At 46.3% G+C, this 57,671-nt stretch carries 44 protein-coding genes (2 of these 44 running past the window's edge); 32 read left to right on the top strand and 12 right to left on the bottom strand.

The window, feature by feature from the left end:
- From helD to FS818_RS03195, 3 genes are all read left to right on the top strand, one after another.
- Positions 1–1,463: the 3' portion of an RNA polymerase recycling motor HelD gene (gene helD, locus FS818_RS03185; protein WP_145329581.1), read on the top strand. Its footprint begins 913 nt before the window's first position; 1,463 of the gene's 2,376 nt are visible here — the last part of the coding sequence; the start codon falls outside the window, past its left edge; the stop codon is at positions 1,461–1,463.
- A 385-nt stretch (positions 1,464–1,848) separates the two neighbouring features.
- Complete coding sequence (locus FS818_RS03190) at positions 1,849–3,651, top strand: adenine deaminase (protein ID WP_145332731.1); 1,803 nt, start codon at positions 1,849–1,851, stop codon at positions 3,649–3,651.
- 413 nt (positions 3,652–4,064) lie between these two features.
- The gene (locus FS818_RS03195) at positions 4,065–4,994 is read left to right on the top strand and encodes a hypothetical protein (RefSeq protein ID WP_145329584.1); all 930 of its coding nucleotides are present in this window, start codon (positions 4,065–4,067) and stop codon (positions 4,992–4,994) included.
- A 144-nt stretch (positions 4,995–5,138) separates the two neighbouring features.
- On the opposite strand, the gene FS818_RS03200 is transcribed toward FS818_RS03195, so the two are convergent.
- A complete protein-coding gene (locus FS818_RS03200; protein WP_145329587.1) occupies positions 5,139–6,071 on the bottom strand; it encodes an AraC family transcriptional regulator in 933 nt (310 codons plus the stop codon).
- A gap of 171 nt (positions 6,072–6,242) precedes the next feature.
- On the opposite strand from FS818_RS03200, the gene yicI reads away from it, so the two are divergent.
- The 3 genes from yicI (at position 6,243) to FS818_RS03215 (ending at position 11,254) form a co-directional block, all read left to right on the top strand.
- Positions 6,243–8,561 (top strand): alpha-xylosidase, encoded by a 2,319-nt coding sequence (yicI, locus tag FS818_RS03205; RefSeq protein WP_145329590.1) that lies wholly within the window; start codon positions 6,243–6,245, stop codon positions 8,559–8,561.
- A 126-nt stretch (positions 8,562–8,687) separates the two neighbouring features.
- On the top strand, positions 8,688–9,770 hold the full coding sequence (locus FS818_RS03210) for a phosphotransferase family protein (protein ID WP_145329592.1): 1,083 nt from the start codon (positions 8,688–8,690) through the stop codon (positions 9,768–9,770).
- 95 nt (positions 9,771–9,865) lie between these two features.
- A complete protein-coding gene (locus tag FS818_RS03215) occupies positions 9,866–11,254 on the top strand; it encodes a bacillibactin exporter BcbE (protein ID WP_145329595.1) in 1,389 nt (462 codons plus the stop codon).
- Between the two features lie 214 nt (positions 11,255–11,468).
- Here the strand turns inward: FS818_RS03215 and FS818_RS03220 are convergent, their stop codons facing one another.
- Positions 11,469–12,815 carry an MFS transporter gene (locus tag FS818_RS03220; protein WP_145329598.1) on the bottom strand — a complete coding sequence of 449 codons (1,347 nt, stop codon included), beginning with the start codon at positions 12,813–12,815 and terminating at the stop codon, positions 11,469–11,471.
- A gap of 29 nt (positions 12,816–12,844) precedes the next feature.
- The gene (locus FS818_RS03225) at positions 12,845–13,312 is read right to left on the bottom strand and encodes a MarR family winged helix-turn-helix transcriptional regulator (RefSeq protein ID WP_260984502.1); all 468 of its coding nucleotides are present in this window, start codon (positions 13,310–13,312) and stop codon (positions 12,845–12,847) included.
- Positions 13,313–13,476: 164 nt separating this feature from the next.
- Between FS818_RS03225 and FS818_RS03230 the strand changes: the two genes are divergently transcribed.
- The gene (locus FS818_RS03230) at positions 13,477–13,950 is read left to right on the top strand and encodes an RbsD/FucU family protein (protein WP_145329603.1); all 474 of its coding nucleotides are present in this window, start codon (positions 13,477–13,479) and stop codon (positions 13,948–13,950) included.
- A 10-nt stretch (positions 13,951–13,960) separates the two neighbouring features.
- Here the strand turns inward: FS818_RS03230 and FS818_RS03235 are convergent, their stop codons facing one another.
- The 4 genes from FS818_RS03235 to FS818_RS03250 are packed head-to-tail and all read right to left on the bottom strand — an operon-like array spanning position 13,961 to position 17,970.
- On the bottom strand, positions 13,961–15,079 hold the full coding sequence (locus tag FS818_RS03235; RefSeq protein WP_145329607.1) for a GerAB/ArcD/ProY family transporter: 1,119 nt from the start codon (positions 15,077–15,079) through the stop codon (positions 13,961–13,963).
- A gap of 17 nt (positions 15,080–15,096) precedes the next feature.
- Positions 15,097–15,303, bottom strand: a complete 207-nt coding sequence (locus FS818_RS03240; RefSeq protein WP_145329610.1) for a hypothetical protein — start codon at positions 15,301–15,303, stop codon at positions 15,097–15,099.
- A 49-nt stretch (positions 15,304–15,352) separates the two neighbouring features.
- The gene (locus tag FS818_RS03245; RefSeq protein ID WP_145329613.1) at positions 15,353–16,528 is read right to left on the bottom strand and encodes a Ger(x)C family spore germination protein; all 1,176 of its coding nucleotides are present in this window, start codon (positions 16,526–16,528) and stop codon (positions 15,353–15,355) included.
- Positions 16,525–17,970, bottom strand: coding sequence for a spore germination protein (locus tag FS818_RS03250; RefSeq protein WP_145329616.1), 1,446 nt, complete (start codon positions 17,968–17,970; stop codon positions 16,525–16,527). Before FS818_RS03250 ends, FS818_RS03245 begins: the two co-directional genes overlap by 4 nt.
- A 250-nt stretch (positions 17,971–18,220) precedes the next feature.
- On the opposite strand from FS818_RS03250, the gene FS818_RS03255 reads away from it, so the two are divergent.
- A complete protein-coding gene (locus tag FS818_RS03255) occupies positions 18,221–18,721 on the top strand; it encodes a GNAT family N-acetyltransferase (protein WP_260989773.1) in 501 nt (166 codons plus the stop codon).
- Positions 18,722–18,777: 56 nt separating this feature from the next.
- Entirely contained in the window at positions 18,778–19,398 is a 621-nt protein-coding gene (locus FS818_RS03260; protein ID WP_260989774.1) for a conjugal transfer protein TraX, read from the top strand.
- 159 nt (positions 19,399–19,557) lie between these two features.
- Here FS818_RS03260 and FS818_RS03265 read toward each other — a convergent pair whose 3' ends face one another.
- Both FS818_RS03265 and FS818_RS03270 read right to left on the bottom strand, forming a co-directional pair.
- Positions 19,558–23,262 carry a non-ribosomal peptide synthetase family protein gene (locus FS818_RS03265; RefSeq protein WP_145329620.1) on the bottom strand — a complete coding sequence of 1,235 codons (3,705 nt, stop codon included), beginning with the start codon at positions 23,260–23,262 and terminating at the stop codon, positions 19,558–19,560.
- 43 nt (positions 23,263–23,305) lie between these two features.
- Entirely contained in the window at positions 23,306–25,051 is a 1,746-nt protein-coding gene (locus tag FS818_RS03270; RefSeq protein ID WP_145332734.1) for a methyl-accepting chemotaxis protein, read from the bottom strand.
- Between the two features lie 509 nt (positions 25,052–25,560).
- Here FS818_RS03270 and rpiA point away from each other — a divergent pair.
- From rpiA to FS818_RS03335, 13 genes are all read left to right on the top strand, one after another.
- Positions 25,561–26,232 carry a ribose-5-phosphate isomerase RpiA gene (gene rpiA / locus FS818_RS03275; RefSeq protein WP_145329623.1) on the top strand — a complete coding sequence of 224 codons (672 nt, stop codon included), beginning with the start codon at positions 25,561–25,563 and terminating at the stop codon, positions 26,230–26,232.
- 34 nt (positions 26,233–26,266) lie between these two features.
- Positions 26,267–26,866: a GNAT family N-acetyltransferase gene (locus tag FS818_RS03280; protein ID WP_145329626.1), complete on the top strand. Its 600-nt coding sequence runs from the start codon at positions 26,267–26,269 to the stop codon at positions 26,864–26,866.
- A 15-nt stretch (positions 26,867–26,881) separates the two neighbouring features.
- Positions 26,882–27,343, top strand: coding sequence for a MarR family winged helix-turn-helix transcriptional regulator (locus FS818_RS03285; protein WP_145329629.1), 462 nt, complete (start codon positions 26,882–26,884; stop codon positions 27,341–27,343).
- Between the two features lie 210 nt (positions 27,344–27,553).
- Positions 27,554–28,642: a cobalamin B12-binding domain-containing protein gene (locus FS818_RS03290; RefSeq protein ID WP_145329632.1), complete on the top strand. Its 1,089-nt coding sequence runs from the start codon at positions 27,554–27,556 to the stop codon at positions 28,640–28,642.
- A 15-nt stretch (positions 28,643–28,657) separates the two neighbouring features.
- Positions 28,658–30,358 (top strand): sensor histidine kinase, encoded by a 1,701-nt coding sequence (locus FS818_RS03295; RefSeq protein WP_145329635.1) that lies wholly within the window; start codon positions 28,658–28,660, stop codon positions 30,356–30,358.
- Positions 30,359–30,440: 82 nt separating this feature from the next.
- A complete protein-coding gene (locus FS818_RS03300) occupies positions 30,441–31,382 on the top strand; it encodes an alpha/beta hydrolase (RefSeq protein ID WP_145329638.1) in 942 nt (313 codons plus the stop codon).
- A 29-nt stretch (positions 31,383–31,411) separates the two neighbouring features.
- Positions 31,412–31,741, top strand: a complete 330-nt coding sequence (locus FS818_RS03305; RefSeq protein ID WP_145329641.1) for a hypothetical protein — start codon at positions 31,412–31,414, stop codon at positions 31,739–31,741.
- A 42-nt stretch (positions 31,742–31,783) separates the two neighbouring features.
- The gene (locus FS818_RS03310; protein WP_145329644.1) at positions 31,784–32,497 is read left to right on the top strand and encodes a class I SAM-dependent methyltransferase; all 714 of its coding nucleotides are present in this window, start codon (positions 31,784–31,786) and stop codon (positions 32,495–32,497) included.
- Between the two features lie 26 nt (positions 32,498–32,523).
- Complete coding sequence (locus FS818_RS03315; RefSeq protein WP_260989775.1) at positions 32,524–32,958, top strand: GNAT family N-acetyltransferase; 435 nt, start codon at positions 32,524–32,526, stop codon at positions 32,956–32,958.
- A 208-nt stretch (positions 32,959–33,166) separates the two neighbouring features.
- Positions 33,167–33,625: a MarR family winged helix-turn-helix transcriptional regulator gene (locus FS818_RS03320; protein ID WP_145329650.1), complete on the top strand. Its 459-nt coding sequence runs from the start codon at positions 33,167–33,169 to the stop codon at positions 33,623–33,625.
- Positions 33,622–36,789: an MMPL family transporter gene (locus tag FS818_RS03325; protein WP_145329653.1), complete on the top strand. Its 3,168-nt coding sequence runs from the start codon at positions 33,622–33,624 to the stop codon at positions 36,787–36,789. Before FS818_RS03320 ends, FS818_RS03325 begins: the two co-directional genes overlap by 4 nt.
- A gap of 184 nt (positions 36,790–36,973) precedes the next feature.
- Positions 36,974–37,636 (top strand): GDSL-type esterase/lipase family protein, encoded by a 663-nt coding sequence (locus FS818_RS03330; RefSeq protein ID WP_260989776.1) that lies wholly within the window; start codon positions 36,974–36,976, stop codon positions 37,634–37,636.
- 86 nt (positions 37,637–37,722) lie between these two features.
- Positions 37,723–38,838, top strand: a complete 1,116-nt coding sequence (locus tag FS818_RS03335) for a phosphotransferase enzyme family protein (protein WP_186375398.1) — start codon at positions 37,723–37,725, stop codon at positions 38,836–38,838.
- Between the two features lie 110 nt (positions 38,839–38,948).
- On the opposite strand, the gene FS818_RS03340 is transcribed toward FS818_RS03335, so the two are convergent.
- A complete protein-coding gene (locus tag FS818_RS03340) occupies positions 38,949–39,626 on the bottom strand; it encodes a tetratricopeptide repeat protein (RefSeq protein ID WP_186375399.1) in 678 nt (225 codons plus the stop codon).
- 103 nt (positions 39,627–39,729) lie between these two features.
- Positions 39,730–40,608 (bottom strand): AraC family transcriptional regulator, encoded by an 879-nt coding sequence (locus FS818_RS03345; RefSeq protein WP_145329659.1) that lies wholly within the window; start codon positions 40,606–40,608, stop codon positions 39,730–39,732.
- 193 nt (positions 40,609–40,801) lie between these two features.
- Between FS818_RS03345 and FS818_RS03350 the strand changes: the two genes are divergently transcribed.
- Both FS818_RS03350 and FS818_RS03355 read left to right on the top strand, forming a co-directional pair.
- Positions 40,802–42,319: a tagaturonate reductase gene (locus FS818_RS03350; protein WP_145329661.1), complete on the top strand. Its 1,518-nt coding sequence runs from the start codon at positions 40,802–40,804 to the stop codon at positions 42,317–42,319.
- Positions 42,316–43,830 (top strand): UxaA family hydrolase, encoded by a 1,515-nt coding sequence (locus tag FS818_RS03355; RefSeq protein ID WP_186375400.1) that lies wholly within the window; start codon positions 42,316–42,318, stop codon positions 43,828–43,830. Before FS818_RS03350 ends, FS818_RS03355 begins: the two co-directional genes overlap by 4 nt.
- Positions 43,831–43,959: 129 nt before the next feature.
- Here the strand turns inward: FS818_RS03355 and FS818_RS03360 are convergent, their stop codons facing one another.
- Complete coding sequence (locus FS818_RS03360; RefSeq protein ID WP_145329664.1) at positions 43,960–45,990, bottom strand: beta-galactosidase; 2,031 nt, start codon at positions 45,988–45,990, stop codon at positions 43,960–43,962.
- A gap of 126 nt (positions 45,991–46,116) precedes the next feature.
- Here FS818_RS03360 and FS818_RS03365 point away from each other — a divergent pair, with 126 nt between their 5' ends.
- The 8 genes from FS818_RS03365 to FS818_RS03400 form a co-directional block, all read left to right on the top strand.
- Positions 46,117–46,950: an AraC family transcriptional regulator gene (locus FS818_RS03365; protein ID WP_145329666.1), complete on the top strand. Its 834-nt coding sequence runs from the start codon at positions 46,117–46,119 to the stop codon at positions 46,948–46,950.
- A 141-nt stretch (positions 46,951–47,091) separates the two neighbouring features.
- Positions 47,092–47,880: an alpha/beta hydrolase gene (locus FS818_RS03370; protein WP_145329668.1), complete on the top strand. Its 789-nt coding sequence runs from the start codon at positions 47,092–47,094 to the stop codon at positions 47,878–47,880.
- A gap of 81 nt (positions 47,881–47,961) precedes the next feature.
- Positions 47,962–48,621, top strand: coding sequence for an SGNH/GDSL hydrolase family protein (locus tag FS818_RS03375; RefSeq protein ID WP_145329671.1), 660 nt, complete (start codon positions 47,962–47,964; stop codon positions 48,619–48,621).
- Between the two features lie 14 nt (positions 48,622–48,635).
- Positions 48,636–49,517, top strand: coding sequence for an SMP-30/gluconolactonase/LRE family protein (locus FS818_RS03380; RefSeq protein ID WP_145329673.1), 882 nt, complete (start codon positions 48,636–48,638; stop codon positions 49,515–49,517).
- 341 nt (positions 49,518–49,858) lie between these two features.
- Positions 49,859–52,933, top strand: coding sequence for a X2-like carbohydrate binding domain-containing protein (locus FS818_RS03385; RefSeq protein ID WP_145329676.1), 3,075 nt, complete (start codon positions 49,859–49,861; stop codon positions 52,931–52,933).
- A gap of 276 nt (positions 52,934–53,209) precedes the next feature.
- The gene (locus tag FS818_RS03390) at positions 53,210–54,745 is read left to right on the top strand and encodes a response regulator transcription factor (RefSeq protein WP_145329678.1); all 1,536 of its coding nucleotides are present in this window, start codon (positions 53,210–53,212) and stop codon (positions 54,743–54,745) included.
- A 23-nt stretch (positions 54,746–54,768) separates the two neighbouring features.
- Positions 54,769–56,538, top strand: a complete 1,770-nt coding sequence (locus FS818_RS03395) for a cache domain-containing sensor histidine kinase (protein WP_145329680.1) — start codon at positions 54,769–54,771, stop codon at positions 56,536–56,538.
- A 333-nt stretch (positions 56,539–56,871) separates the two neighbouring features.
- Positions 56,872–57,671 carry the 5' portion of an ABC transporter substrate-binding protein gene (locus FS818_RS03400; RefSeq protein ID WP_186331572.1) on the top strand. Its footprint extends 499 nt past the window's final position, so only the first 800 of its 1,299 coding nucleotides appear in the window; its start codon is at positions 56,872–56,874; its stop codon lies off the right edge, out of view.

The following is a 57,671-nucleotide window of genomic DNA, read 5'->3' on the forward strand; positions in this document are numbered from 1 at the left end:
AGCTTGAAGATCCATTTATACAGCTGGAATATGTGCTTACAGGAACGGAGGAGCCTGGTTACGATGCACGAATGTCCAGCATACGGTTCAAGTCCTCTGCATCATTTTTGAAAGTCATTACACGTTATAAAGAAAGCATGTTGACCGGAGGCATGAAATTCAAGCCGGTTCGTTTTCAGGGCAAGGCGATTGTCGATGCGGAAGCGATGGCAGCGAAATTTTACAGCTTCGGTTCATCTGTCAAGTTAGTTAGCCGGCTGGAACTATTGAGGGATTGGTTGCTGAAGGAACTCTCGACGTTTGGTAAAGGCGAACTAAATGCAGCTTGGGTTGATCAGCAACTTGATCTGATGGAACCGGAAGATTTACAGCGCGCATATCAACGCTTGAAACGTAAACAAAAAGGCAAATCCCATACATTTGATGATTTTCAGCAGGAAAGAGAGATTCTGGCGAGAATGGTGGTCAGTGACCGATTGAAGCCTTTGCGCAAATGGATCAAATCACTGCGTTTTGTGGATGTCCGTCAGTTGTATGCAAACCTGTTCGAGGATCAGGCACAGATGGTTCGTCTGCTTGACAGGGAGTCTTTGCCTGCCCACTGGGAAGAAATCTCGACCATGACGTTACGCAGATTAAAGATCCAGGAGTTGGCTTATGAGGACATTACGCCGTACCTGTATTTGCGCGAACTGTTGCTGGGATTCCATATTAATTCGAACATTCGCCATGTCATTATTGATGAAGCTCAGGATTATTCAGCCTTCCAGCTTGCTTTTATGAAGAGACTGTTTCCACACGCGAAAATTACGGCACTGGGTGACTTTAACCAGGCTATTTATGCCCATTCATCCGTACTCAGCGGCACTGGACCATTAAGTGACTTATACGGGCCAGAGAACACAGAAGTTATTGTGCTGACGCGCAGTTACCGCTCTACGATGGAGATTGTGGAATTTACGCGTGGCATGGTTCCTGGTGGGGAGGAGATCATCCCGTTTAACCGAAATGGAGAGAGACCTAAAGTCATCGTGACCTCTGATCCAAAGCAGCATATGGAGCAAATTACGGCAGATCTGCATCATCTGATGCAGGAGGGATATGAATCCGTAGCGGTCATCTGCAAGACGGCAGAAGAGAGCCAGGAAGTTCACGCCTTACTAAGTCAAAAGCTGAATACTGCGCCTAAGCTGATCAAAAAAACAACGCTGGCTTTTGAACATGGCGTTCACGTGATCCCTGCTTATTTGGCGAAAGGTGTGGAGTTTGACGCAGTCTTAATCTATAATGGCTCCGCTGATGCCTATTCCCGTGAGCAGGAACGTAAGCTGTTCTATACCGCCTGTACCCGGGCGATGCATTTACTGCATGTATACTCCTTAGGGAAACCAAGTCCATTCATCACTTCACAGTCAGAAGCGTGGTACGAGCTGAAAGACATCCCTGCAACTCGTGTGGAGTAAAAAGAGCACTAATCTCCGAGCGATATGTTGCGGTGAATACTCTTGCAAGATGAGGTCAGTCAGACATGTTCTGGTTGGCCTTTTTTTGTGTATGCTATGAAGAGAAAGTTGCTAACAATAGTGACATATGCAGACATATCTTAGTTGTTATTGATAAATAAGGTGAATCTCCTTGTGCATGTATTCAATAGATGTAATTTTTCTTTACACACGAAGCTCAGACTCATATAATCGTAACAATCTATTTTTTTTGAGCGTTGCATGATAAGGGGAAAATTCATTGCATGAGGTACAAAATACTTGAATTTTGTGAACAGGCAACGGAACAGGTGATCTAACGAAGGAGGCAGGTAATTTGAAAACAACAGCTTTTGAACGGCCGCTGATGGCCGATTGTGTACCGGATCTGGTCGCTACAGCCCGAGGAGATATGAAGGCAACTTTGGTGATTCGGGGCGGTACTTTGGTAAACGTGATATCAGGAGAAATTTTGCCGGATATGTCTGTCGCTGTACAAGGGGCACGAATTGCGTATGTTGGCAGAGATGTAAGTCATACCATTGGAGAACATACCAGAATTATTGAAGCACATGGGAAGTATATTGCTCCCGGATTGTTAGACGGTCATTGTCATATTGAGAGCACACAGATGAAAGTATCCGAGTTTGCAAGAGCTGTCCTGCCTTCCGGTACGACAGGCGGATTCTTCGATCCGCATGAAATTTCCAATGTGCTTGGGCTTAAAGGACTACGGCTCATGCTCGATGAAGCACGTACTACACCGATGGCAGCCTATATGCAAGTAGCTTCATGCGTACCTTCCACTCACCCAGGGCTGGAGACTACAGGAGCTTATATTGGGCCGAAAGAGGTAGCAGAGGCACTATCATGGGGACCGGATATGATTGGCCTTGGTGAAGTCATGAACTTCCCTGGAGTGGTGTACGGGGATGAGACCATGATTGGGGAGATTCAAGCGACGCTGCGCGCTGGCAAAGTGGCAGATGGACATTTTACCTGGGCCTCGGACGACTGGCGTCTGCCTGCTTATGCGGCCAGCGGTGTGACAGGAGATCATGAGTGTGTTACGAAAGAAGATGTAGTGGAGCGCTTGCGGCTGGGGATGTATGCGAAGATGCGGCAGGGTTCTGCATGGCATGATGTCGCGGAGACGATTAAAGCATGTACGGAGCTTGGACTCGATACTCGGCGAATGATGCTGGTAACGGATGATCGCAGCTCGGAATCTTTGCTGAAAGAGGGTCATATGGACTTTGTCGTTCGACTTGCCATTTCTCAGGGCGTGAAGCCCGTTACGGCATTCCAGATGGCTACGATTAATACGGCAGAACGTTTTGGCGTGGCGCGTGATATCGGAGCGGTGATTCCGGGTAACATGGCCGATATTATTTTGTTAGACGGACGCCTTGCGGATGTCCGTGTAGGCACAACGATTGCAGCAGGGCAAGTTGTCGCCGAGAACGGTAAAATGACAGCCGTGTGGGATACGTTCAATTATCCTGAGGAAGCGCTCAATACGGTGAAGCTGGAAGCAAACATCCAGCCACAGGATTTGGAATTGTCTGCACCCATTGGCGAGGGTACTATAGGCGCACGCATTATCCATGTGACGGAAAATCATGTGGAAACGAAGGAGAAGCATGTACAAGTGCATGTGCAAGGAGGCAAGGTGGTTCTGCCTGCCGCAGGTGAGGTATGTAAAATTGCCGTGCTGGAACGCCATAAACAAACCGGAAATCGCGCAGTGGCGCTGGTCGGTGGGATCGGGTTCACTTCGCCAGCAGCGATAGCCATGACGGTAGCTCATGACAGTCATAATCTGTTGATCATCGGGAATGACGATGCACTTATGGCAGACGCCGGTAATCGTGTCATTCGTATGCAGGGCGGTGTAGCTGTAGTAACAGATGCGGGTGTGACGGAGTTTCCTCTCCGGATCGCCGGTCTGATGTCGGTGGAACCCTTCGAAGTGGTAGCGGAACAATCGGCAGCAGTCAGCGAAGCACTGCAATCGGCAGGATGTACGTTGAACAATGCGTTTATGACGTTATCGCTACTTGCGCTGGTCGTTATTCCTGAACTGCGTTTGTCTGACATCGGGCTGGTACGCATCTCTGCAGATGGCATTGAACGGGTCTCTTTGTTTGATGAACCGAACGCGGATTAAGCAGGTAAAATACAGGTAAAGCATCAAATGAGAGTTATCGATGAATAAATATCAATGTTTCATTGCAAGCCTCGCCGCCTTCGGGCGGTTTTTTGTTTTGGAGAAAGAAAACGCTTTCTAGGTCTACGGAATCGAAGTGTTAAAAGGAAATATAGACTGAAGTCGTAACTTAAATTCTGATTTTTTACATACAACATTAAATTTTGTGACTTTTGAACTATATATTCAGAACTGTGAATTCCCGAAATAAGTTATATGATTCTTTCGTCGTGAGTCTTAAAGGTGATGTTGCGTATAAAAGCAGTTTAAATTCATGAAACTTCCGTAATCATGCAAAAAATGAATCCTAAACGACATCCTTTCACCCGGATTTATACGTAAGAGCTGCCATAACTTCAAGGGAGTGTACAAATATGAAAACCAAAAAAGAACTTCGTTTTATTCTGCTGATGAGTTGTCTGGTGCTGTGTTTAAGCACAGCCTGTTCTACCCGAGTTGATGCGGTAGGTTCGGTAGAACCGGTAGACAGTTATGCCACAATACATGGCAAGCTGGATCGCCCTGTGCGGGGGACGTGGGTGTGGGATACGACTCAAATCCGAAATAATGCGCAGGATATTTTAACTTTTGCTAAGGCCAACAACATTAATACGATCTATCTGCAGATGAACCGGGATATTAAAATCCCTGAATATAAGAACTTTATCCGTCTTGCACGGGGGCAAAATATCGCTGTGGATATCATGGACGGACGTTCGGCTTGGGGACTGACTGAAAGCAGGGAACAGATAGCTTCCTTTATGGACTGGATTGAAGCTTATCAGGCACAGGCACTGGCTAATGAGAAATTTGCAGGTATTCATCTGGACATTGAACCTCATGTGCATCCGCAGTGGAAGATCAATCAAGCCAGCGTGATTACGCAGTGGCAGGGAAATGTGAATTATATTGTAGACCGTGCTGCGCGTATGAAGATGCCTGTTGCCGCTGATCTGCCGTTCTGGCTGGACAATTACAAAATTCCGGGTTCAACAATGGCGGTAAGTAGCTGGATGATCCGCAAATTTGATTCCATTACGATTATGGCTTATCGGGATACAGCTGCCGCCATCTACAATGTGGCAAAGGATGAACTTATCGATGCGGCTTCTGTAGGTAAGAAAATATCGATTGCGGTGGAAACGAAGCAAAGCAAGGAAGGCGACTTTATTACCTTTTACGAAGAGGGAGACGCCTACATGGAGGAACAGTTGAAGCTGGTGGAGAAGATGGCGAGTGCCCACACTTCCTTTAATGGTTTTTCTGTACATGAGTATTCTTCATGGAAGACGTTAAGAAAGTAGAGCAAGCCACGAAACAATAGAGGTTAACGTAAATAAAAGGTGCTTGTAACTTACGTGCTGAAGGCACCTTTTTGTTGATCTTGTACACGTGTATTCTATCAAAAACTCATCAATGGTAACCGCCCGATGTGGTTCATTCCTTTGTTAAACCAGCAAAGTTTCTGTAAACGTAACAGGCACCAGTGTCATATTTTCGGAAAATATTTTACGATACTGAGACGGTGTAGTGTTCTTGTGTTTCTTAAAGGTAGTAATGAAATAACTCAAATGCTCGAATCCAACATCCATAGCGATATCAACAATCTTATGGTCCGTATTCTCCAGCTGTACGCAAGCCTGCTGTACCCGATAATAATTGATGTAATCGACAGGGCTCTTCTGCACCAACTTTTTGAAAAAACGACAGAAATGTCCCTCGCTCATATTGGCTTCATCCGCCAGGTCTTTCAGCTTCAACGGTTCAGGATAATGCTTGTGAATGTAACGGAGCACTAATTTTAGACGCTCCATCTTATCCGGTGTGCCCCCGTTAACCGTACTTTTGAGCGGAAGCACCTTCCGCTGTTCAAACATGCGAGCAAGCATGAGATAGAGATAGGCTTTCGTGGATATCTCACAGGTGTCTGTCCCGCTCGCGTGATCTGCGAAGATGCGTTTCAGGTAGGCCAGAACTTCTGAACCCCAAGCTTCATCAGCTGTGATGTGATAGGGGAGATGTATACTTTTTCGCAAAATAGGTCCGATAAACTTCTCCTGCACCGCATCAAACGTATGACTACCGAGTAGATCCGAATGAAACACAACGGAAGAAAATATACAAGGCTCATCGCCCATCAGATATCCTGCATGAATTTCACCTCGATGAATAAAAACAGCCTCTCCGGCCTTCACCTCAACCCGGTTCATGTCAATTTGAAACACAGCAGAGCCTTGCGTCACCATTGTAAACTCCATCTCATCATGCCAGTGGCAATCCAGAATGCTGTCCCCGTTCAATTGTTGAATGTCGGGGTATACACTGACCGGATACATGGCGTTGCCGTGAATTCGATCTTCCCGTAAATGTTCCCGTTCCATTATGGAACCTCCTTATGCAATAAATAGATGTAATCGTTTGCAATTCACTTTGGAAATTCGCAGAAATCACGCTCCGAATATCAAAATACTGATATAAAAGGTCAAAATACAAGAAGAAATTCGTTATCGATATCAATATCATTATAGTATAACCGAAGGGGGTAATCCAAGATGAAATTTACCGATGGCTACTGGCAGATCCGTGATGGATATCATGTTCAAAATCCGGCGGATATTCGAGATATTGTACAAAAGGGTGATTCCTTTACTGTATATGCAGCAACGAAACGCATCGAGCGCAAAGGCGATACACTTAACGGAACGTTGCTCAAAGCAACCTACAGCTCCCCCATGCCTGATGTTATTCGTGTGCAATTGAACCACCATAAGGGAAAAGTTAACCCAGGCCCCGAGTTTGCACTGAACACGCTAAATACCGATGTGCAAATTGCGAAGGATGAGAACGGTGCAGAGCTGAAAAGCGGAAACCTGCGTGTAACCGTGAACAAAACAAAAGGCTGGGATATCGGCTTCCATTATAATGAAAAGCGTCTAACTGGCAGCGGCTGGAGAGGTCCGGCGTACATTGAGTCAGCAACAGAAGGTACGTTCTTCCGGGAACAACTGGAGCTGGGTGTGGGCGAGTATGTCTATGGCCTTGGTGAACGATTCACTCCGTTTGTGAAAAATGGCCAGGTTGTGGATATCTGGAATGAGGATGGCGGTACAAGCAGTGAACAGGCGTACAAGAACATTCCGTTTTATCTGTCGAACAAAGGATACGGTGTATTCGTCAATCATCCTGAGAAGGTATCCTACGAGATCGCTTCCGAGAATGTATCGAAAGTACAGTTCAGCGTGCAGGGCGAGACGCTGGAATATTTCATAATCGGCGGCGCTAATCCGAAAGAGGTACTGGATAACTACACCAAGCTCACAGGCAAACCGGCTCTTCCGCCGGCATGGACATTTGGTTTGTGGCTGACGACTTCGTTTACGACAGATTATGATGAAGCGACCGTTAATCATTTTGTCGATGGCATGGCTGAGCGTGATCTGCCACTATCCGTATTTCACTTTGACTGCTTTTGGATGAAGGAGTATCAGTGGTGTGATTTTGAATGGGACAAAGATATGTTCCCTGATCCGGAAGGCATGTTGAGACGGTTGAAGGAAAAGGGACTTAAAATCTGTGCGTGGATCAACCCGTATATTGCTGAGAAATCTGTTCTGTTCGATGAAGGCATGGAAAAAGGTTATCTCGTCAAGACAGCGGATGGCAGTGTATGGCAGTGGGATAAATGGCAGGCGGGCATGGGGCTTGTGGACTTCACGAACCCAGAGGCAACTGCATGGTACAAAGACAAGCTGAAAGGTTTGATTGACCAGGGCGTGGACTGCTTCAAGACCGACTTTGGCGAAAGAATTCCGACCGATGTTGTATATTATGACGGTTCCGATCCGGTAAAAATGCACAACTACTACACCTTCCTGTACAACAAAGCGGTATTTGATGTGCTTGAAGAAAACCTGGGTAAAAATGAAGCCGCTTTGTTTGCCCGCTCGGCAACCGTAGGGGGTCAACAATTCCCTGTGCACTGGGGTGGAGATTGCTCGTCCAACTATTCGTCCATGGCAGAATCACTGCGCGGCGGATTGTCGCTCGGTCTCTCCGGGTTTGGCTTCTGGAGCCATGACATCAGCGGTTTTGAAGCGACTGCAGAGCCTGACGTATACAAACGCTGGGTTCAGTTCGGATTACTTTCTTCCCACAGCCGTCTGCACGGAAACGAATCGTATCGTGTGCCTTGGTTGTTCGATGAAGAGGCTGTTGATGTAGTACGTGATTTTACGAAGCTGAAGCTCAGTTTGATGCCGTACCTGTTTAATTCCGCGGTAGAGTCCTCTGTACAGGGATTGCCAATGATGCGGGCGATGGTGCTGGAATATCCAGAAGATCCGACTTGTGCGACACTTGACTTACAGTACATGTTCGGAGATTCTATCCTGGTCGCACCGATCTTCAACAAAGAAGGTTTCGTTCGTTATTACCTGCCAGAAGGGACATGGACCAATTATCTGACAGGGGTAAAAGTTCAAGGTGGGCGCTGGATCAGTGAAAATCATGACTTCAAAACACTGCCAATGATGATCAAACCGAACAGTCTGATTGCGGTAGGTGCGGTAGACAGTAAGCCGGATTATGATTTTGCGGACAACGTATCGCTGCATTTATTTGAACTTGCCGACGGGCAGACAGCACAAGCTGTCGTTGTAAATCAAAGTGCTGAGCGTGAGTTGCAAGTGACCGTCACACGTAACGGCTCGAAGCTGGAAGTTCGTGCTGAAGGTGCAGGCAAGCCATGGAAAATCGTGCTTCGGGGCATTGATTCCGTATCCGGCGTGGATGGTGGATCACAAGAAGCTGGCGAGCAAGGCATTATCGTAACGGCATCAGCAGGTACAAGCAAACTTACAATCGAGCTGTAACCTGTTAGAATAGACCATAAAGGGACGGTGCCTGAAGGCGCCGTCTGTTTTGTTTATTTATACAAAATAAATGGATATAGTTCATTCAAGGAGAGAATGGAAAGATAAAGAGGGAGAGAATACAATATGGCATACCAACACTCCGATAACCAACAGCATCCAAATCAGAACCAAGATCAAAAACAACATTCGGGCTTACATAGCCCAATATCAGCGAAAGTGTTACATGCACTGGTGCATCGACATTTTGGAGATCGCGTTGTCGTAAAACAGTTTGGACTGTTGCAGGGTGGTCTGTTTAATACGACATATCGCATCCAACTGGAGCATACGGCGATTACGGACGTCATTTTGCGCCTTGCACCGGAGTATATACAACCACTGCAACCGACAAATGAAAAGGGTGAGCAACTAACCGAGCGTGATCCGTTATTTTCGTTTGAACGCACGATGATGGCCGCCGAACCAACGATCTATGAGTATTACCGCAAAGCAGGCATTCCCTCACCGCAAGTGCTGGCTTGTGAGGACAGCGCTCGGGATGTTCCGCGAACCTATATGTTTATGGCATTTATCCCAAGCGTGCAACTCGATCATGCGTCCATTGAAGAGAATGACAAGACTCATTTGTATACTCAATTAGGCAAATATACAGCCGCAATGCATCGGATCAAAGGAGTATCATTCGGTTGGCCTCAGGCGGATGGTACGATTCGCGGATCGGAGCACTGGTCTGAGGTGTTGTTGGCCATAGCCGATGAAACAAGTAAAAAGGCGGCGCAAATCGGGTTTATGCCTGGCGTAGGGGAAAAGATTACGGCAATCTTCGAGCAAAATAAAGCTCTTTTTGATCAAATCAAGCAACCAGTGCTTGTCCATAATGATCTATGGGCAGCAAATGTGCTCGTGCACGGTAAACAAGGGGAAATGAGCATTGCCGCTGTTATCGATGGAGACCGCTCTATGTTTGCCGATCGGGAATATGAGGCCATCCTCAACACGGATTCTGCCGCATTTCACGCAGGTTACGGTCGTCCCCTAGAATCATCACCAGAAGGGCAAGCACGCCGGCTTGCGTATCGTCTATTGTCATCTTACTTTAACGCCTACGTTCATCAGCATCAGGTAGACCAACCGGAAGATGGCCGGATATTTGAGGAGCGTACGCTGGATTTGTTGGAAAAGTGGAAGATCGGACAATTCCGCTAATGGAACCTATCCATTTTGACATATGCTGAATAATCACCCCCAGATTAACCAACAATAACGCTGTTGTGTGTAAAATCCGCGAAGGTGGTTAGGGTATGTCTGATAAAAAGTGGGACCTCGTCGCACTTGCTTCTATCCCTGTCATTATGACATTGGGAAACTCCATGCTTATACCGATTTTGCCACAGATTGAACGGGAATTGAAGGTATCTTCATTCAAGGTCAGTATGCTGATTACGGTATATGCGGTAGTGGCCATTCTGCTGATTCCGCTGGCAGGATATTTATCGGATCGATTCGGCAGGAAAGCCGTGATTATCCCCAGTCTTGTCATTGCAGCCGTTGGAGGGGCTGTTGCAGGGGGTGCTGCATGGTTCATGAGTGGAAATATAGCTTATTGGACGATTCTTGGGGGAAGGTTTTTGCAGGGAGTGGGTGCAGCAGGCGCATTTCCGATTGTCATACCTCTGGTGGGGGACATGTTCAAGAATGAAGATGAGGTTAGCAAAAGTCTGGGTATTATTGAAACTTCAAACACCTTTGGCAAAGTGCTTAGTCCGATTCTGGGTGCTGCGCTGGCGGTATGGTTGTGGTATTCGCCGTTTTTAGCGATTCCAGTACTATGCCTTATTTCACTTGTACTCGTGGTTTTTTTGGTGAAAACACCGAAGAGGAAAGAAAAACCGCCTACATTTTCGGAATTTGTTGCTTCTATCCGTGATGTTCTTAAAGTAAAGGGACGCTGGTTGTACGCTTTGTTTGCGATCGGTGGAATTTGTATGTTTCTTATTTTTGGCGTCTTATATTATCTTTCTGAAACGCTGGAGAGTGAGTTTGCGCTCAAAGGTGTAGTCAAAGGATTGGTTTTGGCCATCCCTCTGGCATCGTTATGTCTTGCTTCGTTTTTGGCAGGCAAGTGGATTGGTAAAAATAAATCACGCATGAAATGGCTCGGTTTTGCCGGACTAGCCTTGGTAACGGTATCGCTGGGGATTATCGGCCTGTTCGATAATATTTACGTTGTGGTGGGATTGTTCACCCTAGGGAGTGCAGGTATCGGTGCTGCACTGCCATGTCTCGACACGTTGATTACAGAAGGTGTAGACAAAAAGCAACGTGGGACCATTACAGCCCTGTTCAGCAGCATGCGTTTTATCGGCGTTTCGCTCGGTCCACCCATTGTTTCTTTGTTGATTGGTTCTCACCATTTTTTGCTTTTTGGCATTCTGGCTGCGTCAGGTGCTGTCGGGGGTTTGCTCACATTGCTGGCGGTTAAGCCAGAGAAGAGAGGAGAGCCTACTTCTGGCAGTCATTCTAAGCAGGATGATCAGGAGAAGCAGGGTGAACAAGACGAACAAGGCAATCATGATAATAAAGAGAAAGAAGACGGTCATGATAAGCTACGCAAAAGGCGTGTGCAAGAAAGTGAAACCGATCAAGGATACAGACCTTCGCCACTGCGCCGCAAAAAAAGTCCTTACTGACGGGTACATGGAATGATCCCTTGCGTTAAAGGGAAAATTGAAAACGCGTTTACGCCATGGAAAGCAGAGTAGCTGCTTGCCAGACGTAAACGCGTTTTTGTACTGACATCATCACAGGTGACGTTGTTAGTGTAGATATTTTTATTTTTATGAACACCTATGATTAGGTGAAAATCCGGGAAATACATATTGTGAAATTCAACGTAATGATCTGTTAATTTCTTTTATCAGGCTCTGCTTGTAGATCATTCGTATCATGTGAAGCAGCACTATCCGTTGCCGTAATATGTGTGTGAGATAAAAGCGGATGTGTTTCAATCTGGAAACTGCCACTTCGTTTTCCCTGAATGAGATAGATCAGCAGGAACAATGCCATAAATAAAACGGAGTAGCGATACATTTCCGTATAACTTGTCAACGAAGCGATAGCACCGAGCAGAAGTGCACCCGTAGCAATGCCAAAATCAAGTGTATTCAAAAACATCCCGTTCGCCATCCCTCTCTGAGCAGGGGAGACGACCTGAATCATCCAGGTCTGTATGGATGATTGCATCGAGCCATATCCAATACCATAGATAAAAGCAGCCACAAACAGGATAGGCATCGTCGTTGCCCAGGATAGCGTGATAAGTCCAAGTGCGATACATATTGCCCCAGGAATCAATAAAGCTTTAGGGCCTTTATTGTCGTAAATGCGACCGGCAAACGGTCTGACCATTAGAACAGCCAGTGCATTAAACAGGAAGAACAGCGCTGGATTAGCAAGATGCGCTTCTTTGCCATACAAAACGATAAACCCAACTAATCCCCCGTAGGTAATAGATAACAAACCGTTCAGTACACTTGGCAGGATCAGTTTCCGGTTAAAAGGCGCCTTTGTTTTGGAAACCGGGTTGGCTCCTGAAACAGAGGCAACATCGCGAGTCGCTTGCTCTTGTTGTGATGGTTGCATCGAAGTAGTCTGGGGCGTCTTTTTTTTGGCTACTTTTTTACGTGTCAGGCTATAACTGAGCGGATAGATCACAGCGATCACACCGGCAGTACTTAGCATTAGTGTGACAAATCCGGCTCCTTGCAGTAAGGTAACGCCAATAATGGGTCCCATGGACATCGCAAGGCTAGTGGATAGTCCAAAGTATCCCATGCCTTCACCCATTCGTTTAACAGGTACAATATCAGATGCCATGGTCGGAAACGCAGTACTGCTGAGCCCGAATCCAACACCGAATACCATACGGAGCAAAAGCAGAACAGCGATGCCCGCAGCAAAATAATAGCCAAGCGTGGCAAGCAGGGCTACAGATAAGCCAATATAGATCATCGCATTACGGAAACCCTTTTCCAGCGCTTTCGCAGAATAGAGTCGTGCCGCAATAGCGCTTAATGCAAACAGGCAGGTGAATAGGCTGACTTGGAATGCATTGGCATGGAATCGATCCTGTACATAGGAAGGTAATGGTGAAACGATCATGTGCAGTTGCAGGAATAATAGAAAATTACATAACATGAGTAAAATAAAATCGGTCGTCCATAATCGGACAGGTGCTGATTGGTCTTTCATGGTGAAACATTCCCCCTGAGTTGTAATAGTTACAGATTGCGATTAATGAGGGAAAGAGTATGTTTAAATGCTTCCATCTGGTCATCGGGTATACCTTCAGCAAGTTTTTTATTCATTTCTCTTTCGATCGGGACAAGGACATCGATTAATGCTTTACCTTCTTTGGTAGGGTACAAGAGATACGCTCTACGATCCTGGTCGCTCGTGCGGCGCTCGACCCAGCCTTTTTTCTCCAGTAAATCAATGATTCGTGCGGTGGTAGGCTGGTCTTTGAACACATATCCTGCCATTTCTTTCTGGTTAACGCCTTCTTTGCGCACCACATTAAAAAGCACAGAAAATTGCTCTGTGGTAATATCGTAGGGTTTGAATTGTGCGGCTAGAAGAGCAGCTGTTTTGCGGTGGGTGAGTCCGAGCATGAATCCGACAGATTGCTCCAAAGAATAATCCATGAATGGATGAACCTCGCTTCCGTAGAAAATATCTCTAAAATTCATATAGTTGTTATAACAACTATATGTGGAACAAGTACTTTTGTCAAAGGGAATTGTTGCGCCACAGGGGCAGAGTATAACGATGCAAAGCGTAAAAAATCCTGCTAGAATAAAGATGAAACGGCTTCCAAAGTAATAAAAATTTGTTATGTAAGGAGCGTTTAATGATGCTGAAAAATATTCCTGCGATCCTTCCGCCTGAACTCCTCAAACTCATGTCCGAAATGGGACATGGAGACGAACTTGTGCTAACGGATGCGAATTTCCCTGGAGCCAGTCATGCTCAGCGCATAGTACGCTGTGATGGCGTAGGGACGGTGCAACTGCTGGAAGCCATATTACAATTGTTTCCGCTGGACACGTATGTAGATCGACCGGCCGCTGTCATGCAGGTCGTTAAAGGTGATCCGGTCATTCCGATCATCTGGGAAGATTACCGGCGGTTAATTGAGGAATACGAGGATATGAGAGATGCCCTCGAATACGAGGATCGTTTTGATTTTTATGATCGTGCCACTAAAGCGTATGTCATTGTTGCAACGGGTGAACGTGCTCAATACGCGAACCTCATTTTGAAAAAGGGTGTTATTTTCCCTGAATCAGAACCTGCTCAAGAGCGGATGAATTCAGAAACCTATTAAAATCATATCGTTATGGCGACGGGGCCGGCGAGGCTTTCGTCGCTTTTTTACGATTGCCTGATCGGAGCCAGTAGACGGCAACATATACAATGGGCATGGATTCCACAAGCAGGGTGAAAGCCGGTATGGCGTAGGAGCGGATTGCAAGCTCGTAGGCAGCTGTGTCTCGGGCATATTGCATCACAATGACGGCAGCCGTCCCAGCAATAATAAACGTGAGGGACTTGTTTTGCCGTACGCCGCTGATGCTGGATAGACAAACCGAGGAGACGTATAACAGAAAAGAGCTGCGTGTAAACATCGTTGTTGACCAGATGGCGATCAGAACAGGATCAAGGTTGTCCAGAAAATCACCGTATCGTGCAAAACGAACCAATTCCAGTAAAGGATACCTCAGACTCGCTGCCACATAAGGACCGAAATTCATCAGGATAAACACCCAGAAGAACAAAATAAAGATGACAACAGTGCATCCTGCCCACACCATGCTCGTAAACATGGGACGCCTGAATGCGACAGCAGGAGCGAGGAATAGAAACAGCATCCATTCAGAGAACCACGGCATAGTGGAGATAGAGCCCATAAAAATTTCGGACCAGTCATGATGAGTTGCCATAGCTGTCAAAATTTCCGGGTTACCTCCGCCTCCCACAGAGGGCATTAACAAGGATGAGGTGAGGAGCTGAACCAGAAATATGCCCTCAGATATAAAAACGATCGCTACCAGTCCTGAACGTGCTGTCAAACAAATACACAGTAGGGTGATGGAGGACGTTAGCCAGATCGGTGTCTGGGGCAAGTACATGGACTGCAAAAAGATGATGAAGTTCTCCACATCAATGGAGAGCAGATACAGACATAACAGCGCGATTAAACTGGTGAAAAAACGATGTATCATTTTGCCGACCACTTCTTCACCGTAGGAGAGCCAAGCTCGGTCAGGGTAGAGAGAACCCAAACGATACGTGAACATGAGAAGGATCAAACTAATTAGAAACCCACCAATGGTGGAAATCCAGCCTTGATATCCGCTCATTTTGAACAATCGCTGCAGAAGAAAAGCCACAGGCTCGGAGTACAGGTACACAAACATAAAACGGTATGCCTGTCCGGAGGTAAGGTGATTCACGGCTGTTTCCCCTTTCTTTATAACATAAGATGGTCAACCCATCCGAATAACAGCAACAGTACTTGATTGGGATTGGGCCAGGTCGGCCAAAGCAATGCCAGTGTGTTCCAAGCGAGGAACAGCGTAAGTACGGCAACATAGGATCGTTTTACGGATTTTTTACTCGTTTTAACAGCAGGCCAATCCAGTAAATACAGGCCCGCGAAGAGCAAGACAGCAAACACAAGATCAAACCTCCTTGAAAGAGCCAAGCCAGCTATTCACTGTATACTTCTAGAAACTGGACTCTGAGCCGACAAATTGGATGTCAACAGCGGTGTGCACATCAAACTGCAGTTCATTTTTAACATACTGGTTCCAGACAGGACGAAGTTTTTTCCAGGTTGCAGGATGCCCCCATTCAAGCCGATATCCAAGCGAAAGGATATCCGCCCCATGACGCTTCGCCTTATGCAACGCAGAGGTTAGAGAAGCAGTGATCAGTTCATTGACGGCTTGTTCGATATCCTTAACACTGAGGACATCTTTTACTTTTAATACGGGAATCACGGAGATCAGTTCAGCCTTCCCTGTAAGATGAATGGTGAAAAAGGGCTCGCCATTCCGGAGCTCACATTGTATCTTGGACTTCATATCAAACAGTGACATACTGGCCTTTTGTTTGCGGGTACGCACGGATAGTGCCAATGTATCCAGCTTCTCCGAAGCCCAGGCCACCCCGCGAGCCTCTTGCTCTGTCAGCGTATCAACCATACGCATCTGCCTGAAAACAGCGCCACCAATCTGGCTGACCCATTTTTTACTTTCGCCTTCCTCGCTCGCCATAGGTTTTATCCGGGAGTCTAACATGGATGCGGCGAAGCCTTGATTCATTTTGTCAGCGGCAAGGATGTTCAGCATCTGTGTCTTTAACAAATTTTCCTCGGTGGAAAACTCGCGTAATACATCGCTGGGGGTTTCCTCAAAAACAGGTGTCAAATCGGAAATGTCTTTCGCTTTGCCTTGGGCAACCATGGCGTAACTGCTTAGATGAAAGAGCGGCTGGCGTGAAATCCAGGCCATCGTGTCATCAATACCCTCGCGTGCATAATCTTGTCCAAAGACAATTACACGAGTATGCCCCCATGAAATTTTCCGCGTTAAATCCGTTTGAATTTTCTCGATGGCATCAGCTATGGTGGGTGCGGTTGCGGAAACCGATGCATAAGGAGCTTTACCTGTTCCGCTTCCTTCGGGAGACAAACGATTGGGGAGGGGCATGCTTAGAGTCACCTCGATCTCCCCTGGATTGTCTGTGGTATCAACAAAAAGCGTGGTTATAAAGGTGCGTTCGTTAATTTCTACTTTGGACCAGCACCCGGTGCAGATGAAGCAAAATAGGCAGGCCAGTCCGAGCTTTTGTAACCACCTCTGGGTATGAATAGTTCTCGTCACTCTGATGTTTTTCATGTTGTATCCTGCCGTGGTTCATTATCCGGCGTGTAAGCCTGAGTTCTTTTTTTCATGCGGAACCAAGGGACACGAATGAATGTATCTTTGAGATCTCGCAAGACGAAAGGAGCAAAGGGCTGCATGTAGGGAACGCCGAATGAGCGGAGACTCACCATGTACCAGTAGATCAAATAGACAGAGATGACCACCCCGAATAAACCAAGTGTACCGCCCATAAGCAACACTGGAAAACGCAGCAACCTGAAAGCAAGCCCGAGCTCAAAATGTGGGATGATAAAAGAGGCGATACCCGTAATCGAGACGATAATGACTAGTGGTGCAGAGACAATACCAGCCTGAACGGCGGCCTGGCCCACCACGATTCCGCCAATAATGGATACCGTTTGCCCCAGTGGCTTTGGAATACGTATGCCCGCCTCCCTCAGCCCTTCAAACGTAATTTCCATCAGGAGTGCTTCAACCAGCGCCGGGAACGGGATATTCTCTCTAGCCGATGCAATGGTAATTAACAAGTTGGTGGGGATGATCTCCGGATGAAAAGTCGTGACCGCCACATAGGCTGAGGGTAGCAAGAAAGCGACAATGGCAAACAATAAACGAATCAGCCGAATAAACGTAGCGGAATGAAACCGCTGATAATAGTCCTCGGATGACTGCATTAGAGAGAAAAACGTAACCGGAATAAGCAGGGAGAAGGGAGTACCATCCTGCATTACGGCAATCCGTCCTTCAACTAAAGCGGCCGCAACCGAGTCGGGCCGCTCCGTATATTGATATTGTGGAAAAGGAGAGAGTGGATGATCTTCGAGAAATTCCGAGAGATAACTCACCCCCAAGCTGCTATCCATGTTGATTTGGCCTAGACTCGTCAACACATTTTCCAAAATATCAGGTTTGCACAGTCCTTGAATGTAGATGACATATACTTCGGTTTTTGTATATTTCCCGATGTTGAATTGAATCATTTTGAGATCAGGATGTTTGATTTTATGACGTAACAGCGACATGTTTACTTGGATATCTTCGATAAAAGCTTCTTGCGGGCCAACAACAACGACCTCATTCGTGGATTCGGGAACAGAACGTTTTTGATAGCTAGGTATAGAAAAAACAAGCATGCTTGACATGCCTTCCAGCCACAATGCAACATTCCCGGAAACAAGGTCATTCACAACAAGTTCCGCAGTATCCGCGAGTCTATTTTCAATTGAAAAAAAAGTCCCGCTTACGATCCGGCTGATGAAGTCGGAGCCGACCTCGGTTCGTACAGCCGCTTCAAGCAATGGTTTGACAATCGCTTCCCGTAGCACCTGGTTATCAATAATGGACTGAATATAGAGCACGGTACAGGAAACGGATCCAATCTGAAGTGGCTGGTACATCATATCGGATACACCGATAAGTCTGGACTGTACTTGCAAGAGCATGTTTTCATTCATAGCGCTTTCCTCCTGACTGCAAGATGAAACAGCATCTGTCAGTAAACAATGATCCCTATAGTGTGCAACACTTGGGTAGAAATATACTTTATGTATGGCATGTTTCGCCAAAGGATACATAAATGCAAACTTTACTCCTGTTGATGAATGGGGGAAAGGTATGATTTCTTTTACAATGAACTTAAGGAAGATTCGATTCGAGAGATGTATTGTGAGGAAAAGAATGAAGTGAAAGAAGGGGAAGAAACACGTGAAAAACCCGAAGGAAATGACAATCGACATTAGACAAGCAACTCTAAATGATATTTCAGAAGTATCTAGGCTTTTTAATGAATACCGCATGTTTTATGGTCAGCATTCGGATCTGGAGGCAGCGACCTCTTTTATTAAAGAACGGATGAATAAGCAAGAATCGATGATTTTCATGGCTGCGTGGAACGAAGAATCAAAGGTGGCTGATACTGCCATGGGTTTGGTACAGATTTATCCGAGTTATAGTTCCGTTTCGATGGGACCGATCTGGATTCTGAACGATCTGTTCGTGGATTCAAAATATCGGCAACAAGGGATAGCCCGAAAGCTAATGCAGGCCGTAATGAAGCAGGCGAAGAGAAACAAGATTCTTCGAATTGTGCTTTCTACGGCGATCAGTAATCAGCAAGCACAAGCATTATATGAATCCGAAGGATATACACAGGATCAAAGCTTCATGTATTATGAATGTAACGTTGAGCGTGAAACTGAATCCTGATTAAGATTTTACGATTCATCATCTAGTGTTGACGTGCTGAGGAGGGATAACCTGATATGATGCAATGGATTGCCATGATTACGATGTTGATTGATCATATCGGAGCTGTGTTTTTTCCGCATGTGGTTGAACTGAGAATCATCGGTCGTATCGCTTTTCCAATCTATGCCTTTGCCGTATTTATAGGTTACAAGCATACACGTAATGTACAGAAATACATACGGCGGTTATTCTGGATCGCAGTGATTTCCCAGATTCCGTTTATGGCTGCGTTTAATCATTTTTCATTGAATGTGGTCTGGACCCTATGGTCGGCACTGCTTGTTTTGCTAGCCCTGGATAAGCTTCCTTCGAAGCTGATCAGTATCCTGATTGCGATCGGGGCGGGCTGGATAATGGAGTGGTCACATATGGATTATGGGATGTATGGTCTGCTGCTCGTGTTGTTGTTCCGTTACTTCAAAGGTCCTGTGCTGGTTATGGCACATGTTATATTAAATGCCCTTTACCTGATGTTGCACCATAGTTTTTTGCAGATGTACAGTGTGCTTGCAACAACCGGTATTGCCATTGCACAGTACTACCAGGCAGGTTTTCGTTTGAAAGGGCCCCGGTGGATCTGGCGTTATTTCTATCCTGCTCATCTTGCTATCATTGCAGTAATCCGCTGGCTATAGTTTTTGTGATGCAAAGGTAGCGTATAAAAGGGGTAACGCTTATGATGATCAACTATCAATTTGAACTCATCTTTATACAAAAAAAGCCACTTATCGCCGTAGCGATAGAGTGGCTTTTGCTTTATTTCTTTCTATTAATATCGTTATCCGACATATCGTTTAATCTGCAACCGTTGTTGTACCGTAATTCGGACGAATTGCAGCGGGGAAATAACCGATCTCAACTGCATAGCCCAGCATCGTATGAATAAAACGCTCATCGGTCTTGGCGCAGTTGATTCCTGCTGGTTCGACGTAAGCCGTTGTTACCGGTGATGCATAGGCATATGCTGAATCCTTTGCCCCGTCACCTTCCAACTGAGCGATTGCAAGTTGCAGAGCTTCCGGTTCTTTGGCAATGGTTGTATCAAACAGCCAGTGGTGATAGTCTTCAAACGGCATCGTTTCAATATCGTAACCTGCACGCTTCACGGCTTCTACCAAGTCATCATACCGGATCGGCTCTGGATTACAGATGTGGAATACACGTCCAGCTGTATCTTGACGTAAGGCCAGATGCACGATAGCTTCGCTGGCATAATTGATCGGGGTGAAGTCCATGAGCCAATCCGCGGCAGGGGCTTTGCCCAGCAATAACATGGCTTTGATCATGCGGTAGATCGCATTGCTATCGATATTGGTCTGAAAACGACCTGTACGGGAATCACATGTCAGGTTGCCTGCACGATAGATGCTGACTGGCACTCCTTCTGCTGCGGCTTTCATGAGTACTTTCTCCGCTTCGAGCTTACTGTCGGAGTAGACGTTGTCCACATGTAACTCTTCCGGGAAACGGTCATATTGCAATGTAGATTCCCATTGTCCGCTGAGGGCCAGATCTTCGGGTATACCCATCGTGGATATATGATGGAACGAAGCACCTTTTTTGTTACGTATCAGGTCTAACAAAGCAACTGTGCCTTCGACATTGGTTTTAGCGAACTGCGCAGCCTCACCGAAATGACGAACATCAGCCGCGCAGTGAATGATACGGTCAATCCTTGATTCAAGCAACGATTGTTGCTCGGCGACAAGACCCAGGTTCTCTTGCTCCAAATTCCCCTCAACAATTACAACACGATCTTCAAGCTGGTCAGCAAGTTGTTTGCCGAAATAGCCCTGCATCACTGTGCTTAATCGTGCCATTGCCGTCGTGCCGTCGCTTGGGCGACGAACAAGAGCGTAGATCCGTGCCGAAGACTTCACAATTAACTGCTGCAGTACATGTGAGCCCAGATAACCGGTTGCACCTGTCAATAGCACATGTTCAGGCTGAAGAATGTTCGGATATCCAAGCTGTGGAGACAGTTCCACCGGATGTTCGGAAAGCTGCGTGATGATGCCATTTGCAGTGGATGTCTGTTTCGCAGGTTCACGTTGCTCCGATAAAAGCGCGACCCGGCGAGCAAGAGCACGAATTGTTTTTTCTGCAAAGAAATCGGTGATTTTCAGCTGCGGATAATGTGGTTTCAGAAGAACCAGAACATGGATAACACGCAGGGAGTCGCCACCAATACTGAAGAAACTGTCTTCGACACCAAACTCTTCGTGTTGTAATATCTCTTTCCAAGCTTGGAAGAGTATAGATTCCGTATCTGTCTCAGGCATCACGCGGTCTGGCTGATCGGTATGACGTTCAGCATGTGGCATAGATACCATGGCCTTGCGGTTGATTTTTCCTGTTGGGGCAATAGGCATCTCATCCAGCTGGCAAATCCATTTTGGTACGAAGTACGATGGAAGTTTCTCTGAAAGTGTTGCTTTGATATCCGTCACGGAAAGGGTGCTTCCATCTTTGGATGTAAAGTAACCCACGAGCATGTTCTGGCCGTCCGCTTCCTTCTTTGCAATAACGGCAACATCCTGGATCTGTTCCAGTCTGGCCAGATGATCTTCGATTTCACCGATTTCGATTCGGTGACCCCGAATTTTAAGCTGAGAGTCACTGCGTCCCACATATTCCAGTAATCCGGTATCCAGCACTTTGGCAATATCTCCGGACTTGTAAATTTTCTCGCCAATCGCAAACGGATTATCAATAAAGGATTGCTCTGTCCGCTCAGGCTGGTTCAAGTACCCTTTGGCAAGTGCAGGAGTTGCGATATACACTTCGCCTGGTACGCCTACAGGACATAGCTGGTGTTCTTCGTTGACAATGTAAACTTTGTAATTATGAATAGGTCTGCCAATCGGAATATTAACAACGTGTCCCGGGACCTGTTCACTAATCCGGTGTGTCGTGGTAGCGACTGTGCATTCTGTTGGCCCGTATACATTAACGATGTCAATCTGATTGCCAAATTTGCGTTGGAAAGCCCGAACTTGTTCCCCGTAGAGAGCTTCTCCAGCTACGGTGATGATGCGCACTTTGGCTAGTTTATGAAATCCTTCATCAGATAGATAAGATGCCAGTTGATTGAAGAAAATTGTGGGTAATATCGTAATAATGGTCGTTCCTGTTCTTTCGATTGCACTTGCAAACTCTTCAATAGATACTCGTTCTTCCGCCGATAACAGATAAAGCTCGGCTCCATAGAACAGCGCACCGATCGTATCCCACACGGATGCATCGAAGCTGTATGTGGCAAACTGCGTTAATACATCGCCAGGTTGAATGTCGCAGTCACGCTGTACGACACTGCCCAGATTGGTGACGCCACGGTGAGCGATCAGCGCACCCTTTGGTTTGCCAGTAGAGCCTGAAGTATAAATGACATAAGCCAGATCATCCGGCTTGATATCAAGATTGGGATTGCTGGCGGCGAATCCTGCAAGTCGTCCGTCAACGGAAAGAATGTGACGTACCGTAGTAATGCCGGAGAACATTGCTTTGGCCTGATCAAACGAGGCTTCTGTTGTCAGTACAAACGGAGAAGCAGTATCTTCGACAATGTAACTGTTCCGTTCTTGTGGATGTTCGGGATCAATCGGCACATAGGCACCGCCTGCTTTAAGAACACCGAGCAACGAGATAATCGTATCCAGACTGCGATCCATAAAAATACTGACAAATTCACCTTGCTTTAGACCGTTGGATATTAACACGCGAGCCACCTGATTCGCGCGTTCATTTAATTCCCGGTACGTATAACTCGTTGCATGTGAGGTAATCGCTGGAGAATTCGGGTATGCCGCAGCGACAGCTTCAAACCAGCCATGGATGGTCGGATGTGTTGGCTCAAGTACCGCGGTGTCATTCATTTCCCGATAGAGCAAACGGTCTGAAGTAGACAGAATGTCTACTGCACCGATTGCTTTGTGATCATCACGCAAGAGAGCAAGAAGCAATGTTTGAAAATACTCCGCATATCGCAATATCGTTGATTCTTGTAGCAACGAACGGTCATAAAACAGATCGAGAATCATCTCGTTCTGATCATAACGAACGTTCCAATTCATCACCTGAGGAGCCTGAGGCAATTGAACACTGTTTAGCATAAACACTGTCTCAGGATATCCCCCGATTTGTTGTGTATAAGGAATCTCAAGTTGTTTTGTAATCTGTTCGAATAATTCACTGAAAGTTGTCTTGCCCTGAAGCTCTAATGAAAGATAAGAAGCTGCCTGATCCGGAGCAAGTATTCCAATCGCAAGCTCCTCTTCAGCAGACAATCGGAATAACAAGGCTGCATAAGCTGAAAGGAATGCAGGGTACACCATCTGTTCTCCAAACTTCTGTTTAAGTTCACGACTCAATGACGCTTTCAATGTAATATGAGTAGACTCATAAGAGAATGTTTGCTGGCGACGTCCATAATCCAATGGAATCTGAAGAACAGGTAAGCCAGATTCCACGGAGTGGGAGAAAGTATGGTTTTCAATCACTTCAGGTATCCTCCTTGGTTGAAACCGAATGTTAGTTATTTTTTTATTGTTGCTTGCTTACATTGAAATGAGAAATCAATTCCTGTAGCTCTTCAGACATATCATTGAGTCGAGTAGAGGAGTCTACCAGCGTAATCAGAGAAGCCTTTTGCTCGTCTACAGATACAGAGATCTTTTCACTGCTATCCGCTGTCTTGCTTACACTTGCAGACAAGTCATCCGCTGTTGCGGTCATCTCTTCTGTGCCTGCTGAAATTTCCTGGGTTGCACTTGAAACTTCCTGAATCTGATGGGATACCTTTTTCGCTGCTTCCAGGATTTCATCGAACAATTGACCGGTTTGATCCGCTACGGAAAGACCCGTATCTACTTCAGCAGTACCTTGTTCCATGGCTTGAACAGCTTGTTTAATACCAGCCTGGATCTCTTGAATCAATACGCCAACCTGACTGGTTGCCTGTTCAGACTGTTCGGCAAGCTTACGTACTTCGCCAGCAACTACCGCAAAACCTCTTCCTTCTTCACCTACACGAGCCGCCTCAATAGAGGCATTAAGCGCAAGCAGGTTGGTCTGACTTGATATCCCTGAGATAATGTTCAGGATATCGCCGATTTCCTGTGAACGGCTCTCTAGAACTTCGATTGCGGAAGCCGTATTTTTCACAGATTGCGTAATGAGGTTCATTTGCTCGGATACCTGACGAACTACAGTATTACCTTGTTGTGAACGACGCTCCATCTCATAGGCTTCGTCCGCAACACTTGCGGAACTACTCGCAATGGTCTGGATTACGGTAGCCATCTCGGACATTGCGCGTGCACTGTCACGGGTAGCCTGTTCTTGTGAACGGATGTTTGAACTAATATGAGTAACGTTATTGTTAATGGAGTCTGCATTTTCACTGTTGCGCTCAGAGACTTCATAGAGTTCCTTCGCAGACTGGTTTACTTCCTGGGAGGTCATTTGCACTTTAACGATCGTGTCATTGATACGGCGTACCATGACGTTGAATTTTTCGTTTACAAGTCCCAGATCGTCTTTTCCTGTCGGGATGTTGACATCCAAATTACCTCTGCTGACTTCATCAATGCCTTTGATCAGATGGCGAATTGGAGAGAGGGTATTTTTAACGACAAGATATTGAATAATGAGGAACAGAAGCAAGAACGCTACCAAAATAATGACACCATTTAACAACAACGAATTCAGACCTTTAGGAACTGCACTGGCATCCGCATCCACGGCGAAGTAAGCAAAAATTTTGCCGTTGCTGTCTTTGATCGGATAAGCAATGGTTGTCCAGGTTCCGAAGTCATCGGAATAAAAAGTGGTGAACGTTGGACGATCGGTATTTAGCATCTCTTTCAGAGCATTGGCTACAACGACCGGTTGTTCATACATATCCCCAATATTTACATTGTCGCTCTGAAAAGCCTCTCTCAGGTTTGTTGGCATCGCAACAAGGGAAGTTAACCGTTTGTTGTCGCCGCCAAGCTCCACACCAAAGATATAGGCTTGTGCAATGTTAGGATAATATTTTTGCATTTCGTCAAAATAAGCTCTTAGTTTCGTCTGAGCAGTACCTTCGTAGCTGCGCTCTGTGATGGCAGTTTGTACATCTGCCGCATTGATATCTTGAGCCCACTTTTTCGTAATCTGCGCTACTTGTCCATGCAGTTGATCAACCAGAATCGTTCTTTGGAAGTAATAACTGCTTGCAATCAGAGCCACGCCAATAATGATGATGTTGGTAAATGAGAGCAATAGGTTTTTAGAGAAAAACGACATGTTTTTCCAACTCAATGATTTCACTAAACTCCACTCCTGATCTTCTGTAAATTAAAAATCTGTAAGATGCGCTTTTGGAGCAAAAAGTTACTTCATTCTGTCATCTCCTCCTAAAGGGAAAGTGCGACAATGGTCTTGGTTTCTTAGTCACTATGCAAGACTTATGTACCTTTTGAATCCAGTGTGTCTAATTATTAAAACACATCTATATCTATTATGTCGTGTAAAATGTCGTTAAATTGAATAGTTTTGTTAAAACTTTTTTAATATTTTACGTATTTATGGACATATCTTTCTTTTTATAGGTAATTAGTACTGTTTATTTTTAAAAATTGCCATTTTTTAGTTTCATTCTGTATTCTATAACATAGCGGGAAAAATTACACCATTTATCATCAGAAAACCGGTCTTAATCTGTTCAGGAAGCTTGGATATACATCGGATGAGGTTTTATCTATAATAACTACATATGGTTTTAACCAAATTAATGAGCAGGCGGGGGTTAAATAATGAATCTGAAGCAGATTGCAGCAGAACATGCGGCAGCGTTCGTTGAAGATGGAATGAAAGTGGGTTTGGGCACAGGCTCAACCGCATATTATGCGATATGTCGAATCGGGGAGCGGGTTCGGGAAGGTCTGAACATTCAAGCAGTAGCTACCTCAGAGGCTTCAGACAAGCTGGCACGAGAATGGGGGATTCCGATTATTCCTTTTGACCAGATTGGGCGATTAGATCTGACGATTGATGGGGCGGATGAAGTGGATCCGGATTTTAACCTGATCAAAGGCGGTGGCGGAGCTCTTTTGCGTGAAAAAATAGTGGCAGCAAATAGCGATAAGCTGATCATTGTTGCTGACGGTAGCAAGGCTGTACAAACACTGGGAAAATTCCCTTTGCCGGTCGAGGTTGTACCCTTTGCATCGGAATGGACTTTTCAGGCGCTTGAGAACATGGGATGTCAGCCGGAGTGGCGGATGGATGGGCAAAAACAATACCTTACGGATAACGGAAATCTGATTGCAGACTGCCATCTGGGGGCCATTGACAATGCTTCCGAACTTAACGTGCAACTGAATATGTTACCAGGTGTCGTGGATAATGGACTATTCGTGAAGATGGCAGACGTTGTGATCATTGCCAAAGAAGACGGCAGTATCGACGAACTTCACCGTCCGTAACGAATTTGACGGAAAGTTGGTGTCATGATCTAGAATGAGAGAATTTCCCCTTAGAGATGATGAGCTTGTTCTTCGTAACGTGGAGCAAGATGACCTTACTGAACTATATGAGCTGATTTATAAGGATGACAATCCCGAATGGAAAAAGTGGGATGCACCTTATTATCCGCTGGAGCATGAACCATACGAACGTTTTGTGCAGCATACGCTTGCACGGTTGGAGGCAGATCAAAAAGCAGCGCGGCCAGCATCCCTTCGGATTATTGAGGCAGATGGAGAAATCGTTGGAATGATCAGTTATTATATTGAAGATCCGTTATCGATGTGGCTTGAGATGGGGATTATCATCTACAAACCTTCTCGATGGGGGAGAGGGATCGGTACACGTTCACTTCATATGTGGTCAGGTCATTTATTTGAAAATCTGCCCATCGTGAGGGTTGGACTGACTACGTGGTCTGGTAATGAGCGAATGATGCAGGCTGCAACAAAGATTGGACTGCAAATCGAGGGGCGTATGCGGAAGTGCCGGCTCGTTCTTGGAGAGTATTATGATTCAATCCGGATGGGTATGCTCCGCGAGGAGTGGGAGCAGAAATTATCCGGTGAAACGGACGGAAATGTATATAACTGATGGAGGATTATAGAAATGCTGAAAACGGAGGATAACCGGGAGTTGTCATTGCAATTGTTCGTGGTTCTTATTCGCGCATACAATGCAGTGACATCACGTTCCAATCGGGACATCCAAAGCCATGGACTCAATTCCACAGAATTTGGAGTACTTGACTTGTTATATCATAAAGGACCACAGGCCTTGCAAAAGATCGGTGAAAAAGTATTGATGTCTAGCGGCAATATTACTTATGTTGTTGACAAGTTACAAAACAAGAATTTGCTTTTTCGCCGTCCCTCCAAGGAGGATCGCCGGGTTATATATGCGGAATTGACGGAAGAAGGGAAACAGTTATTCACGCAAATATTTCCACAGCATCATCAAGTCATTATTGACATTCTGGAGGGGCTTGAACCATCCGAAAAAGTTGAGGCGATACGCCTGCTGAAGAAACTAGGGCTTGCTGCAGAAGGCAAAACGGACCTGCGTATATAACGTGGATCCGTTTTTTTGTGTCTTCAACATACCTCGGATACTGGCTATATGGCTTGCGTATAGCTACATAATATAGGAAGATTGTTTTATATCATCGAAATGATTTAGAACTCTTCATGTATACTAGATTAGTAGAGTTGTCCTAAACGGAATGATTTACATGAAGTAGATTTGTGCGGCACAGGATGCAGACAAAGGAGGAGTGCGTCGATGAGTCATCGGGAGGCCGGAGAACGTTTACTTCAGGATGCAGAGATCTTGGCTGAAAAAATAACCGAAATGCAGTATCGGTTGCAGCCCGACTTAATAGAGCGTTTCGGTCCGATTGGTAAAATAAGAACCAAGCAGGACTCACAGTACAGTCTGAGCTATCTGGCAGAAAGTGTGCTTGTGAAAAGTCCCGGTTTGTTCACTCACTATATATCGTGGTTAAAAGTACTGCTTGCCGGCTATCAGGTATCTGCGGAAGATCTCGAAGTAAATCTTCAGTTGATTAAAGAGGCGTTAAATGAAGAAATCGAACAACCTCACCGTGAGTTTCTGTTGGAATATCTGGAGATGGGGATCGATGTAATCCAGCAGATGGATACCCAGGCCAGCTTTATTCATGCATCTATGCCCTACGGGCTCGAAGCAAAAACGTATTTGCAACATTTGCTAGATAATAAACGCAGGGAAGCTTTCGAAATTGTCGAGTCAGAACTGGACGATGGTGCAACGATCCGCGATATGTATCGTTACATTTTTCAGCCTGTTCAATACGAGATCGGCCGGTTGTGGCAAGGGGGACAGATTAGTGTTGGTCAGGAACATTTTTGCACAGCAGCAACACAATCATTTATTTCTCGTTTGTACTCCAGATGGCTGATTGGACCGAATAAGGGAAAAAAACTGGTTGCAGCCTGTGTGGGGAGTGAGCAGCACGAGATTGGGTTACGCATGCTTACAGATGTATTCGAAATGGAAGGCTGGGATACGTATTATCTTGGAGCCAATGTTCCAAATGGAAGCATTGTGGAAGCAATCAAGCGACATGAGAGTGATGTAATAGCGATTTCGGTGACGATGACTTATCATCTTCATCTGGCTAAAGAGTTAATCGAACGTATACGTAACCATGCAGAAACGGCTCATGTCAAAGTGATGGTTGGCGGTTATCCGTTTAATATAGACAAAGAATTATGGCGAACAGTCGGTGCTGATGGTTATGCACCTGGAGCGGAAGAGGCTGTTGCTGTTGCTGAGCGTCTGCTTATTCATCCGGTGTCGCTTGACAATGTAAGTATGGCAAGTGAATAGGAAAGGGATGAAGGGATGTCTAATGACAATGAAGAGATACAGAGGCTTCGTAAAACGATCGAGCAGTTATCCGACCAACTGATTCGAAGTAAGGAACAAGAGGAACGCACACTGTCCGCATTTTCGGATATGAATAATGAGCTTGTGACGCTTCAGCGGCAGCTCGCCAAGAACAATGCGGGTCTTGAATCAGCACGCCGGCAGGCTGTAGCATCGGACGAATCAAAAAGTGCTTTTATGGCAGTCATCAGCCATGACTTTCGGACACCCCTAAACGGAATATTGGGGATGGCTGAATTGTTAACGTTATCGTCGTTGTCGAAAGAGCAGAAAGATTCAGTCATTGTTATTCAAGAGGCAGCCAAGCTTTTACTCAAATTAATTCAGGATCTTCTGGATCTTTCCAAGCTTGAAGCAGGTCAATTGCGTCTTGAGCAAGGAGAGGTGAAGCTGCAAGGGATTTTGGATCACATCTTTCGTTTGCTTAAACCACAGATCGATAAGAAAAGAAATTGCATTACTATGAATTGCGATTTAGAAATCGCCGCTGTACTTGAGGGAGATTCCACCCGAATTACACAAATACTGATTAACCTGATTCAAAACGCAAACAAATTCACTACCGATGGATCTGTTCAAGTTGAGGTTAAGCTTGTTAAGCATCAGTCACGTAATCAGCTTGTGCGCTTCGAAGTGCATGATACGGGGATTGGTGTTTCAGAAGAAGATCAGAAAAGCTTGTTCGAGCCATATATGCAGACAGAACGGGGACGTTCGAAAGAGTATGAAGGTACAGGCCTTGGTTTATCGATCTGTAAGTCGCTCGTTCATTTAATGAATGGAGAGATCGGAATCAAGAGTACCGAAGGGGAAGGTTCCACTTTCTGGTTTGAGCTTGAACTTGGGCTATATAAGGTGAAAAGCGAAGTTGGGGATACAATGAAGAATAATTCTCAGGATGCACTTGAGCAGGATGCCCATACTTTGCCCATCCTACTGGCTGATGATAATGTTATTAACCGTCAGCTTGTTCAACTGCAACTCAAAAAGCTGGGTTTTACTGAACTCGAATGTGTATCCAGTGGGGAAGAAGCTGTGAATGCGTTTCGCAATAAAACTTACAGTCTGATTTTGATGGATAGTATGATGCCCGTTATGGACGGGATTGAAGCCGCACGCCAGATCCGTGCAATAGAGCAGGATGAGATGCGTCCAGCTACGCCGATTATCGCAATGACAGGCAATGTAATGCAAAGCGAGAAGGACAGGTGTTATGAGGCTGGAATGAATGACTTTATCGGTAAGCCATTTACCTTAGAGGTGCTTGACACGACCATTCGGAAGTGGCAATCGTCATCAAAACCTGTACAGATTCTGAATATGGACGTTGTCCGTGAAATTGCCGAATTAAATACGGATGGTAGCCAAACGTTGCTCAGCATGTTGCTGGAGATGTACCGTGCGGAAACGCCGGGGAAAATCGAGGACTTGCGCAGACATGTTGTGTCAGCCGATCATAAGGCGGCAGCCGAGACAGCACATGATTTGAAATCAGGGAGTCTGAGCCTCGGAATTAATTATCTCTCAACGTTGTTCAGCCAGATTGAGAAATACGCGAAACAGGAACGAACCCATCAAGCAGAACCACTGCTTGATAAGCTACTTCCCGCGTATCAGGCTGCTTGTGGAGCACTTCAGCAAGCTAATAAAAGTTGAAGCATGTTAGGTTATGCCGCATTATAACCTGATTTTTATATGGAGTCGCTTAACTCATAGACTGAAATGGAGGATTTTTTACATGATATTTTACGGGCTGGCGGCTCTCATCATCATCATAGCTCTGCTGTGGGTTGGAGGACTTTATTTCTTCAAGACAGCGATTCGGCGTACGCCGAAAACATTTTTGGCGGATAATCCGAATCTTAAAACGGAAGTGGAAGATGAACTGATCAGTACTGTTGCTGATTTACAATGGCTTGATGCTCGGGATACCAAGACTGTTACCATCCAGTCTCAAGATGGATTGAGACTCTCCGGCTCCTGGCTTTCATCAAAGAACAAGTCTGCAAGCACAGTTATTCTTGCTCATGGCTACTCGGGGAAAGGCAGAGAAATGGCGGGGTTCGCCCGATTTTACGCTGAAACCCTGGGTTATCACGTATTAATGCCGGATGATCGCGGACATGGTCAGAGTGAAGGAGAGGTCATCGGATTTGGCTGGTTAGATCGGAAAGATTATGTTCAGTGGATCGGGTGGGTGCTGGGACATGTGGGACAAAATACAGATATTGTTCTGCATGGCATATCGATGGGAGGCGCCACTGTGCTGATGACAGGCGGGGAAGAGCTACCTGATCAGGTCAGAGCCATTGTATCGGACTGTGCCTATACCTCTGTGGAGGAGGAATTGACGTTCCAGTTGAAGCAGTTGTACAAGCTGCCGCCCTTTCCGTTCATTCCGGTGACCAGTTTGATTACAAAATGGAAAGCCGGGTACTCATTTAAAGAAGCATCCGCATTGAAACAACTCGCCAAAGTTAACGTTCCGGTGCTCTTCATCCATGGTGAGGCGGACATGTTTGTGCCAACGGAAATGGTGTATCGCTTGTACGAAGTGTGTAAGTCAGAGAAGGAACTGCTGACGATTCCTCGTGCAGGTCACGGAACGGCGTATCAGGTTGATCGCGAGAAATATGAAGCGGTACTAGAAGCTTTTTTGCAGAAACACATGCCGCGTTGAGAGCGGTTCACTGATGGAGGGAGATGGATATGCCACGTTTTTCAAGAGAATGCTCGTATTGTCATGAACCAATGGGAGCAGATGAATTCAAATGCAAGTCATGCGGCAACATGGTAACGACCAAAACGGCCAAGCCAGATCAGCCATATATGTCGGAGTATGAAGAATCGACATTGGATCGTTATTCTATGGTGCTGCTCGTGATCATGACGATATTTTTTGCGCCCATTGCGATGACCATTGGTGGAATACTGTTGTTTAATGACTATGCCAGTAAACGGGATGCGGGGAAAATACTTGTCACGGCCAGTTTAATTATGATAGTAATTTATATGATTCTTTTCTTCGCTTTTAGGTGAACGTTACTGTAAAGGTCTAAATCCATTGCAGGAGGTAACTGAATGCGGGAAGAACAATTTGAGGCTGCTCGTCAAGCCGAAGCGGGATATCATTCTAACTTTTATAAAAACAATGAATTGTTTGAAGATGGAACATGGATGTCCAGACCCATGCCTATGGTGATGGAGATGTTGGAACGTTTGCTTGTTCATAAACAGGAATTACGTGTACTTGACCTGGGATGTGGTGTGGGCAGACATACGATTCCGATTGCACAACGTCTGGCAGATACAAACAGCGAGGTTATTGGCGTGGATCTGTTGGATGAAGCGGTAGACGGACTTCGCAAGTATGCGAAACAGTATGAGGTGGATCACATCGTTCAGGCCGAAAAAGCAGATGTTGAGCATTACCGGATTCAACCGAAAGCTTTTGACTTTATTGCGGCCTGTTCCTGTCTCGAACACACATCTAGCAAAGAGGCTTTTCTTGAAACAGTGGAACGATTAAAAGAGGGAACCCGGCTCGGAGGTATCCATTGTATTACGATGAGTACCAGTGTGGAAGAAAAAGAAATCCAGACAGGCCGTCAGATTGAGCCATTGATTGAATTGAACCTGCCGACATCCGAAGTCATGGCTTTACTGGAACAAGCCTACGAGGGCTGGAATATTCTGTTTCAGGAGCATGTAACCCAGACGATCCAAGAAGAGAAGTATGATAAACCGACAGAGTTTCGTTGCGAGTTGCTTCGGTTTGCTGTGCAGAAAGACTAAGTACTTATATTGGAGGAATTGTTTTGTTGAAAAATTTGAAGCCACGACTGCAGGAGCCGGAGGTACAGGAGCTGCTCTCTTACGCTGTATTCCCAGACCCTGATCAGGTTAATGAAACGGTACAGCAATATGTGAAACAAAGTAACCTGTTTCTGACGGGATATGAGGACGAAGAACAGCTGGTTGGTCTAATTGGCTATGAACATACGGGAGCGAGCGAAATTACGATTCGCCATATTGCAGTTCTGCCCGAGAACCGCTTCAAAAATTACGGGCGGGGCATGATTTCACAGCTTCTTGCAGAGTACAATCCAGATACTTTGATTGCGGAAACAGACCAGGAAGCGGTGGAGTTTTACCGAAACACGGGATTTGTCGTCTATAGTCTCGGTGAATTGTTTCCAGGTGTGGAGAGATTCCGCTGTGTTCTTGAGAAAGAAGACGATGAGCAAGATGTTTAGCGAGGGAAGTGCGTAAAGCATTCTGTGTATAATCTTATACGAAAAATCCGATAGGATATTTGGCTTGGCAAAAGTGCTGAGCCGGATGTCCTGTTTTTTTGTTTAAAGTGTAGGAAAAAAGTATTGCTTCGCGATATAGTTTCATTATAGAATAGTTTTTGTGATGAATAGTTCGTTATGTGAACTAGTTTTGAAAGGAGAAAAATATATGAACATTCCAGATGCCAAAAGTTTAGTGAATCGTTATCTGGATGCCTCTTTCCTTGTTAACAAGCGGTTTGATACCCAGATACGGGAAAAGGTAGGGCAAACGGTCACGACGGACCAATTTTGCGCACTGCGTCTTATACATGAGAAGCCTGCCTGCACTCCCTCGGATCTTGCAGAGCTCTTATGTGTGGGCAAGAGCAGCATTACGGCTTTGGTCAACAAGCTAGCTGATCGGAATCTGGTGCATCGTACAGGGGATGAACGTGACCGTCGCGTCATCTATCTTACCCTGACCGAGGATGGTCTTCAGATTTACAAGGAGACTGAATTGGAAATTCAGAAGGTTCTTGAACCTTACTTGAAACATTTCACACCAGAAGCGGTCCAGAACTTTATTGAATCTTTTGAGAAGCTGGCAGCGCTGCTAACACAAGAAGAAGGGCTGGAGAAGCAATGAGAGCGATATTAAAAGGGCGCTGGTGGATCATGGGGCTGTGGATTGTCGCCGCAGCTGTATTGATGTTTACCGCGCCAAACATGAGCGAATTGATTCGTGAAAAAGGGCAGTTTTCCGTGCCGGAGGGGTACTCTTCCACAAAAGCGGCGGCGATTTTGGATGAAGCCGCAGCCCAAAATGGAGAACAAAAAGGAACTTCTATTGCACTGGTGTTCTATAATCCAGATGGTCTTGGCACAACAGGTAAACAAGAGGCAGAAAAGGCGGTTAAACTGCTTGAGGCCGATAAGCAAAAACTTGGTATTTTGTCTGTTCTGGAACCATTCTCACAGCCGGAACTGTCAGACAAAATGATCTCGAAGGACGGTAAAACCATTCTGACTTCACTCTCCATTGAGATGGGTGACCGCACGGTAAAGGAAATGCGGAATGACCTGAATGGTGCGCTGGAATCAGTAAATGTTGAGCATTATATTACAGGTAAAGGTTTAATTGATGAAGATACGATTGAGAGTTCTCAGGAAGGACTCAAGAAGTCGGAATATATTACGGTTGTCTTTATTTTGCTTATTCTGTTCCTCGTGTTCCGCTCGTTCGTAGCTCCATTTGTACCGCTGCTGACGGTGGGAATCAGTTACATCGTATCCCAACAGATTGTTGCGTTCCTGGTTGATGGGGTTAACTTCCCACTTTCGACGTTCACACAAATCTTTATGGTTGCGGTCATGTTCGGGATCGGTACAGATTACTGCATTCTACTGATCAGCCGGTTCAAGGAAGAGCTTGCACACCATGAGAACACATGGGATGCCATTATAGCTACATATCGCACCGCAGGTAAGACAGTATTTTTCTCTGCTCTGGCAGTGCTGGTTGGATTCGTGGCCATCGGTTTCGCACAGTTTATGTTGTACCGTTCTGCGGTAGCCGTAGCCGTAGGGATCGCCGTAATGATGCTGGCACTTGTAACGATTGTGCCGTTCTTTATGGCTGTGCTGGGCAGAAAGTTATTCTGGCCATCCAAAGGGTCGCTGGAACATGCCGAGAGCAAAATCTACGGTGCAGCAGGCAAATTCTCACTTAAACGTCCGTGGGCAGCTCTGTTGATCGTTGCGGCAGTTACTGTGCCTCTTTTGTCAACATATGACGGGAAATTATCATTCAACAGTCTGGATGAGATTGGTGATAAATACGATTCCGTCAAAGCTTTTAATATTATTTCAGATAGCTTCGGGCCAGGAGAATCCCTGCCGGGTCAGATCGTCATTCAGAATGACGAAACGATGGATAACGCCAAATATATGGCTGTGGCAGAGAAGATCAGCCGCGAAGTAGAAAAAGTTCCCGGTGTTGCGGGTGTTCGCAGTATGACACGTCCAACAGGGGATGAGATCAAAGATTTTGAAGTAACCAAACAGGTAGGTACACTATCGGATGGTCTGGGCGAGGGCAAGACAGGTCTCGATAAAATCAGCGATGGTCTTAGCAAAGCCAGTAATGAATTGAGCAAAAATGAACCACAGCTTAAAGAGGCAGCAAACGGCGCAGGTCAGCTTACCAAGGGAACAAGCCAGCTGCAATCCGGAATTACACAGCTCAGCGATGGATTGAAGCGTATTGAAAAAGGGATTCGGGACGGATCATCTGGTGCAGGGGATCTCAAAGCCGGACTTCAACAAGCCAAAACGAGTGCAGATCAGCTTGCCAAAGCGAATGATCAGTTGTTGCAGGCCTACCGTCAGGCAGGAGCAGGGGTTGCTGCGCTGGGCGATGGAACGAAGGAACTGGAAGAGCAACTGACAGGTGTTTCAACAGCTTTGACGAGTCTTACGGCATCTTTCTCTGCTCTGGAAGAGCGTTTCCCTGAGCTGCAGCAAGATGCTGACTATCAACGTATCAAAGGCACGATTGGTCAAACCGGTTCAGGCACTGCGCAGCTTGCGCAGGGACTTTCCCAAATTCAGACGAATCTGAGTGCAGCGGCGGCTGGAATCAATCAGGCCAATGAAGGTTTTGCTTCCGCAGCATCCGGACAGAAGGCTTTGGCTGATGGTCTGGGTCAGATTGTAGCAGGTATAGGTCAACTGGAAACCGGATTGAAACAGGCTGCTGATGGTCAAGGTAAAGTGATCAAGGAGATTCCTTCCATCCAGAACGGTCTGGGTCAACTTCAGGGAGGACAGGAGAAGATCCAGAAGGGCTTCTCGGATCTCAGTGGTCAATTAACACAATTGACTGATGGTTTGAATCAAAGTGTTGATGGAATAAAGAAGGTGTCGGGCGGTCTCGATTCCGCTCAGGATTACCTGACACAACTGCAAAATTCACCGGATTCCGATCTCGCAGGCTGGTACGTTCCTGAAGAAGCCTTGAATAACAAGGACTTCAAAAAGGTATTTGATACGTATCTGTCCAAGGATCGCAAGACGATGACGCTGGATGTAATTTTTGCAGAGAATCCGTATGGTACAGAAGCCATTAACCGTGTGCCAGATATCGAAGCGGCAGTACATCGTGCAGTTCAGGGCAGTGCGCTTGAAAAAGCCGACGTTGCCGTAGGCGGTGTAACCAGTACGTTTGCCGATCTGCAGTCGATTTCGAACAAAGACTACACACGTACCGTTATGCTGATGCTTGCCGGAACATTTATTATTTTGGTAATCCTGCTCCGTTCCGTGATCATGCCGATTTATCTCATTATTTCGCTACTACTTGCGTACTTCACAGCGATGGCACTTACGGAAGTGGTCTTTGTGAATATCATGGGTTATGCCGGAATCAGCTGGGTTACGCCATTCTTCGGATTCGTTATGTTGATTGCGCTTGGCGTAGATTACAGCATCTTCCTTATGGATCGATTTAACGAAAACAAAGGAATGAGAGTACAGGATGCAATGTTATACGCGATGAAAAACATGGGAACCGTCATCTTGTCCGCTGCGGTCATTCTAAGTGGAACGTTTGCGGCGATGTATCCGTCCGGGGTGCTCTCGATGATGCAAATCGCTACCGTTGTGCTTGGTGGTCTGGTACTGTATTCCCTGTTATTCCTGCCATTCTTCGTACCTGTAATGGTGAAAATGTTCGGGAAGGCGAATTGGTGGCCGTTCCGCAACAAGGAACAGTCGGAATCCTCCGAATCAAATCATACGATTGGTATGTAATGATCAGGCATGTAATCATCGTTGGGATTTAATATTTAAAAATGGAAGGGAGCCTCTGCCGCATGATGCGGCGGGGCTTTCTTTTTTTATAATACTTATCATGGACACAAAGATTGGTGTTTGCCTAAGGACACTATCCCGCGCTTTGCCGAATCGATCTTCATAGGATATAGGGAGTTCATCAATGATCAGGGAGATCAGCAGAGAAAGGGGCGGCGGGATGGTACATCGTTATGTGGCTATAGGGGATTCCTTGACGGTAGGTACAGGAGCTTTGCTCGGAACCGGATTTGTTCCAATCTATCGCCGTATGGCGGAAATGAACCTACGTACATTTGTCTCTATGGATAATTTGGGTGTGAACGGACTAACATCGGGAGAACTGAAGCAGATGATTAACGGACATCCTCGGGTGCGTCAAGCGATACGTGAAGCAGATATGATTACGGTATCCATCGGTGGTAACGATCTGATCCGTACATTTAAAGCTAGCGGAGGTATTCCCAATGCCGGGAAGATGACACAGGTGCTTGGTGAAACACGTCATCATGTATCTCAGGTTATGAGACAAATTCGGCAGTTAAAAGGGGATCAGAAGTACTTTGTTCGTTCCATTGGATTGTACAACCCGTATCCGCAATCCACCGAAGCGGCGTACTGGGTACGACAATACAATTCTTATCTGAATGGTGCAGGTTCAGGCAACTACGCATGTGCTCAGGTGTACGACAAGTTTGAAGGACGGGAGCGAGAGCTGCTGTTCTGGGACAGAGTCCATCCAAACGCAAGGGGATATCGGATTATCGCGGAGCAGTTGAATCGAACGGGCTATGTTCCTTTTTCTTGAAGCCTGAAGAAAACTAGACCCGCCTTACAACTTCCGATATGATGAAAGAGTTCATTCAAATCATCCTAACAGAGGAGTTCAAATCGGTGTCTAACAAACAGCAAAATTCTCTGCTTCCAACGGAAAAGCAACTCATCTCTGAAGTGTTAGCTTTATACGGCTTCAGATCGGATTGGCAAGGTAAGCGCAGCAATGGAGGTATGAATAATTCTACTTTTGTGCTTCACACCCGTGATGCAGATTATGTTATGAGACAATACGAAACACATAATGATCAAGCGAAAATAGCTTTTGAACATGGCGTGCTTATCGCACTGTCCAATACAGATTTTAAATTTCATTCGCCGACACCGGTCATTTCATTATCTAGTAGCAGCCGCGAGACCGCGGATCAAGAATCGAAGGAAAGTAACCATTCTAATAAGGAGGATAGACGGACTTTCCAAATTGTACGGGATCATATCACGGGAACATTCAAAGTCGTGACTCTGTTTCGTTATTTGGAAGGCGTCAATCCGGTATGGGAGTCCCCGGATCAATTGCTTTCTTTGGGGCGGGCGGCAGGACATCTCTCAACAGCTCTTGGCAAGCTTGAATTGGAACTTGAGCCGGTATATCCGCCATATTACCGGATCGACGAGGCATATCCGCTGTGTACACCAGAACGTTTACTGGAAATGTGCGCTTCGCCGCCGGAAACGCTGGAGGCTTGTGCCGAGGAGCTAAGACAGTTGCAGGATGAACTGCCAGGTTTGTTCACAGCATTGCGTGGGATGGAGCAGCTTCCGCATCAAATCGTGCATGGTGATGTGAATGCATCCAATGTGCTGGTAGATCTGGAAGGCAATATGAGTGCGATTCTTGATTTTGAGTTTGCCACCTGGGATCTGCGAGTCATGGAACTGGCGGTTCCGATGTCTGACATGCTGACCATGGACAAGAGCGAAGAATGGATGTGGCAGGCACAGGCCAATCTGGTACAGGGCTTTCGAGAAGAGGTTGAACTCACTGCTGACGAACTGAAGGCAATCCCGCAGCTGATTTTGCTACGAAGCCTGGACGTGGTTATGCATTTTATCAGCCGGATGCTGGAAGGGACGGATAAACCGGAGGTGGCCGCAGAGCAAATTGTAAAACTCAAACAGCGGATGGACTGGATGGGGCGGCACGAGGTTCAGTTACGTCGATTGTTGACGAAATAACATGCGTGGAAAATAAATAAGTGTGCCGGTTCTGCTATGGATAAACGAGCAGAACCAGCACACTTATCTTCTTTTATAGGATGCTTGCTGACATACGAAGGTAGTTCAATCTACAAAGCACGTTTGCGGAACCAACTGCGGAGAGCCCAGCGCCGTTCCTGACGTTTTTTATATTTGGGCAAGGAACGATACACATTCAGGGATTGATCATATGCTTGTTTGGCATCTTCATGGCGCCCTAGCGAACGGTATACCGAGCCAAGCAGATAAAAGGCTTCACTGGAGGAAGAATGGATTTCCTGAAACTGCTGCACATAATGAAGTGCTTTGTCGCGATCCGTATCCTTGAAGGCTGTAGCCAGATTCAGATAAGGCTGTCCGTACTTGACTCTGGGGTTAATCTCAAGGGCATGCAAGATATGACGTTCGCCTTCCGAGATTTTGCCGAGATACAGTTCAGTTGTGCCCAAAGCTTCCCAGTACTCAGCAGACTGTTCGTAAGGACGTTCCAGTTCAAGCAAAAAGGCATGTGCCTCACGGTAACGTTTGCGTTCAATGAGCAATCGGGCCAGTTCCAGCTTGGAAGATACTTCGTTAGGGTTCAGCGCTAGCTGTTGTTTCAACCTGGAAATGTTACGCAGCCGTTTAAGGGGTTTGGTGAAGCTTGGAAATACGCCGACAAAACGACGATCCAGAAAATACAGGATAACGAGCAGAATCAGAATGGCGATGAACGGATTGCCAACGATCTGCCAGAGCAGGCCAAAAATAAGAAATTTAATAATCACAGGTTCAACTCCAGTAACAATATAATCGTGTTGCGCAAACCTTGAATATCATACCATATCCTCTCTTGGAATAATATGTGTGTGCATATCTCCGTTTTACATCCTAGCGATGTTGTACCATCGTTCTGCGATATGCAGCCGGTGTCGTGCCCGTCAGTTTCTTGAACTGTCTGTAGAAATGAGGCAAACTATCAAATCCGCAAGCGTCTGCGACAGCAGCCATCGTTTCGTCCCCATTCAGAAGATGCTCCTTCGCCATAATAACTCTACGAGCGAGTACATAATCCGTTAGCGTCATTCCGGTGTAGCGCTTGAATGCCCGGCTAAGATGGGCAGGAGACACGGCAGCTTGTTGTGCAAGTTCAGGTAAAGTCAGTCGTTTGCGCAGTTTAAGATCAATGTCAGACAGAATGGAGGACAGCCATGACGGAGTAGGTAGTGAAGTTGTAGCATGGGCAGGACCGGTAGCTGAATCCAGACGTTCAAGGAAAATAAGCAAGAGCTGCAGTCGGAGCAGTGCAGCGTGAGAACTCAGATGATGATCGGAACGGAACTCGGCATGAATATCATCGATGAAGGCAGACACTTGTGCCCGCTCGGCATGGTTCAGATGTCTTTTGTATACTCGTCGTTTGCGACAGCGTTCAAATGGGTGCAGCAAGGAGGAGGACATGCCTCCGGCGGTTGAAGCCAGTAACCCCGGACTGAAGAACAGTGCCGAAGAGGTAACCGGATTACCTGCATCAGGCAACGCACGGTGCACGGTACTGCCTGGAATAAGAAATAAATCTCCCTCCTGCATATCTTCGAGACCTGTATCGATAAAAATACTTCCCTGTCCCCTATAGACATAGATAATTTCATGCCAGTCGTGCAGATGATCCGGTAATTCATTTTGTGGAGATTTCGTATCACTATAGACAAGGCGGAACGGTATGCCCGATTCGGTCTGAATGGTGGTGCGAACTGGTGAATGTTCCATTGGGACTCCTTTGGAGACAAATGTCTCAGATAAGATGTCAATTCTGATCAAAAAACAGTATATTTAACGCAATATAAGCAATTTAATTTCCTTTTATTGATGATACAATGAATTTAAAGCGTTTACAATAAAAGGATGCCAGCATTTGCTGTTCGCATTCTGAGTTCGCAAATAATCGGTGAGGTGAGTGTCCATGTCTGCAAGCACAAAGCGGCCAAGATTGAAGATGCATCTGCTCGGCAATGATAGTCAGCGCAAATGCAAAGAAATGATTGAACGTCCCGTCAAAGTTTTGCAGATCGGGGAAGGTAATTTTTTACGTGGATTCGCAGACTGGATGCTTCATGAGAGTGCTCGGCAAGGCAAGTTTCACGGCTCTGTAGCCGTGACACAGCCTCGACCTGGGGGCAAGGCCAAGCTGGAGCAGATTCGTGATCAGGATGGATTATATACAATGATTACGCGTGGTCTCTCTGAAGGGAAACGTGTGGAACGTACGGAAATGGTCTCTGTCTTCTCCCAATTTATTAACCCATACGAGGAATGGCAGACGTTTCTGGAACTTGCGGAGTTGCCATCTCTGGAATTTGTAATCTCGAATACGACAGAATCCGGCTTGAAATATATCCAATCAGACTATATCCCAGGAGAACCAGTTCAATCTTTTCCTGGTAAATTGACGGTTTTCTTGCATCAAAGATATGTACGTTTTGCTGGAGATCCATCGAGAGGACTCATTCACCTGCCATGTGAATTGCTGGAGGGCAATGGTGATGTTCTGCGAGAATGCGTGCTCCGTCATAGTGAAGATTTCGGATTCTCAGGCAGCTTCCGCTCTTGGATCGAAAACCATAATCTGTTCTTGAACAATCTGGTAGATCGTATTGTGACGGGTGCGCCAACTCAGGAAGAGGCAGATGCACTTACGGAACGCTGGGGTTACGAGGATCAACTGATTAATACGGCAGAGCCTTATCATTTCTGGGCGATTCAAGGCGAGGAGTCGCTGGACAAGCGCCTTCCATTGAAACAAGCAGGGCTCAATGTGCATTGGGTTAAAGATTTGAAACCATATCAGCTTCGGAAAGTGCGCATCCTGAACGGCTCACACACCCTGATGTCTTCTCTGGGCTTGCTTCGCGGTAAACAACATGTAAGAGAAACCATGGAAGATCCGCAGTTTAGTTCCTGGATCAGGCAAGCGGTGCTTGAAGAGATTGTGCCTGCTATGGATATGCCTGAGCTGGGATTGGAGCAATATGCGGAAGAAGTCTTTGAACGTTTCTTAAATCCATACATTGATCACAAGTTGCAGGATATTGCACTGAATACGGCTGGTAAATTCAAAGTACGTGTACTGCCTACCCTGCTCGCCTATGAACAGAGTCAGGGAAGCTGGCCTGAGCGGTTAATTCAAGGTTTTGCCGGATTCCTCTATTTATATCGCCCATTGCAGACGCAGGAGGGCTACAAAGCGCAGCTTTTGAGCGGAGAAACGATTCCACTCAGAGATGACCCTGATGTACTGGCAGCTTTGGCTACTCATTGGGAAGGTTACGATCACTTGACCAGTGGAACGGCTGAACTGGAGAAAAGAGTTGCTATGGTACTCTCCAATGAAGCGATCTGGGGAGAGAATCTGGATGCAAAAGAAGGACTGCGGGCAGCACTCGTACATGAAATCAGTAAACTGGAAGGTGAAGTAAAATGAGTACAACAAGCACAATCAACGACTGGATTGCGATCCAGCCTCAGGACGATGTCATCATAGCACTTCGCGATTATGTGAAGGGAGAGCGTATCGATCTGCCGGATGGTCACTCGTTCACACTGCTAGATGATGTACCCAAAGGGCACAAAATCGCTGTGCATGATCTTGCACAGGGAGCAGATGTAATGAAATATGGTTTTTCTATCGGCATCGCCCAGGAAGCCATTGCACAGGGGAGCTGGATACACAGCCATAACTTGAAGACAGGTCTGCATGGGTTACTTGAATATGAATATCAGCCAGGACAACCGATGACGATAGACATGCCTCCGGAACATTTGCGAACGTTCGATGGCTATTTGCGTCCGAATGGGGAAGCGGGAATTCGCAATGAAATCTGGATCGTCAATACCGTTGGATGCATTAACAAGGTGTGTGAAGCTCTTGCACGGATGGGGCAGTCCCAATTTGGGAGTCGGGTGGACGGTGTGTTTCATTTTCCGCATCCTTTCGGCTGTTCACAGCTGGGGGACGACCTGAAATATACTCAACAGTTGCTGGCCTCACTGGTCGAGCATCCAAACGCTGGTGGTGTACTGGTCATTGGATTAGGTTGTGAAAATAACCAGGTGGATCAGTTCCGTGAGTGCATCGCTCCGGAATATCGGGAGAAGGTGCGTTTCCTCAAAGCGCAGGAGACCGAAGACGAATTGGAAGAAGGATTGCGTTTGATGGAAGAGCTGGTTGAGATCGCTGAGCAAGAGAAACGTCAGCCTCTGCCACTGAGCAAACTGAAAATTGGATTGAAATGCGGAGGCTCAGACGGCTTATCCGGCATTACAGCGAATCCGCTCGTAGGCGCTGTGGCAGATCTGCTCGTTGCCGCGGGTGGAACAGCGATTCTGACTGAGGTTCCGGAGATGTTTGGTGCGGAAACCATTCTGATGAACCGTGCCGCAGATGAACATGTATTCAACGATCTGGTAGACCTTGTGAATGGTTTCAAGCAATATTTCGTGAATCATGGTCAAAATATCTATGAAAATCCTTCGCCGGGTAACAAAGCAGGCGGTATAACAACACTCGAAGAAAAATCACTCGGATGTACGCAAAAGGGAGGACGCTCTTCGGTTGTCGATGTGTTGCGCTACGGTAAACGGGTGACCAAAACGGGTCTAAACATTGTAGAGGCACCCGGCAATGATCTCGTTTCCGTGACAGCTTTATCTGCGGCAGGAGCGCATATCGTGCTGTTTACGACAGGACGCGGCACACCGTTTGGCGGTCCGGTACCTACGGTCAAAATTGCAACGCAATCGGATCTGGCGAACCGTAAAAAGCACTGGATTGATTTTAATGCCGGTCAGCTACTTGAAGGGCAGACGATGGAACAAGTCAAAGAGCAATTATTCAGTCAAATTATTGATATTGCCTCAGGACGTGCTCAGACCCTTAGCGAACAGCATGGTTTCCGGGAGATCGCGATCTTCAAAGACGGAGTTATTCTCTAAACCTCATCTACGTGTTGCAAAATAAAACAAGACAACAATCCGGCGAGTTGTCATAAACTGCCGGATTGTTTTTTATTTCGTTTCGAATTCTTATGCACGCATAGCGGTGCAACAATATGAATGATACCGCTACGTTGTTTGTTCAAAAATGTGTACTCCGCGGGCTTCAATACTAATCTGTCCGGTGTATTCCTTGCCTGTTAACAACTCACGGACGGTTGAATCACCGAGATCATATGACTGCGGGGAAGCATTGTGGTTCATGACAAAAAGATAAGTTAACCCGTCTTTAGTACGTGCACTTACTTCTACACCTTGCGGGGTTTCGAGCAAAGGCTTAATATTTTTTTCGGCCGCAAGCTCTGCGAGTAAACCTTCGAGGAAAATGTTTTCCGGATCAGAGGCGACATACCAGGCTTGCCCTTGACCAAACGTATTACGTGTAAGTGCAGGCATGCCTTGATAGAAGTCTTCACCGTACTCGGCAATCACTTCTGCACCTTCACTGTGAAGGAGGTCGCACAACATACCGCATTCGTATACGCCTTCAAGTGCGCCCCATGTTTCCTTCAGAACGATGCTATTCTTCTGTTCGGGTAGGAGAGCATCAATCTCTTCGACCCAGATGCCCAGCAGGTTTCGAAGCTCACCCGGGTAACCGCCAGTGGTCACGAGATCATGCTCGTTAACAATTCCGCTAAAGAAGGTGGTCAGGAAGGTGCCGCCGGCCGCAACGAACTGCTCCAGTTTTGCAGCAAAGCCTGGTTTGACCATATAAAGTACGGGCGCAAGAAGCAGATCGTATGAGCTGATATCGCTGTCTACACTTACAATGTCCACTTGAATGTTGCGGTGGAAAAATGCCGCGTAGTATTTGTGAATTTGCTCGACGTATTTCAGAGCTACGCTAGGCCCGCTTGATTTTTCAATCGCCCACCAGTTATCCCAATCGAATACAATCGCTACCTTGGACTGAACTCTGGCATCAAGTGTGGCCTCACCGAGGATCTGCAGTTCCTTGCCAAGCTGTGCGACCTCCCTGAACACTCTTGTATTTTCGTGTCCCGCATGTTCAATGACGGCTCCATGGTATTTCTCGCATGCACCGATGGAACGGCGAAGCTGGAAGAACATCACGGTATCCGCGCCGTGTGCGACAGACTGATAACTCCATAGACGCATGACACCAGGGCGTTTCAGTGAGTTATAAGGTTGCCAGTTCTGCTGACTGGGTGTCTGCTCCATTAGCATAAATGGCTGACCGTCTTTGAGACCACGCATGAGATCATGAGCCATGGCGGTATAGCTGATTGGTGTCGCAAGACCGGGATAGCTGTCCCAGGACACGATATCCATATATTTAGCCCATTTGAAATAGTCGATCTGTTTGAAAAATCCCATTAAATTCGTTGTAACGACGGAATCGGGAATATGCTTTTTAACGGCATGGTACTCCAGAAGATAACATTCCAGCATACTGTCCGAGTTAAAACGGGAGTAGTCCAGTGAAATGCCTTGGAAAGAAGAACTGTTGTGACCCCAGTGTTCGCTCAGATTGCTTGGAAGCACAATCTCGTCCCAGTCATAGAACGTATGACCCCAGAAGCTGGTGTTCCATGCTTTGTTGACCTGTTCAATGGTTTTATAACGTTTCTTGAGATATACACGGAATGCTTTCTCACAGTTATCACAATAACAATCGCCGCCATATTCATTGGAAATATGCCAGACCAGGACTGCGGGATGATCTTTGTATCGCTCGGCGAGTTTGTCTGCGATGATTTCGGAATACTTGCGGTAGGTCGGACTGTTCGGGCAGGAGTTATGCCGGCCGCCAAATTTCCGTTTGTGTCCGTCCGCATCCACGCGCAGGACATCGGGGTATTTTTTGGCCATCCATGCTGGGTGCGCGGCGGTACTTGTGGCAAGGCAGATATAAACTCCGTTTTCATACAAACGATCAATCAATTGATCCAGATATTCAAAATGATACGTCACCTCGTCAGGCTGAATCAGTGCCCAGGAAAAAACGTTAATCGTGGCCATATCAATGCCTGCCAGTTTAAACATACGGAGGTCTTCCAGGTGGGTCTCATGATCCCATTGTTCAGGATTGTAATCGCCTCCATAAAACATTTTGGGTAATTTGCTGCTGATCAATGTGCTCACCTCTTGTATAAGAATAATCCTATACTATATGATACATATGACTTTTAAAATATAATAAAAATGATGATACATATAAGAATATGGAACTTTGTTTCTATGAAACTAGAGGAGGTTGTCATGCTCATTTCACCGGGGCATCAGCGTTTTTTTATGACACCGCGAGATCAGCCGCTTCCACTATATATCGAGAGTATAGGATATAACGGAAATCAGGAAAAAGTCTCCAGACCTGCAGGTTATCCGTATTACCACTGGTTACAAACGGTCAAGGGAGCAGGAGAGTTCAAGCTGTCAGGAGCATCAGCGATTCTGGGCGGAACCTCGGGGATTCTAATCCCTCCAAACCTGCCTCATGAATATGCTCGTGTTCAAAACGAGTGGGAGACCATCTATATTACATTTGGTGGTTCGCAGTGTGCCGCCATCGTAGATTCAATCGGGTTGGGTGAGGCCGATATTCGTCAGTGGGAGACAGATAGTCCACTAAACCATTATGGTCGGCATGTGCTGAGTTCGATCGGGAGTGATCAGGATTTATCCGGATTGGAAGCCTCGGCGGACATGTATCGTTTTTTGATTTTGCTGAAAAAGCACGGAATGACCGGCAATCGTTCCTCCATCTCCCAAGCTGTAGCAAGACTTGCTCCGCTGCTTGCCTTTATGGAGCAACATTATGGTGACCCGGACATCGGGCTAGAGCAAATGGCATGCATTATCGGAATCTCATCCAGACATATGAATACGCTGTTTAAACAATCCTTCGGCATAACGGCATACAGTTACTTCATTTTGCTTCGCATACGTAAAGCCAAAGAAATGCTGACGGGCAGCATGGAACTTACGATCAAGGAGACTGCGGCACGGGCCGGGTTTCGGGATGCCAGTCATTTTGTTGCCACCTTTCGGCGGATTGAAGGGGTTACACCTGAACAGTTTCGCAACTTGTACTAATCGAGGCCAGGTTGAACAAAAAGATATGCAGAAGGGTATTGATGCTTCTTTCTGTTGCCGTTATGATGGTATCGAATCCTAGAATCGAAAACGATTAAACGAATCTATCCCATATGCACGAGAGAGAGGATGAGTCCGATCATGAGTTCAATTATTCCTTTGTGGGAGCAAGCCGCCCCATACGCAGCCGCAGGTCATGAAGACGAAATGCCACATCTGATTCCTTTTATTCAACCAGGTTCCGAGAGCGCTATCATTGTATGTCCAGGGGGCGGTTATGGCCATCTCGCAGACCATGAGGGTGCGCCCGTTGCTGAGCTGCTCAATCGCGCTGGCATTAGTGCTTTTGTACTCAAATATCGAGTAGCACCGCACAGTCATCCGGCGCCTCTGGCGGATGGGCAGCGTGCAATCCGTTATGTACGAGCTCACGCGGAACACTACGGGATCAACCCGTCCAAAATCGCAGTACTTGGCTTTTCGGCAGGTGGCCATCTCGCAGCAACATTGGGTACGCAGTACGATGATGGACAACCGGGCCACGAGGATCGAATCGAGCGGGAAAGTTCCCGTCCAGACCGTGTCATTCTCTGTTATCCGGTCATCACAATGGAGTCTTACGGACATGAAGGCTCGCGTATCAACTTGTTAGGCGAGGATGCAACCGAAGAACAGATTCAAGCGTTCAGTGCAGAGCGACAGGTTCGAGCAGATGCTCCCGAAGCATTTATCTGGCACACGAGTGATGACCAGGCTGTACCTGTAGAGAACAGTTTGCGATATGCCTTGGCTTTGGGTGCACATGGGATTCCATATGATCTTCACATCTTTGAAAAAGGTCCACATGGTTTAGGGCTGGCCGAGCATGATGCTACGGTTCGAGTATGGTCTGATCTGTGTCTTACTTGGCTTAAGAATCAAGGTTGGTGACGTCGGCAACGGCAGAAACTCTATTTAGCCAGTGAACTGACGGATCAACCGGATCAATATCCAGCAAAGGAGAACAGCGCCATGAAATTGCAAAAGAATGACAAACTTCTTTTTATCGGGGATTCCATTACCGATTGCGGACGAGCACATCCTGTAGGTGAAGGTAGTTCAGGATTGGGACATGGATATGTGGCACAGGTATATGCCCTTTTGCGGTCCATTTATCCCGAACTGATGCTGAGATTGCAGAATGTGGGTAATAGTGGGAATACCGTTCGTGATTTGAAGCAACGCTGGCAACACGATGTGCTTGATCTGAAACCGGACTGGTTGACCATCATGATCGGTATTAACGATGTGTGGCGTCAGTTTGACCATCCGCTGGCAGAATCACAGGTGTTTCTGGAGGAATACGAGGCAACATTGCGTGAGCTGGTAGCATCCGTGCGCCCGAATCTGAAAGGGCTTGTGCTTATGACCCCGTATTATCTGGAAGCGAACCCGGAAGATCCGATGCGGGCGACGATGGACATTTACGGAGACGCGGTTCGCAGAGTAGCATCGGAATATGACGCGCTGTTTGTAGATACGCAGGCAGCATTTGCGCCACTGTGGGATCATTTTTATACATCGGTTCTCACACATGATCGAGTACACCCGGATGCTACGGGTCACATGGTACTTAGCAAAGCTTTTCTGGATACGATTGGATTTGAATGGACGAGAAATACGAAATCCTAAGAAGGAGCGATCATATGAGTCATGTAACTGTAGTCGTGGATGCACCAGCACAATTGGGAGAAGGACCAAGCTGGGATGCGGAAAATAATCGTTTGTTATGGGTAGATATTGAAGGGTTTAAAGTACATGCATACGATCCCGAGACAGGTAAGGATCAGGCGTATGATGTGGGTGAACACGTCGGCGCAGTGGTACCCTATCGTGGGGATGAAGTGATCGTTGCACTCCGAAGCGGCTTCTATACATATCATCTGCTTACGGGTGAGAAGCAAGCAATCGCGGACCCCGAGCAAGACAAATTGACCAATCGGTTCAATGATGGCAAATGTGATGCATACGGACGCTTTTGGGCCGGTACAATGAGCCTGAACAACGAACAAAAGGCCGGATCGCTATATTGTCTGGAGGAAGGGAAGCCTGTTCGCAATATGGTGCAGCAGGTATCCACCTCCAACGGTCTGGGGTGGAGCCCGGATCGTGAGTTCATGTATTACATCGATACGCCGACGCGTTCCGTGGATCGTTTTGATTTTGATCTGGCTACGGGTACGATCTCTAATCGGACCAGTATCATTTCTGTTCCGGAAGACATGGGATTCCCGGACGGCATGACTGTGGATGCTGAAGGTATGCTGTGGGTTGCCCACTGGGGTGGAGGAAGAGTCACACGCTGGAACCCGGAGACAGGGGAACTGCTACAGCAGATCGAAGTGCCTGCGGATCAGGTGACTTCCTGTTGTTTTGGCGGCCCGGATCTCGAAGAGTTATATATTACTACCGCACGTATCGGAATTAAGGAAGAGCGTTTGCAGGAAACGCCGCAAGCAGGTGCATTATTTGTCGTTAAACCGGGTGTTAAAGGGCAGGAAACCCATGTTTATGGACGGAAAGCTTAAGCAAAGTGAGCAGGGAAAATCATAGTGGGTTTAAAGGTGCTGTGTGAACAGCATCTTTTTTTTATTTTACCAAAGGATTACAAATTTTTTTTGAAAAGTGGATATTTGCACAGAGGGGAAAAACGTTTTCTATCGAATGTTATTAATGAAAGAATTATCCATTTTGCGGTAGCGTTCGAAAAAAAAGTTTGTAAGCGCTTAACCGAAAAATGAAGGGAGGTGGGTCTTCTTTAAGGGAGAAGGTATAGATTCGTCTGATACGCCACCCATCAGCAGGATGAGACAGCGGGGATAGACCGAATTGCCAAAATGTACAAACGCGAAAAGGAGGAGTAGTTGAGATGAAAACGTGGATAAGCAAGTTCCGAATCCTGAGCTTAAGTGTGGCTATTGTTACAGCTTCACTCGGTGGTCTGGGGATGACAGGAACTTCAGAGGCAGCGCCAAGTGAGGCCTACGAATGGAAAAACGTTGTTACTGGCGGAGGCGGAGGTTTTATACCTGGTATCATCTTTAACGAATCTGAAAAGGACTTGATTTATGCGCGCACCGATATAGGAGGAGCTTATCGCTGGAATCCGGTGGATAGTAGCTGGACTCCCCTGACTGACTTTGTAGGTTGGGACGACTGGAACAATAACGGGGTAGATGCACTCGCCTCCGATCCCGTTGATCCAGACCGAGTATATATGGCGGTAGGGACGTATACGAACTCATGGGTCAAGGACAACGGATATATTTTCCGTTCCACTGATCGCGGAGATACGTGGGAAAAAACCGAGCTACCCTTCAAGGTAGGGGGGAACATGCCTGGACGTTCCATGGGGGAGCGTCTGGTTGTTGACCCGAATGATAATAGCATTTTGTATTTCGGAGCCCGAAGTGGCAACGGATTATGGAAAAGTACGGATTATGGGGTAACCTGGAGTGAAGTAACCAGTTTCCCGAATCCGGGTAACTATGTTGAAAACCCAGCCAACGAGTATACAAGTGACATTATAGGCTTGGCCTGGATCACCTTTGATGAAACGAGCGGCTCAGCGGGACAGGCTTCACAAACCATTTATGTCGGGGTAGCTGATAAAAGTGAAAGCATATATCGCAGTACCGACGGGGGCTTGACCTGGGATGCTGTTTCCGGACAGCCTACAGGTTATCTGCCTCATCATGGGAAAATGGACGTAGATGGAAGTTTGTATATTACCTACAGCAATGGTGCCGGACCCTATGATGGAACGAAAGGGGATGTCTGGAAGCTGAACACAGCGACAGGGGTGTGGAAGAACATCAGTCCTGTTCCGAGCAGCAGCTCGGATAACTACTACGGCTATGGCGGCTTGGCGATCGATGCCCAGGAGCCTGGTACATTAATGGTCGCAACACTGAATTCCTGGTGGCCAGATGCAATCCTGTTCCGAAGTAAAGATGGTGGGGACACCTGGACACGGATATGGGATTTTGAAGGGTATCCAGACCGCAAATTCAGATATACGCAGGATATTTCCGCGGCGCCTTGGTTAACTTTCGGTGTGAATCCTGCACCGCCGGAAATCTCGCCTAAGCTGGGCTGGATGATTGCTGCCTTGGAGATTGATCCGTTTGATTCCGACCGGTTGATGTACGGAACGGGGGCAACGATCTATGGAACCAACAATCTGACCGATTGGGACCAGGATAAAAAGATTAACATTTCCGTTATGGCCAAAGGCATTGAAGAAACCAACGTCCTGGATTTGATTAGCCCGCCAAGCGGAGCGAATCTGCTCAGTGCACTCGGTGATGTTGCCGGGTTCCGTCATGATGATCTGACCCAAGCTCCAGCGAAGATGTTTACAAACCCGAATTATCCTTCAACGGAGAGTATTGATTTTGCAGAATTAAGCCCGAACACGATGGTCCGGGTCGGGAAAGCGGATTACACGGTTGATCCCAACGCGAAGTCTATCGGCTTATCCAGCGACGGAGGAAAAACGTGGTACAAAGCAAGCGCAGAGCCGTCAGGCACCGCCGGAGGCGGAACCGTCGCCATCTCGGCTACAGGCAACCGTCTGGTCTGGAGCACTTCGGATCGAGGGGTATTCCACTCTGCTGGCGGTAATTCATGGACCGCAAGCACAGGTATACCGGCAGGGGCCAAAGTCATTTCCGACCGGGTCAACCCGAACAAGTTCTATGGCTTCGCTGCAGGGAAAATTTACGTCAGTGTTAATGGTGGAGCATCGTTTACTGTATCTCCGGCTACGGGGCTTCCTGCCTCAGGTAATTCAGACCTCGACGCTGTGCCAGGTGTGGAAGGAGAACTGTGGTTTGCTGGAGGCAATGAAGAAGAAGGGCCTTACGGCTTGTGGCACTCAACAGATTCTGGAGCAACCTTTACGAAGCTTGCCAATGTAGAAGAAGCGGACAGCATCGGTTTTGGTAAAGCGGCTCCCGGGCAAAGTGTTGTCGCTTTGTATGCCGTAGCACAGATTGATGGGACTCGCGGATTTTTCCGTTCCGATGATGGTGGCACGAACTGGGTGCGGATTAACGATGATCAGCATCAGTACGCCCGTGTAACTACAATAACAGGTGACCCACGTATTTATGGCAGAGTATATCTTGGTACCAATGGACGCGGAATACTGTATGCGGACCCGGTTAATGGCAATGGCGGCACACCTACAGTACCTAATTCAACCATCACCCCGGTGACGGCTCAATTTGATCTGAAGGTGGATCAGCAGGCCAATATTCCTGTAACGTTAACACTTAATGGCAATACACTAACCTCGATTCGGAACGGAAATACGATACTTGTAGCCGGAACCGACTATACCGTTGCGGGTAATCAGGTTGTGCTGTCGAAAAACTATTTAGCCACATTACCCAAAGGTACAACAGTGTTAACTTTTCAGTTTAATGCGGGCAATCCTGCAGTGTTGAACCTGACCATCAAGGATACCACAGTGGTCATCCCAGGTGGAACGATTCGCATCGAGATGTACAATGGAACAACGGCAGCTACGGGCAATTCGATCACTCCTAAGTTCAGATTGACGAATACGGGCACGAATCCACTCAATCTCTCGGATGTAAAAATTCGATATTACTATACGATTGACGGTAGTCAGCCTCAAAATTTCTTCTGCGATTGGGCAGCTGTGGGAAGTGCCAATGTTACCGGTACGTTCAGTTCTGTTACTCCGGCACTGCCAGGAGCGGATCATGTGTTAGAGGTTGGATTCAAAGCAACTGCGGGAACGTTGAACGCAGGACAGAGCACGGAAATCCAGACTCGCTTTTCCAAAGACAATTGGACCAATTACATTCAAACGGATGATTACTCCTTTGAAGGAACGCATACCTCTTACGCGGATTGGTCTAAAGTAACCGGATATGTTGCCGGACAACTTGAATGGGGAATGGAGCCGTAACATTCGGTTCATGATTGAATTGAGAAAATAATAATGAACGAGAGGTCTCAAGATGCCTGAGTAGGTCGCGGCGTTTTGGGACTTCTTGTTTTGTCGAATTATAGTGTAAACTATAGGTAGTAACTATTGCTTAAACATAGGATTTAAGATATAACAATATGTACGATTATTATATTGTTCATGTAACCGCTAACAAGGGGAGAGTTTGATAACCAACATATAGAGGGCTAAACCGTATAGATATAGAGTGATAGAAGAGACAGGGGGGTCGCGATCATGAACCGGTTATGCAAGGTGCTGATTGTTGACGATGAATTTCTGGTTAGACAGGGTATTAAGCACCACATGAACTGGGAAGCAGAAGGATTTAATATTGTAGGGGAGGCATCCAATGGCGAAGAAGGTCTGCAACAGGTGGAGTTGTTAAAACCGGATATCGTTATTACCGACATCGTGATGCCTGTCATGGACGGTGAAACTTTTGTTCGTACACTCAAAGCGGGTTATCCGCATATTGAGGTCATTGTGCTGAGCAGTTTCAGTGAATTCGAATATGTTCGATCTACACTGCAGCATGGAGCGGCAGATTATATATTGAAGCCCAAGCTGGATACGAATGAACTTCTGGAAGTGTTAAGACGCACGGCTGGCAAAATACCGGAGCTTCAATACGAGCCATCCCATGACGGCTGGCGGCTTGGTCAATTAATGGAGAAAATGTTGTCCGGATTCACGCTGGACGAAGACAACGAAATGCCTGTTATTCGGGAAAGCTTCCCATTAGGCGCTTTTCGCTTGCTCGCATTTCAGATTGCTGAAGGCAGTTTGAAAAATCAGGATCAGATTGAAGCTGAGGTTAGAAAACGCTTGCCTGAGATTGAATGTGCTATTTTACCAGCGGAAAGCCGATTGTCGGTTATGTTGCTAAATATGAAACCTGAGCAAGATGAAGCTATCGTTAAACAGATCAGGGAATGGGCTGAGGAAGCAGGAGCAGGGCAGCATGCTTCGGTGTGGGTGCTTAGTGAGAGATTTCTTTCTTTTGAAAAGATGGGAAACATCTACCGTGAGCGTCTGCTTAAATTAATGGAGTTTTGTTTCTATTATACGAATCGTGCGATTCTGATTGATGGTGAGCTTCCGCCGATGCATCCCGCAGGGTATCAATTCAACGTCAATATGTTTTTGCAGCATGTAAAACGTAATCGGGTGGAAACGGCCAAAGAATATTTGCATGAACATGCCGCGACACTCGGGAGAGACTATATTGCTGATGTATTTGAGATCAAATCATTTCTGGGTAACTTGATCTTCAATGTCACGATTACCCTGGCAGATATGGATGTACAGTCAGCTGGGCTTGAAGAGAGTAAATATACGTATTTTAAAAACGTGGATGGAGCCTCGACGCTTACCGAAGTGATGCTGGTGCTGGATCAATTCATGACGGAGGTTCAGGAATGTGTCTCCGGTTCAGGAGGCAAACGAAGTGATCCGAATATGACTATGTTGCTGGATTACATGCATGCGCACTATGACCAGCCCTTAGGGCTGTCCGAAGTGGCCAAACATTTTCATTTTAACCCGTCGTATCTATCCAGTTATTTCTCGTCACATAAAAAAGAAGGATTTAATGAATATCTGAACAAGATTCGCATCGAGAAAGCGGAGGAATTGCTACGATCGGATGATGTCACGATATCGGAAATTAGCAGTATGGTTGGGTATTCCGATCACAGTTACTTCTGTAAAGTGTTCAAAAAATTCACAGGACTATCTCCAAGTCGCTATCGGCGTAAATTTTGGGCTTAAATAGAAATGGATGAGATTACTTCATGAAAAAGTGGAAAAATGGCTTGTCGCGTCTCGGATTATTCCCCAAGCTGATTCTGGTTATGGTTGTCAGTATTGTCCTGGTGTCAGTGCTTATATTGTGGACAACGATTCATATGTCAACCAACCTGTTTACTGAAACGTTCAGTATCACGAATTCGAAGGTGCTGAGCCAGATCAAAACGAATTTCGATGCGTTTAACGACTCCATTGCCGCGGTGACGAACAATGTGGCCCAAAGTGGGGCTATTCGGGGGTTTCTATCGGATGGGGATGGGGATTCGGTTACCATGTCCAAATCGTACTACAGTATGCGTGAAACGATGAAGCGGGTTCAGTCCATCATTGAGTTTTATGAAGTAGGTATTACGATTGCAGGAGTAAATGGACGAAGTTTTTCGACCAATCCCTCATACATCCAGAAAACAGCGGAAGAATTAAAACAGGATCAGATCACAAAGGCAGCGACCGAATCGCCGAGTCGTCTGATCTTCGATGACTATCAGGCCCAGACCAAAGAGGGCACATTGCGAATGATCTCTGCAACCAAAGCGCTGACGGATCGAACGAGAAGCAAAATCTACGGTACGGTGTATATCACGATGAGAGAAGAGTCATTCCGTCAGTTCTACGCCAGTTTTACAAGCAGGGGCAATGACGTCGTCATCATGAATGAAAAAGGGGAGATCGTATCCTCTAACCGTGAAGACTGGATGGGCACGACTCAATCTGAACTGTTATCTTATGCCAAAACGATAAATGAAACGGCACCCAAAAACATCAATGCACGAGTCATGGGGCAGGATAGCATCATAGTCTCAGAATATTTGCCGTTTTACCGTTTGTACATGGTAAACATCGTTGACAAAGAATCTGCAATGGGGCAGCTCATTGATATGAAAACGGTCGCGTTGATCTGTGCTGCGATTGTGTTGGCAGCGCTGTTGCTCGTGTTCCTGATTACGAGTCAGATGACGAAGTCGTTGCGCAGACTGGTCAAACAGATGTCCAACATTACGAAGAGTGATCTGGACAACTATATCCCGATCAGCGGCAGTTACGAGAGCAGGCAGTTAGGTCATGCGTACAATTACATGCTGGATGAATTGCATGATTACGTGGATCAGCTTGTACAGACACAGCGTGAGCAACGTAATGCCGAGCTTGCGGCGCTTCAGAGCCAGATTAATCCTCATTTTCTGTATAACACCCTGGCTTCTGTCAAAGTTCTGGTACAGCAGGGTAACAAAGATCGGGCAGCCGAGACGATTAATGCACTGATTGGTTTGTTGCAAAATACGATCAGTGATGTCAGGGAAACGGTGACGGTGGAGCAAGAGGTCGAGAACCTAAAAAATTATGTCTTTATCAACCATGTGCGTTATGGCGGACGGATCAAAGCGGCCTTTTATGTAGCTCCGGATTGCACGCACTATCATGTTCCCAAGCTGGTGATTCAGCCATTTATCGAAAATGCCTTCTTCCATGGGTTTATTAAAAAAGAAACGGGCACGATTCATGTGATGGTTTCCCGCGCGGGAGAATCATTAGTGTGTGAGATCATGGATAATGGTGATGGTATTGCAGGCCTTAATGTAGAAGGTACACTACCCAATCCGAAAAATAATCGTCAACTGTTCAGCGGTATAGGTATTCGAAACGTTCATGATCGGATTGAGCTTTTGTATGGTTCACCGTATGGTGTGACCATCATGAGCAACGTCGGCGAGGGGACAAGAGTCACTGTAACGCTGCCGTTGATTACGAGTTGAACAAGATAATAAAAAGCTTCAAAATACAACAACCCTTCATTTCTGATCCCCGGAGATGAGGGGTTTTTCATATGCAAAATCATGAACGACTTGCATAGTTGTAAAATTTTCAGCTCAAAATAGTACAAAATCAAAAGATAATACAAAAAACTAAATTATGTGCAACCGTTTTCTGTAAAGGTTTTCATTGAGGCAATAAGAAGACAAATCTGCACAAAATTTTTACTAACGAATGGAGAAATGGGAATGATAAGATGAATACATCGAAAGCAACCGCTTTCAGAAAACGCAAACAAATTTACAAACAAAGAGGTCGAAGGGGAGTTGAATGGTTTGAAAAAAATGTGGGTATTGATGCTCGTAACGGTATTGCTGTTGTCCGCATGTTCATCCGGCGGTGGAGGTAAAGAAGCTGCAAGCGGTGGCGGCAGCGAAAAAGCAAACGAAATTACGATCTGGGCTTGGGATAAAGCATTTAACGTTGCTGCTCTGGAGCAAGCTAAAGCCATTTATCAAAAAGAGAACCCTGATCTGAAAATCAACATCATTGAGAATGCTCAAGATGCGATCATTCAGAAGCTGAACACTGGATTGAACTCCGGAACAAGCAGCGGTCTGCCAAACGTAGTTCTGATTGAAGACTATCGTGCACAAAGCTTCCTGAGCGCTTATCCAGATGCGTTCAAAGATTTGTCTTCAACAATTAAAGCATCCGATTTTGCAGAGTATAAAATTGGACCAACTTCTTATGAAGGTAAACAATACGGTATTCCGTTTGACTCCGGCGTAGCTGGTTTGTACTACAGAACAGACTTGCTTGAAGAAGCAGGCTACAAAGCTGCTGACCTGCAAGATATCACGTGGGATGATTACATCAAAATCGGTGAAGCTGTAAAAGCAAAAACGGGTAAAGAACTTCTGTCTCTTGACCCGAACGACCTGGGTATCATCCGTATGATGATCCAAACTGCAGGTAAATGGTACACAGCTGAAGATGGTAAAACACCTGATCTGAACAACAACCCTGCATTGAAAGAAGCGTTCGAAACATACAAAAAAATGATGGATGCTAACATTGTTAAATTGCACTCCGACTGGAGCCAATTCGTTGCCAACGCCAATAACGGTGCCGT

Origin of the sequence: Paenibacillus xylanexedens (assembly GCF_007680605.1) — a bacterium.
GTDB classification, from domain to species: domain Bacteria; phylum Bacillota; class Bacilli; order Paenibacillales; family Paenibacillaceae; genus Paenibacillus; species Paenibacillus xylanexedens_B.

Excerpts from the sequence above, each read along its gene's own strand:
- FS818_RS03190 (WP_145332731.1), top strand. The coding sequence starts at position 1,849 with ATGGCCGATTGTGTACCGGATCTGGTCGCTACAGCCCGAGGAGATATG.
- FS818_RS03195 (WP_145329584.1), top strand. The coding sequence starts at position 4,065 with ATGAAAACCAAAAAAGAACTTCGTTTTATTCTGCTGATGAGTTGTCTG.
- FS818_RS03200 (WP_145329587.1), bottom strand. The coding sequence starts at position 6,071 with ATGGAACGGGAACATTTACGGGAAGATCGAATTCACGGCAACGCCATG.
- yicI (WP_145329590.1), top strand. The coding sequence starts at position 6,243 with ATGAAATTTACCGATGGCTACTGGCAGATCCGTGATGGATATCATGTT.
- FS818_RS03210 (WP_145329592.1), top strand. The coding sequence starts at position 8,688 with ATGGCATACCAACACTCCGATAACCAACAGCATCCAAATCAGAACCAA.
- FS818_RS03215 (WP_145329595.1), top strand. The coding sequence starts at position 9,866 with ATGTCTGATAAAAAGTGGGACCTCGTCGCACTTGCTTCTATCCCTGTC.
- FS818_RS03220 (WP_145329598.1), bottom strand. The coding sequence starts at position 12,815 with ATGAAAGACCAATCAGCACCTGTCCGATTATGGACGACCGATTTTATT.
- FS818_RS03225 (WP_260984502.1), bottom strand. The coding sequence starts at position 13,312 with ATGAATTTTAGAGATATTTTCTACGGAAGCGAGGTTCATCCATTCATG.
- FS818_RS03230 (WP_145329603.1), top strand. The coding sequence starts at position 13,477 with ATGCTGAAAAATATTCCTGCGATCCTTCCGCCTGAACTCCTCAAACTC.
- FS818_RS03245 (WP_145329613.1), bottom strand. The coding sequence starts at position 16,528 with ATGAAAAACATCAGAGTGACGAGAACTATTCATACCCAGAGGTGGTTA.
- FS818_RS03250 (WP_145329616.1), bottom strand. The coding sequence starts at position 17,970 with ATGAATGAAAACATGCTCTTGCAAGTACAGTCCAGACTTATCGGTGTA.
- FS818_RS03260 (WP_260989774.1), top strand. The coding sequence starts at position 18,778 with ATGATGCAATGGATTGCCATGATTACGATGTTGATTGATCATATCGGA.
- FS818_RS03270 (WP_145332734.1), bottom strand. The coding sequence starts at position 25,051 with ATGTCGTTTTTCTCTAAAAACCTATTGCTCTCATTTACCAACATCATC.
- rpiA (WP_145329623.1), top strand. The coding sequence starts at position 25,561 with ATGAATCTGAAGCAGATTGCAGCAGAACATGCGGCAGCGTTCGTTGAA.
- FS818_RS03280 (WP_145329626.1), top strand. The coding sequence starts at position 26,267 with ATGAGAGAATTTCCCCTTAGAGATGATGAGCTTGTTCTTCGTAACGTG.
- FS818_RS03285 (WP_145329629.1), top strand. The coding sequence starts at position 26,882 with ATGCTGAAAACGGAGGATAACCGGGAGTTGTCATTGCAATTGTTCGTG.
- FS818_RS03290 (WP_145329632.1), top strand. The coding sequence starts at position 27,554 with ATGAGTCATCGGGAGGCCGGAGAACGTTTACTTCAGGATGCAGAGATC.
- FS818_RS03295 (WP_145329635.1), top strand. The coding sequence starts at position 28,658 with ATGTCTAATGACAATGAAGAGATACAGAGGCTTCGTAAAACGATCGAG.
- FS818_RS03300 (WP_145329638.1), top strand. The coding sequence starts at position 30,441 with ATGATATTTTACGGGCTGGCGGCTCTCATCATCATCATAGCTCTGCTG.
- FS818_RS03305 (WP_145329641.1), top strand. The coding sequence starts at position 31,412 with ATGCCACGTTTTTCAAGAGAATGCTCGTATTGTCATGAACCAATGGGA.
- FS818_RS03310 (WP_145329644.1), top strand. The coding sequence starts at position 31,784 with ATGCGGGAAGAACAATTTGAGGCTGCTCGTCAAGCCGAAGCGGGATAT.
- FS818_RS03320 (WP_145329650.1), top strand. The coding sequence starts at position 33,167 with ATGAACATTCCAGATGCCAAAAGTTTAGTGAATCGTTATCTGGATGCC.
- FS818_RS03325 (WP_145329653.1), top strand. The coding sequence starts at position 33,622 with ATGAGAGCGATATTAAAAGGGCGCTGGTGGATCATGGGGCTGTGGATT.
- FS818_RS03330 (WP_260989776.1), top strand. The coding sequence starts at position 36,974 with ATGATCAGGGAGATCAGCAGAGAAAGGGGCGGCGGGATGGTACATCGT.
- FS818_RS03345 (WP_145329659.1), bottom strand. The coding sequence starts at position 40,608 with ATGGAACATTCACCAGTTCGCACCACCATTCAGACCGAATCGGGCATA.
- FS818_RS03350 (WP_145329661.1), top strand. The coding sequence starts at position 40,802 with ATGTCTGCAAGCACAAAGCGGCCAAGATTGAAGATGCATCTGCTCGGC.
- FS818_RS03355 (WP_186375400.1), top strand. The coding sequence starts at position 42,316 with ATGAGTACAACAAGCACAATCAACGACTGGATTGCGATCCAGCCTCAG.
- FS818_RS03365 (WP_145329666.1), top strand. The coding sequence starts at position 46,117 with ATGCTCATTTCACCGGGGCATCAGCGTTTTTTTATGACACCGCGAGAT.
- FS818_RS03370 (WP_145329668.1), top strand. The coding sequence starts at position 47,092 with ATGAGTTCAATTATTCCTTTGTGGGAGCAAGCCGCCCCATACGCAGCC.
- FS818_RS03375 (WP_145329671.1), top strand. The coding sequence starts at position 47,962 with ATGAAATTGCAAAAGAATGACAAACTTCTTTTTATCGGGGATTCCATT.
- FS818_RS03380 (WP_145329673.1), top strand. The coding sequence starts at position 48,636 with ATGAGTCATGTAACTGTAGTCGTGGATGCACCAGCACAATTGGGAGAA.
- FS818_RS03385 (WP_145329676.1), top strand. The coding sequence starts at position 49,859 with ATGAAAACGTGGATAAGCAAGTTCCGAATCCTGAGCTTAAGTGTGGCT.
- FS818_RS03390 (WP_145329678.1), top strand. The coding sequence starts at position 53,210 with ATGAACCGGTTATGCAAGGTGCTGATTGTTGACGATGAATTTCTGGTT.
- FS818_RS03395 (WP_145329680.1), top strand. The coding sequence starts at position 54,769 with ATGAAAAAGTGGAAAAATGGCTTGTCGCGTCTCGGATTATTCCCCAAG.